Source organism: uncultured Flavobacterium sp. (assembly GCF_963975005.1).
Classification (GTDB): Bacteria; Bacteroidota; Bacteroidia; order Flavobacteriales; family Flavobacteriaceae; genus Flavobacterium.
In genome coordinates, this window is record NZ_CAXBFR010000004.1 from 1 (window position 1) to 49,191 (window position 49,191).

The window sequence follows — 49,191 nt, forward strand, 5'->3', positions numbered from 1 at the left end:
TATCATTATCTGAAGTATACTGATTTTTAATATCTTGAACATTTTGGTAATCCAAATTGGTAGCAACATTAACAACCACACCATTAACAGTCAAACTTAAAGGAAGTTGAACACTAAAACCACTACAGTTATCTATAACATTATCAATTTCTGTTGGGTTTTGTGTGGTTCTAGAAATTAAATCAAACAAAGGTGAACCTACGACAATATTATTTACGTTTTGATTAGGGTTCTCAATTTCGCTTTCTTCATTTTGACAACTTGTACTAAGAATTCCTAGAACAATAATTAAAAACATACTTATCTTTTTCATAATCTTTTGTGTGCTAAAACATAATTAAAACAATTTACAAATAAAAAACCCTACTTTAAAAAAAAAGTATAAATTTACCTAATCAATTTATTTAAACATGTCATCTTCCGAAGTTTGTAATGAAAGTGTATTTTCTATTTTTTTTAGAAAAAATGCAAATGCGTTACGAAATTATCTTTATTACAAATTTGGCAATCTAAGTCAAGCCGAAGACATAACACAAGATGCATTTATTAAACTTTGGCAAAATTGTGCAGATGTTCCTCTTGAAAAAGCCAAATCTTATGTTTATACAATCGCAACTAATTCTTCTTTAAATGTAATAACACATGAAAAAGTAAAATTAAAATATCAAAAAAGGAATACTCAAAATGTTCGAATCCATGAAAATCCAGAATTTCTATTAGAAGAATCACAATTTAAAGAGAAGTTACTTAAGGCTATTGAAAAATTAAATGAGACCCAACGTGTTGCTTTTTTAATGCACCGAATTGACGGAAAAAAATATAGCGAAATAGCTGAAATATTGAATATTAGTGTAAAAGCAGTTGAAAAAAGAATACATATTGCTTTAACTGAATTAAGAAAAGAATTTGACTATTTTAAATAGTATACACTTTATCTAAAAAAGTAGGGTAAAGTATAGTTACTATGTTATAATATAATCATGGAAAAAAATTACAAATTATCTAAATGGCTTAATGGCGAAATGACTAAAACGGAATTAAATGAATTCCAAAGTCAGGAAGATTTTGCTATATATGAAAAAATTAAAAAATATTCATCTGAATTAGAAATAGAAACAGATAAATATAATGAAGAAGAAATGCTTGACAAAGTAATATCTTCCAAAATAAAACTAAATAAAACTAAACCACTATATAAAAATTGGTTTCTAAAAATAGCAGCCGTTTTAGTTATTGGTTTTGGTTTTTTTTTAGGACTAGAGGCCTTTTCTGAAATTACTGAAATTGCAAAAAATGGAAAACAAAACGTATTTTCTTTACCAGATAATTCAGAAGTTGTTATGAATTCTGGTTCTAAAATTGAATATAGCAAATGGAATTGGTACAATAAGAGACAATTAAATTTGTCTGGAGAAGCTTATTTTAAAGTTGCAAAAGGCAAAAAATTCACGGTCAATACAAACTCAGGAAAAGTAACAGTTTTAGGCACTCAATTTAATGTTAAATCAAGAAATAAAAGGTTTGATGTAACTTGTTATGAAGGGAAAGTAAAAGTAAAATCAACAAAAAATGAAGTTATCCTTTTAAAAGGACAAACTGTTTCATTTGAGAATAATAAAATGATTATTAATCAATCTGTAACTGAAAATAAGCCGCTTTGGACTTTGAACGAAATGAAATTTGAAAAAGAAAAATTTAAAAATCTTATTCAAGAAATTGAAATTCAATACAATATATCTTTGAAAACCTATGGTTTTAAATCAGAACAATTATTTACAGGAACAGTTCCAACTGACAATATAGATATAACTTTACAAATTATTGCCTCAAACTATCACTTAAAAATAAAAAAAATAAATGAAAATTCTTTTGAATTAGTTACAAGTAGGTGATAAAAAAAAATATAATACTAATTATAATTGCTTTTTTTGTTTTAGTTCCAAAATTGGTGGCACAAGACAAAAATGAAGGTCTCTTGTTGAAAGAAATTTTAGAAAAAATAAGCATACAACACAAAGTCAATTTTAATTTTATTGAAGATGAAATTACTTCATTTAAAATTATTCCTCCAAAAAATTCATTATCTTTATTTGACAAGCTTGATTACATTACACAAAAAACACAACTTAAATTTATTTTTGTTTCTGGTAAATATATTTCTGTAGTTAACAATCAAAACTTAGACAAAACTGTTTGTGGTTATCTTTATGATGATGAAGCAAAACTTCCAATTGAAAATGCTTCCATTCATATAAAAAACTCTAATAATTACGCTATTTCTAATTCTTTAGGTTTTTTTGAATTACAGTTAAAATCAACTAACGAAATTGAAATTTCTCACTTAAATTATGATATAAAAACAATTCAAACTTCAGATTTTGATGGAAATGATTGCCTGAAAATTTATATAAAAAATAAGATAAATGAATTAAATATTTTTATCTTTGAAGAATATCTTACCAAAGGAATTGTAAAAAAAAGAGACGGAACTTTTGAAATAAATCCAAAAAAACAAGGATTATTACCTGGATTATCTGAACCTGATGTTTTTCAAACAATTCAACAAATTCCTGGAATAAACATAACGGATGGAACAATTTCTAATATGAGTATTAGAGGTGGTACTCATGATCAAAATTTATTTCTTTGGAATGGCATTCAACTATATCAAACAGGGCATTTTTTTGGATTAATTTCTGTTTTAAATCCAAATCTAACTCATAAAATAACACTTTCAAAAAACGGAACTTCTTCTTTTTATGGAAATGGTGTTTCGAGTTCCATTCTAATTTCAACACAAACAGATTCAATAGAAAAATCAACTGGTGCTTTTGGCATAAATATGATTAATGTTGATTTCTACACCAAATTAAAAACTTCAAAAAAATCAAATTTAGAAATTAGCGGAAGACGTTCATTTACTGATTTACTTAGTTCGTCAACCTATAAAAATTATTACAATAAAGTGTTTCAAAACACTATAGTAACTAATAATCTAAATACTAGTTACAATTCTGATGTGTATTTTTATTTTTATGATTTATCTTTACAATATCATCAAAAAATAAAAAAAGAAACTGATTTTTTTATTGATGTTTTGCACTTTTCAAATGATTTGGATATTAATCAATCTAAAAACGAAAACAACACTATAATAACTAAACAAAGTGTCCTTGATCAAGAAACTTATGGAGCAAATGTGATGTTTAAGACCAATTGGAATCCGAAAAATAGTTCAAAAATTTCTATTTACACTTCTTATTTCAATATACAATCTGAAAATCAATCTATACAAAATAATCAAATTTTTAATCAAGAAAATACGATTTTAGACATAGGTGTAAAATTAGAAAACAATCATATTTTATCTAATGTTTTTTCCTTTTCTAATGGTTATCAATACAATGAAATTGGAATAAGAAATAATGACAAAATAAATAGTCCTACTTTCTCTAGAAACAATAAATATGTATTACGCAATCATGCCATAATTGGTGAACTAAAATATCTTTCAAAGAATGATAAGTTTTTAAGTACGTTTGGAATAAGACAAAATTATATTGAACAATTTCAATCTTTTATTTTTGAACCAAAAATACAACTGAATTATAAAATTGCACCCTTTTTTTCAATAGAATTTTTGGCAGAAAAAAAACACCAAGTCACATCGCAAATTGTAGATTTACAAAAAGATTTTTTAGGAATTGAAAAAAGAAGATGGGTTTTATCAAACAATGATGCTATTCCAATAATCAAAAGTAACCAAGTCTCCCTTGGTTTTTCATTTTCTAAAAACAATTGGTTATTAACCGTTGATAATTTTTACAAAAAAGTAGATGGAATTACTTCTATGACACAAGCTTTTCAAAATCAATTTGAATTTATTAGAACAAATGGAAGTTATACTGTTTATGGCACCGAATTTTTAACTCAAAAAAAATATAAAAATTTAATGTTTTGGGTAAGTTATGCCTTCACTCAAAATGATTATACTTTTAAGAATTTAACTCCTTCTTCATTTCCCAATAATTTCGAAATAAAACACACTATTAAATCGGCAATAATTACTAATTTCCATAAATTAGATTTATCCCTTGGAGCACAATGGTTTACTGGAAAACCTACAACTCTCCCAATAAGTATAACACCAATATATTTAAGTAATAGTTCTACAGAAATAGCATATTCAAATCCAAATTCAACTAATTTAAAAAATTTCTTTCAAATTAATTTATCGGGTTCTTATGATATTAATTTAACTCAAAAATCTAAAATGAAAATTGGTTTCTCAATCCAAAATTTATTGAATTCAAAAACTAACCTAAATCAATTTTACAGAATAAATACTAATTCTAATTCTGTAGAGCAAGTTAATACATATGCTTTAAAAAGAACTCCAAATATTTTTCTTAGATATAGTTTTTAGGTTATAAAAAAAGTAGGGCTTTTCGGGTTGAAATTGTTATTAAACTATAAAAAAACATAAAAGCTTAAACGTTATGACAAGAAAAGAATTTTTTTCAAAAGCAGGATTTGGAGCAGCACTAATTTTAGTTCCTGCATGTATAGGTGGATTAACAACAAGTTGTAGTAATGATGGCTCAGGTAGCCCTGCTCCTGCTCCTTCAGGTGTAGATTTTACTGTAGATGTTTCTACTGGTTCATTAGCTACAAATGGAGGTTTTATGGTTGCTAATGGAATTGTAATTGCTCGCACAAATACTGGAACATTTTTAGCCGTTTCTGCTGCTTGCACTCACGACGGAACAAGTGTAAATTATATAGCTAGTAGTAATGATTTTCATTGTCCAAATCATGGAGCTAATTTTAGTAATGCAGGGCAACATTTGAGTGGTCCAGGTTCTAAAAATTTAACACAATATAACACTGCATTAAATGGAAGTGAATTGAGAATCTTCTCTTAAAATAAAAAAAATTAACCTCTAAAAACTGAACAGTTAAATTGATAATTATCTTCTAATCCTGAGGAATCTTTTTTTAATTTTTAAAAAAAATTAGTAACAATAATTTAATTTGAACTACTAATTATAAACAAAAATTAAGAACCAATGATTTTAACAACAACCAATTCCGTAGAAGATTATAAAATTTTAGAATATAGAGGTATCGTTTCTGGAAATGCTGTAAATGCTGTAAATGCGCAAAAAACGACAATGACTTTTAACATGCAAAAATATTATGCAGGAATTAGTGAAAGTGTTTCTGAAGTTAAAGCAAAAGCCTTTGATCAATTAAAAGAGAATGCTGAAAATTTGAATGCAAATGCTATCGTAGGAATTGCTGTTGATATTGAACTAACCACAACTAATTATGTTGCAGTTAGTATAACTGGCACTGCTGTCAGTATAGTAAAAAGATAGTTTAATTTATTTATAGTGATAAAAAAATGCCGTTTCAAGAATGATACGGCATTTTTTTTATTTAGTCTTTTACTTTAAATACTTTTCGAAGTATATCTCCTAATAAGCACCAATTGGTGAATGATGATTGAAGCAAATTAGCTCCTACAAATAAGGTAAACCAATAAAAATTTGGGTTTACATACATTCCTAATAGAACACTTATAATTATAAATATTCCTGCGATTCTTTTTATTAATTTTTCTACCATTTTCTCTTTTTTTAATTTGATTTTTCTATTGCTAAAACTGCAACATGTATTTTTGAAAGCGTTTCTTGTTTTGAATTAAATTCATTTATAGATACAAACAACGTGTCTACATTTTCTTTTTTTACAAAGGCATAAAACAATATAGATTCTGATTTATTCATTTCGCTTGAAAACCAATTGGATTCTATAGCATCTTCTGTATTATCTCTATATCCAATAACATTCTTATATGAAAACGTACTGACTTTTGCTGTTTTTAATTGTTGTTTGATTTCTTTTTCAAACTCTTTTATTGCTGTAATTATTAGTAGTTTCATAATGTTTATATATTAGATTCATCATTATTTTCTTTAATCACATCTTGTCTCTCCCATTTTTTACGTTCAACGATGTAATAAATTAAAGGCACAACAATTAATGTTAATACAGTTGAAACAATCGCTCCAAATACTAATGAAATGGCTAATCCTTGAAAAATTGGGTCAAAAAGGATGATTACGGCTCCGATAACTACTGCACCTGTTGTTAGTAGAATTGGTGTAGTTCTTACTGCTCCAGCTTCAATAATGGCTTGTTTTAAAGGAATTCCATCGTTTAATCGGATTTCTATGAAGTCAATCAGCAAGACAGAATTCCGCACCATGACTCCTGCTAAAGCAATCATTCCAATAAAGGATGTTGCCGTGAAATAAGCTCCTAATAACCAGTGTCCAAATACAATTCCGACTAATGAAAGTGGAATAGCCATCATCATTACCATTGGCGTTTTGAAGTTTTGAAACCATCCAACAATCAACATATAAATGATTACAATTACTACTCCAAAAGCAATTCCTAAATCACGGAATACTTCTAAGGTAATTTGCCATTCTCCATCCCATTTGACCGTGAAATCGCTTTCATCTGTTGGTTGTTCCATGTACAATTCATTTACCTTGTAGCCTTTTGGTAGTTTCATTTTTTGCAATTCTTCATTCATCCCTAAAATAGCATAAACAGGACTTTCCAAATCTCCAGCCATATCAGCCGTTACATAAACCACTCTTTTTTGGTCTTTTCTATAAATTGTTTTTTGTAAAGTTCCTTTAACAACTTTAACCAAATCAGAAACTGGGACAACATTGCCACGACTTCCTTTGATTTTTAAGTTTTGAATATCTTGCAAAGAAGTTTTGTCTTTGTCATCTAAAGAAAGTACAATTCCTACACTGTTATTTGAGTTTTCATCATACAAAGTAGAAACTGGATATTCTTTTAATAAATAGGTCAAATTTCCAACTACTTGTTGTGGTGCAATTCCGTTAAGCATTGCTTTTTCTTTATCTACTTCTAAGGTGTATTCAATTTGATTATCTTCTGTCATCCAATCGACATCTACAATGTCTGCAGTTTTTTCAAGAATTCCTTTTACTTGATTAGCAACTTCTATTTGTTGTTTATAATCAGGTCCATAAATTTCAGCAACTAAAGTTGATAAAACTGGTGGTCCAGGTGGAACTTCAATAATTTTGACATTGGCTCCATATTTCTTAGCAATTTTTTGTACTTCTGGACGAACGATTTTAGCAATATCATGACTTTGTAAATCACGATCTGCTTTGTGTAACAAGTTTACTTGAATATCAGCCATATTACTTCCACCACGTAAATCATAATGACGCACTAATCCGTTAAAAGTGATTGGCGCTGACGTTCCAATATAATTTTGATAATCAACCACTTCTGGAATTGTAGTCAAATATTGAGCAATTTCTTGTGTTACAGCAGCTGTTCTTTCTAAAGTTGTTCCTTCAGGCATATCTACTACTACTTGAAACTCATTCTTATTATCAAAAGGCAGCATTTTTACTAAAACTGATTTTGTAAAAAACATCGCCACAGAACCAATTAACAATAGAACTGTAATTCCTAGCATTACTCTACGTTTTGTAGAACTATCTAAAAATGGTCGTTCTAATTTATTATACATTCTATAAATCCAGGAAGTTTCTAAACCTTGTTCTTCTTTTTCTTTTTGTTCGTCTTTTTCGTGTAATAAATGATAACCTAAATAAGGTGTCACCGTTAAAGCTACAAACAACGAGAGTAACATTGCTATCGAAGCACCAATTGGCATTGGACTCATATATGGTCCCATCATACCTGATACGAAAGCCATTGGAAGAATTGCAGCAATTACAGTAAAAGTTGCTAAAATCGTTGGATTTCCAACTTCGTTAATCGCAAAAATGGCAGCTTGTTTGAAGGGCAATCGCTTCATTTTGAAATGGCGGTGCATATTTTCGGCTATGATGATACTGTCATCTACTACAATTCCGACCACGAAAACTAAAGCGAAAAGTGTAATTCGGTTCAAAGTATAGCCTAACATATAGTAAGCAAAAAGCGTCAATGCAAAGGTTAAGGGTACAGAAAAGAATACTACTAATCCACCACGCCAACCCATGGCTAGCATTACTAAAAGGGTTACTGCAATAATTGCAATTCCTAAGTGCATTAATAATTCACCTACTTTGTGTGAAGCTGTTTCACCATAATTACGCGATACTTCAACATGCACATCATTTGTGATTAAATTTTTCTTTAGACTTTCAACTTTTTCAAGGATTTTGTCTGATATTTTCATCGCATCAGCTCCTTTTACTTTTCCTACTGAAATCGTAACGGCTGGATATTCTGATTTGTTATTTGTATATTTTTCATTCGCTTTTCCATATCCAAAAGACACATAACTGCTTGGAGTTGCTGGTCCGTCTTGAATTTTTGCTACTTGTTTTAAATATACTGGCATATTGGCATTTACACCAATTACTAAATTTTCAACATCTTCTGAACTTTTTAAAAACTCACCTGTTGTGATTAAGTATTCTGTATCATTAGACACAAAGCTTCCTGATTGTGAACTTCCGTTATTGGCTTGAATCATTTGCATAATTCCAAGAGCATCTACTCCGTTTTCAGCCATTTTATCTTTATCTAAAATAACTTTAAGCTGACGCGTTCTTCCTCCAATTTCTTTAGTAATAGCAACATCTTTAACTTTTTCAATTTCAGAAGTAACTTCTTCCGCAATTTGACGGATTTCAAAATCATTTAAAGTTTCACTCCAAAGCGTTAATCCTAACATAGGAACATCGTCAATAGAACGTGTTTTTACCATAGGCTTATATACTCCTTTTGGGAATATATTTTCGTTTTTCATCAACTCATCGTATAATTTCACATACGAACGCTCTGAATCTTCTCCTACATAAAACTGTACAATTATCATCGCTTGACCATCCATAGCCATACTATGTAAATGCTCTACACCTTTGATATTCGACAACACTTTTTCAAGTGGTTTAATCACTCTACTTTCTACTTCTGCCGGACTTGCTCCTGGATAACCAATCATTACATCGGCCATTGGAACATTGATTTGTGGTTCTTCTTCACGAGGAATTAAGAACGAACTATATATACCTATTATCATCAAACCAACCATCAATAAAATGGTCAATTTAGAATTGATGAAAAAATGGGCAATTTTACCTGCTATACCTTCTTGCATTTTCTTTAAGTTTAAAAGTTTGGTAGTTTAAAAGGTTAAAAGGCATTGCTTAAAACTGAAAACTACGACTGAACATTAATTACTGAATACTAACTTTTACTCCGTTGTATAATTTTCCTTCAGCTGAAACGATGTATTTTTCATCTGCTGATAATCCTGATAAAACTTCTACTTGATTTCCGAATGGTTTTCCAGTTCTTATCCAACGTAGAATAGCTACATTATTACTTACAGTGTAAATTCCAGTTAATTGTCCTTGTGTTACTAATGCAGATTCTGGTACTAAAACCTTATCTGATTTTTTTGTTTCTGTTTCCGTTTTTGCTTTAGGTTTTTCAATTGGAAATTGAACATTTACAAACATTCCCGAAAGGATATTTTTATCGGTTTTATCTAAATTGATTTTTACTAAATATTGTCCACCAGTATTTGTTGCTGAACCACTTATTTCGCTCACTTTCCCTTTCAATTCTTGGTTAGATGATTTTACTAAAACCGTAACAGGCATTCCGTTTTTGATTGAAGTTATATCTCCTTCAGAAACCATTGCCATTACTTGCATTAAACCGTTTCCTTCCAAACTTACTAAAGGCATTCCTGGATTTGCCATATCACCTTCTTTCACGAAAGTATTAGTAACATCTCCTGAAAATGGTGCTGTAATATTAGCATAAGAAAATTGAGCCATAACTTCATTACGCATTTGTTTCGCTCCTTCCAAACCCGCTTTTGCCATTTCATAACGCGATGTCATATCGTCTAACTCTTTTTGAGAAGCACTTTGTTGTGAAAATAAGGTTTTGAAACGCTCATAATCTTTTTTTGCATTATTAAATCCAGCTGTAGCTTGTAAAATCGAAGCATCAACTTGTGCTTTTTTGGCTTGTAAATCAGTATTATTGATGCTAACCAATAATTGACCTTGACTTACTTTTTGTCCCATTTTTACGTGAACTTTGGTTACATAACCCATCATTCTTGTACTTACATTGGCACTTTTTTGCGATTCTAATTTCCCACTTGCTGTTACAAAAGGACTGTTATCGTTTTCAGTTGTTCCGCTTACTTTTACTGCAATTGGAGTTTCCGTTGCGATTTCGTTTTTCTTTTCACCACCACAAGAGATTAGGAAAAGAGTTGAAAGGATTACTATTGTTATTTTTGTTTTCATCTTGATAATTTTATTTTTTTGGAACACAGATTTGAGAAATATGAGAAATCTTAAAAAATTCTGTCTTTTCACTTTCTTCTTGTTTCTTTCTTCTTATTGGGTTAAAAATTCTAAATATTTTTGGGTGAAATTATATTCAAAAACGGCTTGTAAATATTCTAGTTCTTTTTGGAATTGTAAGGTTTCTGAATTTAATAAATCGGTTGTTTTTTCTAAACCTTCTTTAAAACGATTTTCTCTAATTCTATAAGCTTCTTGTGATTGTTCTAAAGCTAATTTTGAAAGATTGACTTTGTTTTCAGCATCTAACAATTGACGATTGGTTTTGTTTAATTCTAACTGACTTTTTGCTTTGTATTGATCACTTTCAGTTTGCGCTTTATCATAATCCGCTTTAGCTTTTTGATACTTTCCGATAGTTTTATAGCCATCAAAAACACTCCAAGATAATTGTGCTCCAACTGTGTAACCTTTAGCTCCAGTTTGAAAAATTTTGGTGTCATATAATTCATAAGTTCCGAAAGCATTTAATCTAGGTAAGAAACCCATTTTATTCATTTGTGTCATTTGTCCATAAGCTTCTACTGATTTATCCATGGCTAAAATGTCTTTTCTATTGGAAATCAATTTTGGGTCAAATGATGAAATTTCTATAACTTTTTCAATATCTTCAGTTGGTTTGAAAACTTTGTTTGTATTATCTTCATTTAATAAAAAAGCTAAATAATCCGAAGCATTTTGCACATTAGATTTTGCATATTGCAATTGATTTTTAACTTCATTAACTCGAACTTGAACTGAAAGTAAGTCTGTTTTTTGCAACATACCTTGTTTAGCATAATTTTCTACTAATTTAAGGTTTGCTTGAGCTGTTGCATTTGCTTTTTCTAAAACCTCAACTGCTTTGTACGCTAGTTGTAATTGCATAAAAGATTTATTTACTTCAAGTTGTAAATATTCTTTAGTTCTTTCGGTTTGCAGTTGAAAAGCTTCAAATTTTGATTTAGCAGCTTGTCTTCCGTAAAAACCATCTACATTAATTAAAGGTTGTAACACTTCAATTTTAGTGGCAAAGTTTTGCGTTTTGTTTGGATTATTCAACAAGGCTGGATTAAAATCGGAGGCTGTTAAAATTTCCTGATTCAATTTAGAACCAAAAGCCATTAAAGGATTTGTAGTAGAAATAGCCGTGTGCGAAGCTGTAATGCTTGGCAAAAACAACGAATTAGATTGGTTATAATCTGCTTTTGCTGAAGCTGCATTTTTTTCTGCAATTTTGATTTGCAAATTATTATCGTTTACTTTTTCTAAAATTTCTTTTTTAGAAATAGCAATGGTATCTTGTGCTGATGCTGAAAAAGCTAAGGCAAAGAATCCAAAAAAAGTTACTATTAATTTAGTATTCATAGTTGTATTTTTTATTTGTTGCAAATTTACATTGAGAAAAAAGAGCGTTTGGTAACAAGAGTTACACTTAAATGTAACAAGAGTTACTTAGAAAAAGAAAGAGGCTGCTCACTTCAATTTAAACAGCCTCAATACTAACCAAAAAACTAAAAACAATAATAATTGTAGCGATGATATGTTATCTGGTTCCTCCATGTCCACCAGCTACAATTTTTAAGATTCTAAAATTTAAATAGAAAAATTTAAAAAACTGTATTATAGGGTTTTGCATTTTTGCATGTTGTGATTTTGATATTCTTTGTGTCATTTTTTTTGTTTTAGGTGATTGGTGATAGTTCATTTTTTTCTCTGATCTATCCGTCTATTATCTTTTTTCTTTTCTCTAAAAATTATTCAGGAATTAACCACCAAAATGGTTTCATCTTAGCTTTATAGATAAAAGCATAATGCAAAGATAATTTTACCCAATGTCCTGCCAAACCTATATCTCCAAAGGTTTTATTAATATCTCTTCCTCCTGTTTCTGGATATTTTTTATAATCTGGTACAATTGGATAAGTTGTAATGCTCACACCACTTCCTTTTGTCATACCAAAACCTGCAGAAGCAATACATGCTGCTCCCATATTTCCTAAAGAACCTTTATGATGTAAGGATTCTTTTCCTGCTTTAATACTATCAATAATATTATCCGCTACTAATCTTGCTGTAATTCCAGAAGGCATTCCTGTTCTTGGTGGAGATGGGAAAATATCTGTCCCATTTTTACTTTTTCTTGGTTTTGAAATTGAATGAGGTGGTGCAAAGGCAATTCCTGGAGCAAAAATATTATTGTATGAAGGGTTTTGATAAGTTTCTGGCCAATCTTGAACCGTCCATTCTTCGTAAGGTCTTGGTGTATAATCGGCATCCACTATCATAAATCCTTTGAATAATTTATCGGTAATATCTGCATCATTCTTATCATAAGCTTTAAAACCATGTCCGGAAAAAGCCGGAATTAACATCGCAAAATCAAATTCTTCCGATTTAAATTCACCTTCTAAATTTTCGTAATGAGCTATTCCATCTTCCATTTTGTTGACACCTGCACCTAAAATCCATTTGATACCTCTATCTTCAAAAATCATTTCGATCATGTCTTTTGATTTCATATTGAAACCATTGTAATCCATCAACATACCATCCATTCCGAAATCACCTAAGTCATTTTCGTTGGAAATCCATGTAACTTCTACTTTATCTCTAACACCATGTCTGACTAACTCTTTTTCTACATTTAAAATGTATTCAAAAGCTGCTCCTTGACATGTTGCTTTGGCGTGACCAGTTCCGATTAAAATTTTAGCTTTTTTATCAGAAGTTTTTAATTGATCTATAAGTTCTTTTAAACCGTGCCAAGCGTGTTCAGCATGATCATAAGTACAAACCGAATATGCTTTATTTGTTCCAGGATTTAAACCTTCAGTCATATCGAAAGCTAATTTGGGTCCAGTTGCGTTGATTAGATAATCATAGGTAACATTTTCTTGTGTACCTTTTTTTTCTCCAAAAACATATTCAACTGAAACATATGGTTTTTGTTCTGTTTTATTTCCTTCTGGATGAAACGAAACTACTTTGGCTTGTTTGTAACCAATTCCTTTTCTCTTGTATAAAGGTTCTAAAGCAAAGATTAATTTTTCAGCTTTCATTCTACCAATTCCCACCCAAATATTGGAAGGAACCCATTGGTAATTTCGATTAGGAGAAACTACAAGAACTTCGTGTTCTTTACCTAATTTTCTTCTTAAATGTGCAGCAGCTGTATGACCAGATATTCCTGCACCTAATATTACTATTTTTGACATCTTAATTAGTTTAATACTTCAAAATTAGTTTATTACTTATCTTCCTACTGCTACATTTGTTACAGATAAAAAAAGTGCTTTTAAGATTGAAATATGGTTTTTATTTATTGTCTTTACTTGTATTAAACCAATAACTAATTCCTGCTGACCAATAAAAAACTTCCTTAAGATTTTCTTTGAAAACAGCATCTTCAGTTGTGAACGTTGCATTACTTTGAGGAAATGCTAACTGGGGTGTAATTGAAATTATAAATGATTTATAATAATAATTAATTGGCATACTTAATTCTATACTAAGTAAATTAAACTTGTTAACTTCATTAATATCTATAACTACAGATTCAACTTGTTGGTTTTGTCCACTTCCATTACCCGCAATTTGATTATTTCCTGTTTTATTATACTTGTAATATTCTTCATAAAAATATTGAGAGCCAGCATATAAGCTTAAGGTTGGTATAATCTCAAAACTTTCGTCTCTTGTATGAATTTCCTTAGCTAAATGAGCTCCAACAAAAAAATCAGGATTACTATTTTTATTAAAATAAGTACTTGTTGTTAAAGAAGTTTTAATTATATTTAAATCATAACTAATTATTGCAGAAACATCTGCTACAATTTCAGATTGAATATTATAACTTATATCATTAAAGAAGTATTTTGTTCCTGAAACATAACCACTAAATTTTTTAGATTCAAAACGATATCCTGCTGTAAACAAAAATAAATCTACTCGGTTTTCATTTGATTTAGTAAGGTAAGACAAAGATGCATCCGCAAAAAAACCTGAAGCATCATAATAACCAATAGAAGGAACTAAATATGGTGCAGTAATAGAATCATTACGCCCCATAAAAACGGCATCATTTTGAAAACTAACATCTGTTAATATATATGATTTTAATTTATTTATTTGTGTATTAGTACTATCCTGCGCTAACAAGTAAATTGGTAAGCAAAAAGTTAATACATATAATAAAATGTTGCTATTTTTCATTTTAGATGAGTTTAATAAGAAAATAAAGAAGTCTCCATATTAACTTCTTTATTTTCTTATGAATTAAAAAGGTTAATTTCCTTTTTTAGCCTTTGTCATTTTTTTAACAGTTGGTTTTTTTTGTGTTTTATTTTTTATAATTTTTTTATTTGCCTTACTGTTTTTTTGGACAAGCATTTTTCTTTGTTGGTTCATGTTTTTATGCATTTCACCATCCATATTCAAACACTCACCTTCTTTAAGACGCATTTGTTTTTGGTTTCTTTTTTGGTAAGTACCATCAGGATTAACTACTGTACCATCACCAAGACTAAGCTGTTGTTGTAAGCGCGTTTGTTCTTGTGTTCTAATTTGATATAACTCTCCATCTATAAGAGTCAATTGATAACGATTTTGATTTCTTTCTTTAATTTGATTTTCGTTCAAATTCATATTTTCTTGTTGCATTCTTTGTCTGTACTGATATTCATTGGTATAAACATTTCCATCCATATCTATACATTCTTCATTACGTAAACGTAATTTTTCTCCATCTCTTTTTTGATAAGTACCATCCGTTTCTACCAAAGTACCATCATTTAATGTTAGTTTATCTTTTAATCTTAATTGATCACGATCTCTAATTTGTAGAACATCACCATCAACTAACATAAGATGCACTCTATCTCGATCCTGGTCTTGATCCTTGTCTCTAATTTGATCTTGTGCAATTAACGAAGTAGTACTTAAAACTACTAATACGAATAACCATAAAATTTTTTTCATTAGATAAGTATTTAGAATTAATATTACTCAAATTTAAGCAATTTACAATCTTAAAAATATGATAATTATCAGTTTATCAGCAACTTAACAAAAAAAATCATTAAAGCGTTTTATTGAAAAATACTTATAAAATGTTTATGAATTTGAAATATTCACCTTAACCTAAAAAAAAAAGTGCCTTAAAAAAGACACTTTTGAAATTTAATAACTAGTATCATCTAGTTTAACTTTACCGTAAAATGTTCTGTAGAGAAATATGAAATAACCTGCTAATAAAGGAGTTCCAATTACTACTATTGTAAGCATGATTCCTAAAGATTTTTGAGAAGATGCAGCGTTATATATAGTTACACTATGTTCTGGATGTATTGTTGTGGGCAATAAAACAGGGTCTATAGTCGAAGGTAATAATACTGGATATAATTGAAAAGCAACTAACATCAATAAAAAAGCCATCGTTAAGGATGAAAATATTAATGCTTGTCCATATTTTTTCTTAGATACTAATCTAGGCACATTTGCAACTGCTAAAAATGATAAAATGGGTAATATAAAAAACACAGGATTACTTTTAAAATTATCAGTCACACCAGGAATAAAAATTAAGGTATACAATGATGTAACGGAGAAACTTACAATAAAAAAAATCATTCCTTTTTTTAATAAGAATGTTAATCTAGCATGTAATCTTCCTTCTGTTTTTAACAATAAGAAAATAGCTCCTTGTGTCATAAAAATCGATAATGTCGTAAATCCTGTCATGATTGCATAAGGACTTAAAAACGAAAAGAAAACACCACCTTGATAACTGAAATTTGGACCAATTTCAAAACCTTGTAGCACGTTTCCTAAAACGACTCCTAATAAAAAAGTGATGGATACATTAGATACAAAATAGGTAATATCCCACATTTTTCTCCACCAAGGCATTTCTTCTGCACTTCTAAATTTTATGGATGTAGAACGAAGCACCAAAAACATTAAAAACAACATAAAAGGAACATACATCGAAGATAACATAGTAGCATACATTACCGGAAATCCTGCAAACAAAGCTCCACCACCAATAATTAACCAAACTTGATTGGCATCCCAAATTGGACCAATAGCGTTTATGGCGATTCTTCTACTAATATCTTTTTTAAAAAATAAATGCCAAGCTCCAGCACCATAATCAAAACCTTCTAAAACTGCATATCCTGAAAATAACAATCCTACTACTAAAAACCAAAGTGTTGGATAATCTATACCTAAAAATGTTTCCATGTTTTTTTATTTAAATAATTTCTAAAGGATTTACAGCTTCATCATAAGGACCATGTTTTATCTTTTTATTTAAAGAATATAAAAACAAAATCAACAATAAACTATAAACAACTGTAAACATGACTAATGAAAACACTATTTGATTAGCCGAAACTTCTTGTGAAAATCCTTGACTAGTTCGTAAATGTCCGTAAACAATCCAAGGTTGTCTTCCCATTTCAGCCGCAAACCAGCCTGCTTGATTGGCTATTTGTGGTAAAATAACCGAAAATGAAAATATCCACATCAACCATTTGTTTTCAAATAATTTGCCTCTCCACCATAAAAAACTAGCATAAAAAGTAATTGCTATTAAAAACATTCCAATAGAAATCATAATATGATAAAACTGAAAAACTGCATTAACTTGTCCTGGTCTATCTTCTTCAGGAAATGCATTTAAACCTGTAATTGGTGCTTGAAAGTCTTGATGAACTAAAAATGATAATCCTCCGGGCAATCCTAAACCAGTTACCTTTTGATTTTCATTATTCACCCATCCCAAAAGATATAAATCAGCTGGAGCTGACTTTTCGTAATGACCTTCCATAGCAGCTAATTTTGCAGGTTGATTTACAGCAACTCCATCTGCAGAACTATGACCTGAAAGCAATTGAGTGAACGAAACTAATGTAGCTACGACTAAAGCAATTTTAAAAGCTTTTTTAGACAATTCAACGTATCTTCCTTTTCTAGTGTAATATGCATGAACACTCAAAACTAAAAAGGCACCTGCTAAAAAAGCTCCTTGCCAAACATGAATAATTCTATCTACACTTGACGGATTAAAAACCATTGCCCAAAAATCGGTTACTTCTGCTCGAGCACTTAAACCTTCTCCAACTATGTGATAACCTGCAGGTGTTTGTTGCCAACTATTTGCGACTACAATCCAAACCGCAGAAAACATCGAGCCTAAAAACACTCCTATTGTTGAAATAAAGTGAACTTTTGGTGATACTCTATTCCATCCAAAAATTAAAATTCCTAAAAAAGTACTTTCTAATCCGAAAGCAAATAAACCTTCAGCTGCCAAAGCACTTCCAAAAATATCTCCTACATATTTTGAATATACAGCCCAGTTGGTACCAAATTCAAATTCCATAATAATTCCTGTTGCAACACCTATTCCAAAAGTTATTGCGAAAATTTTTAACCAAAAACGAGTTAAAACTTCATATTCTTTATTTCCAGTTTTTAGATACAAACCTTCCATAATTACCATAATCAACCCAATACCAATACTTAAAGGTGGATAGATATAATGAAAGGCAATTGTAAAAGCAAACTGAATTCTTGCTAATATTTCAACATCCATAACGTGTTATTTTATTGAATACAAATCTATTTAATATTCTTTTGGCAATAAGTAACAACAGTTACATATTTAAAACTTTAACTAATGTTTAAAAAAAAACCACGAATAGATATTCGTGGTTTTCAATTGTATCTTAGCTAAAATTTAATCTTCTTTTTTAGCTTCTGCTTTTTTAGAAGAACAGCAAGAACCCTTTGCTTCAGTTCCACAAGAAGCTTTTGCGTCTGTTGAACAAGCAGCTTTTTCAGTTTTTTTAGCTTCTTTCTTTTTTTGTTTTGGCGTTTGAGCGTTAGCATCTACCGAAAACATAAATGCAACTACTGCTAGTAATGTTACTAATTTTTTCATGTGTATCGTTTTAAATTATTTTTTAATCGTTTAAGGAACAAATATATAAATATTTGTATAACTTTTTTATTTCTTTTATTTTTTTATGATTTTTTTTGATTCGTAAAATTTATGATCAAAAACAAATGTCAAAATAACCGTTTTAGTTTGTGCTTCTTCTAAACTAAAATCCATTTGGTTATTTCCTATTTTTAAATCTTCAATTGTTCCTTCTGATAAAATTTTCCCATCTAAACTCGACATCATATATTCCAATTCAGCTAAATATGGAATTTTCAAATCAACTTTTATGGTATCATTTTCAGCAGGATTTGGATAAACTGTAAATGAAAACGGATTTCTTCCATCAATTTTATCAACACTTAAGGCTGGATTATAAACCAACTTAACTTCATAAACTGTTGGATCTGCGCTAGTAGTACTAGTTTGATTATTAGTAAATGGAGAAGTTGAACTACTTTGAATTCCGCCAAAAAGATGACCAATCACAAATTCAGTTGCCGTTATATCTGAAAGTTTTATTACTTCATTTGAATAATGCGGTAAAGTTTCATTCGGAATAAATTCTGCTCCAGCACCTTTTAAATTAGGCATTTCAACCGGCAATTGATATTCAGTTAAAGAACCGTTAGAAGTTCTAGTCGTTCTACTAATTGTTTTCACAAAAGGAACTGTATCATCTTGAATTAAAGTACCGTTATTGTAATAATATTGACTTATTCCACCAAAAAATAAATTATGCATGTTGTTATTAGTTACATCATACAAACAAGCTTTTCCTGAATGATAATTGCTCAAATATTGATTAAATCCTGTTTGTGGAAAATAACCACTAGCTTTAATGTCAACTGGATACAAAAATGGTAAATCTGCATTGATTTGAAATACTCCAGAAGAAATAGTGTATCCTAATTCACCATTAGGAAAGACTTGTGGTAACAAGTTATAATCCCTTCTGTGTAAATGAACAGCATCAGTTATAGCCGAATAATTACTGATAGATAATTGTGTTCCTGAATTATCAATTTCAAACTTTCTAATAGAATTTGAATAGGTTTGGGTAAACGTTGGATTATTCATAGGATTATATCGGCCATCAAAACGATGACCTCCTACTAAATAAAATTCATTCCCAATTTTACCTAAATATCCTCCAGTAATAGCAAAGTTTGCATTCGTAATTTGTTTAAAATAACTTGTAATACTAGCACTAGATGTAATTGCAGTAATCAAACCTGAAACATCGATTGACGTTAATTTATCGTGCGTAATATGATCATTAGCAGAAGTTGCAAAAGCATAACCGCCAATTATATATAAAGCATTTCCATCTTGATAAAAATTCATGTTAGTAGATTGTAATTGCTCTTGTATTCCGGTTGCTAAAGTCGTTACAGAAGCAGACCAGGTTTGTTGTGTAGCAATATCAACTACATATCAGTGTTATTCTGGCTTCCCGGAAAAGCGTTAAAAGGCTGACGAGCGTGAATTCCGTCTTTTCTTCCACCTATTATTAACCATTTTCCGTTGTGTTGACCAAATGCGTATGAATGTAAACCTGGTAACCCTGAAACAGTAACAGGTGTCAAAACTACATCATATGGAAAATTGTTTTGTCCTTGAATTAGTTGTGTTAAAACCAAGACAAGAAAAAATATAAACTTTTTCATTTTGTTATATGTTATGTTAACTGCTAATAAAGCAGCATTAAAATCGAAACGTAATTACAACATAAACTTTGGAGGATGCCAAATGGTAGTTTGATAAATTGAAACAAAGTAAGCTTCATAAAACGAAGTTTCTTTTTTCAATTTAAAATCTGAAATTATAGTTTTAAGTGAAAAATTTATTTCATGTATCACCTGTACGGGACTAAAATTTAACCCCATTACAAACTTACTGTGTTCACATTCTTTTTCTTCAGAATTATCAAATGATTGTTCACAATTACTTCCAAACTGAAGTTTAACGGCACGCACAGAAGGCAATGCTGTTAGAGCAATTAAGTAGATAAAAAGTATGTAAACTTTAAATTTCATTTCGCAAATATATATTATTTTTTAGGTGATTTTACAAATATATTAAATAATAGTCCACCCATTAAACCACCATACAAAGTGCTGTTTAAAGGCTTTGAAGTTATTGCACATGTTCCTGATGCACAACCTACATAATAATAATAAGCGTAGCCAGCAATTAATCCGACTGCAATTCCAATTCCAGTAATGATATATCCTTTTTTAGTCATTATTTTTTCTTATCAAAAGTTATACTCCAAATTCCTCTAACTTCATTTTCTCCATAACCAACAGCTAAATCTTTTGGATATAAAACTTTTATTTTCTGTAGCACTTCTGGTTTAATATTTTTAGGTTTTCCGTGGCATTGCAAACACATTGTATTGGTTGGAATTGGATAATAAAATTGTACTTTTTCTCCTTTATCAACTACAACAGGTTTAGATTCTTTATTTTCTGCAATCTCTTTTTTGAATTGTGCTATGTAAACCAACTCTTCTGCATTTGCCTTATTATTTGGATTTCGATTTTTATCAGAAACTCTTTTAATCGTTGCATTATATTTTAAAGACATGCCATCAGTTAAAGGCATAGCTTGAATATTACAAAATGCTAAAGCTTCTAATGTTCCTTTCTTTTGAATTGTTCCCATTAAATTTTGACCTAATAATTTTTTGGTTGAAAGGGCATATTCCAATCCGATTTCTTCATAGGTTTTTTGTTTTTCAACTACTATTACTTTTTTTCCTGGTTGTGTCCAATTATCGTTTCCATGACCTTGCCAATGTTCTTTGAACCAAGTTGGTTCTTCAATTTGAAAATCAAACATAAAATCTGCAATTTGAGCCACAGCATTTTCAGGAAAAACTTGTTTGGGCATTACTCCAAATTTTTTAACAGCACCGTGCATTTTGGTATTATCTTCTGTTGGGTTTTCCACAAAATTAGAAATCGCTTTTATGAAATCTTCTTTTGAATCATAATCCATTAAATATCTCGCTTTTATAGCAATCATTGGAGGAGCAATTCTACCTTCATTTTCTTTAGCACTTGGACTATGGCATAAATAACAATGCATTTCCATTAGTTTTTTTCCGTCATGAGCAATTGTGTCCAATGCAACAATTTCGTTTTCAACAGGTTTATACTTTTCTTTCTTTTCATTGCAAGAAAAAAGTAAAAATGCCGTCAAAAGAATAAGTAATTTGTTCATGATAAAAGTAATTTAAACAAATATAGATTAAAAAATCACTTTAAATTGTAACGAATGTTACAAGCAAATCTATTTCAAATTTTAACTAATAAATGTAATTTTTATTTTTACTTTTGCATTCAAATATAATTTTTTTTGAAAAAAATAATTTTCATAGTAGTTACTTTTATGTTAATCAAACCGGTTTTCCCTATTGTTGATTACATAATTAACTATGATTATATTTCAACTCAATTATGTGAAAATATTGAAAAACCAGAATTAAAATGTAATGGTAAATGTCATTTAGCTAAAGAATTGGCTAAAGCTTCTGAAATTGAAAAACCATTAAATTCAGATAAAAAACAAAATACAAAACACGAAATAGAAGTTTTATTTTGTGAATCTATTACTAACTTCAATTCCGCAAAATTTTTAAATTTTGAATTAAATGAAAACATTTCATTTTATCAAAATTTTTATACTTCAGTTGTTTTTTCTTCTTTATTTCATCCTCCCATTTTAGCATAAACATCCTCATTTATTGATATTTCTATCAAATCATTGGTTATTCTATAGCCAATACATTCAACTTATGTCTAAAATAAATTAAACCAAAATGAAAATTTTAAAATATACGTTCCTTTTCTTATTAGGAACAATGCTTTCTTGCTCATCAGATGACAATAATACAACTACTCCAATAGCTTCTGAATTAGACGGAATAAACAAAATTCAAGAAATAACAAATGATACTCACGTTATCGAATTATATAATACAAATGGAGCGTTAGAACAAGGTTACAATGGTATTTCATTACGTATCAAAAATAAAACCACAAACGAATACGAAAAAAACGCTACAATTACTTGGACACCAGTGATGCATATGACTTCGATGATGCATTCTTGTCCAAAATCTGAAATTGCAAAAACAGCTTCAAAAGAAACCTTATACAATGGATTTATCGTTTTTCAAATGGCTCAAAATGATACTGAATATTGGGATTTACAAGTAGATTATACTATTGCTGATGTTACCTATACTGCAACTGCTGTTCTAAATGTTCCAGCTTCGGTAAAACAAAGAGTTACTTCTTTTACAGGTTCTGATAATGTAAGATATATTATAGCTATGATTGAACCTACTACTCCTAAAGTTGCAACTAATGATGTTACATTTGGTTTATATAAAATGGAGAGTATGATGAGTTTTCCTGTAGTTGATAATTTTAAAATCAAAATTGATCCAAGAATGCCAAGTATGGGAAATCATGGTTCTCCAAATAATGTAGATTTAACGCAATCCGCAGATCAATTATATAGAGGAAAATTATCTTTAACTATGACTGGTTATTGGAAAATCAACCTTCAATTACTTAATAATTTAGAGGAAGTTTTAAAAGGAGAAACAATTACTGAAACTACTACAGCAAGTAGTATTTATTTAGAACTAGAGTTCTAATAAAACATCTTTAAAAAGGTTAAAAAATAACTTTTAACCTTTTTAATTTTTCAAATCTTACAATAATTGATTTTCGATTCATAGAAAATCTTTATATCAAAAAAATGAAAAATATATATTTCATCGCTATTTTATTTATTAGCATGACTTCTCTTTTTGCCCAAGAAATCGAAGTAGATTCTTTGAGAAAAATTGATTTAAAAGAAGTTATCCTTATTGGTAAACAAGCACAATTAGAACAAAAGCAATTTAAACCTCTAGCAACAATTGACGAATACCTACAACAAGCAGGAACCGTTGAAATGATAAAAAGAGGTGGTTATGCATGGGAACCAAACATCAATAATATGAATACAGAAAGAACTGTAATCACAATTGATGGTATGCGGATTTTTGGGGCTTGTACAGACAAAATGGATCCCATTACTTCTTATGTTGAAGTTTCAAATCTATCGGAAGCTGAAATTTTTTCTGGTCAAAGTGGAAGGTGTCACGGACCAACAATTGGTGGTTCTTTAGATTTAAAAAGAAGTAAAAGTACATTCGCTAAAAAAGGAATTAACGGTTATATCAACTCGGGTTATGAATTTAACAATCAACAAAAAATTATTGGTGCTGCTTTAAATTATGTCGATAATTCGTTTTTTATTGACAACAATATCATGTTTAGAGATGCCGAAAATTACAAAGCTGGCAACAACAATGAAGTTATATTTTCTCAATTCAGAAAATTAAACATCTCAACTACAGCGGGTTATTTGTTCAATAAAAACAAATACATTGAAGGTGCAGTTATTTATGATAAAGCTACAGATGTTGGTTATCCTGCTCTACCTATGGATGTTTCTTTGGCTGAAGCTTTAATTACATCTTTAAAATTTGAATATTTACCACAAAACAGCATTATAAATAAATTAGAAACTAAGGTTTACTACAACACAATTACACATACAATGGATGACACAAAGCGACCTAACGTTGCTATTCATATGGATATGCCTGGTTGGAGTGATACGTATGGAATGTACTTAAACTTGAACGGAAATGTAAAAAAGAATTCATTTTTAGCTACTTTCAATTCGTTTTATAATCGTTCAAAAGCAGAAATGACTATGTATCCAAGTGATCCAAATGAAAATATAATGTTTATGTTGACTTGGCCTGATGTTGTTACTTCTTACAATGGAATTTATTTAGATAATACATATGCATTTAATCCTAATTCAAGCTTAAAAGTATCAGCAAGTTTGGGAAATCATTTTAATGAAATTAAAAGCACATTCGGATTAGAAAGTTTACAGATTTTTTACCCAAATACAGAAGCTGATAAAAGTAGAATACTTAAAAGTTTAGCTTCAAATTACAATTGGAAAAAAGAAAACTTTGGCTTTAATTTTGGACTGGCTTATGGAGAAAGAGCTCCATCTATTTCTGAAGCTTATGGATTTTATTTATTTAATAGTTTTGACAGATATGATTATGTAGGAAATCCTGATTTAAAAAATGAACAATCAATTGAAGGTTCTTTTGCTATTAGCTATAAGCCTTCAAAATTTAAAACTTCGTTAACTACTTCTTATTTTCATATTTCAAATTACATTATTGGAACACCAGATTCTTCTATTTTACCCATGACTATTGGAGCAAGTGGTGTAAAAATTTATACTGCTTTAGATTATGCTACTTTAATTAAGTCAGTTTTTGATTTTGAAACCTATTTGACCAATGATTTAAAATGGATAAATCAAATTACATACAGCTACGGAAAAGGAAGTGATGATGAAAACTTGCCTTTCATTAGTCCATTAGCTTATAATTCTAAATTTCAATTTAAGAAAAGAAAATTTGCTTCTAAAATAGGTCTTCAAGGAAATTTGATTCATACTAATTATGCTCCAACTTACGGAGAAATTAAAAAACCAGATTATGCAATTCTGAACTTTGCTTCAAATTATACTTTTGATTTAAATCAAAACAAATTAAACCTTAAAGCTGGAATTGAAAACATATTAGATAGTCAATATTCAACTTTTGCCGATTGGAACAATATACCAAGAATGGGTAGAAATGTGTTTTTGAATGTAAATTATGGTTTTTAATAACTCTAAAACTATTACAAATAAAAAAAAAGGGATAATTAAAAAATTATCCCTTTTTGCTTTAATTTAAAACCTGAATTACTTTAATGAATCAAGCGGAATTGTTGCTGCTTTTTCAGCATCTACATCTGGTTGTATAATTTCATCATTTGCTTTTTTAGCTCTATTTTCACATCTATCACATAAATCTGTAATATTTTTTAATTCTCTAGCTTCAGCTACTGAACCTTCAAAAATTTCATTTGTTCTTTTTCCGTTTATATATCCACAGTCGCTGTATAAATGATAACTTTTTCCTGATTTTGTCCAATAAACGTGATTAGAACCTGTTAAGTCTTCAACTTGTCTAGTTTGTTCTGTATATTGTTCCACTGAAGCCATGTTTGATTCAAAACCACCAATTCCCGCAATTAATAAAGCTACTCCAGCTATACTTCCTAAAATAGCTTTGCTTTTTCCATCAACTTTTTTATTTGTTAATATAAAAATAATTAAAGGTAAGAAAGCTACAAAAGCCATAATTACTCCTAATTGATTTTGCATGTAGAATAAAAACTTATTCTTTTCTGATGGTGGATCTAATCTGTTTGACTTTTTCCATAAAATTGAACCTGCAAAAACAAGAATTAAGTCTAAAACAATAAGTCCAATTACCCAAACATTGATAGGTGATTCTCCAGTATTCACAGCTTTTAGAAACATTCTAATAGCAAAAACTTGAGCTACTATTGCTCCAAGCCATAATAAGACTGAGAACATTCTAAATTGATTGGCTTGAGACTTACTTTCCGCTGTAGGAACAAATGTATAGTCTGAATTAGATGTACTTGGTTTATCTGAACCTCCTACTTTAGTGATTTTTTTATCTGTACTCATAATTTATATCTTTTATTCAAAAGTATTATTTTTTTTGAAATTATACTTTCTTTGATTTTTTTTTTATTAACCTAATTTAATTAAAATTGTTTATAACTGACAGTCAGAAACATACCTTTTAAAAAATCATATACAACGAATATATCATACAGATAATCGGTATTTATTTTATTAGATAAATGTTTTTAAAGAAAAAAGTAAACTGGAATAATTTTAATTGCAATAAAAAAATCAAATCACTAAACAAACTAGAAATGTACTCTTGAAATCATACTGAACAACTAAAAAAGAAAAAATATAAGAAATTGTTATTTTATTATAATTAAAAACTATTAATTAAAAAAATACAATAAATAAAAACAATACGCAAGCAACTATATTACATATATTTATATTTTTAAGCCAGAAATTTGTATCAACAAAAACAGTAATAATATAAATATATAATTATGGAAGATCAAGTAATAAATGTAATGCCGAGAATTGGAGATAAAGCTCCAGAATTTAATGCTGTAAGTACACAAGGACCAATTAATTTCCCTAAAGATTATGAAGGAAAATGGGTAATTTTCTTTAGTCATCCAGCTGATTTCACACCTGTTTGTACATCTGAGTTTATGACATTTGCAAATATGGAAAAACAATTTAATGATGCAAATTGTGAATTATTAGGCTTATCAATAGATGGATTATATAGTCACATTGCATGGTTAAGAACCATCAAAGAAAAAATTGAATATAAAGGAATGAAAAACATAGAAGTAAAATTTCCTTTAATTGAAGATATTTCTATGAAAGTATCTAATAAATATGGTATGATTCAACCTGGTGAAAGCAGTACACAAGCTGTTCGAGCTGTTTTCTTTGTAGATCCAAAAGGAATAATTAGAACTATTTTATATTATCCTTTAAGTATTGGTAGAAACTTTCAAGAAATATATAGAGCTTTGCTTGCTTTACAGACTGCTGATGCGTTTCAAGTTGCTTGCCCAGCTGATTGGCAACCAGGTGACGAAGTAATAGTTCCAACAGCTGGTTCTTGCGGAGTGGCTCAAGACAGAATGGAAGATACTGAAAACTTAGATTGTAAAGATTGGTTCTTCTGTACCAAAAAATTAGACAAAGATTTAGTGCTAAATACCATTTTAAAAAAATAATACAGAGTATGTAAAATTAAAAATGGCAAGTGAAATACTTGCCATTTTTTTTATTTTTAAAACTGAAAGTAAATAAATGGTTGCGGCCCAGCTGAAGCAGTTGCATAAATTAACCAAAAGATTAATCCAAATAAAACTGCTTTTAACGGCAATGGTGTTTTGTTGAAAGCTATTCTTAATCCATCAATAACTTTCATAGGTAAAAAGTGCCATATAAAACCAATAGCTAATAATATAAATACATTCTGATAACCTAAAATTATAGTTTGCCATTTTTCTAAATCGAAGGTTAAGTTTCCAATATTTTCTGCAATTTGAAAAGCTGTTGTAAAATCTTTGGCTCTAAAAAACAACCAAGCAAAAACAACAAAATGGAATGTTAATACAACTTGAATAAAACGAACAAAGTAATTTTTAGGTAATTTAATGAATTTACTAAAAAATTTCTCTACAACTAAAGCAGTTCCGTGTAAAACTCCCCAAAAAACAAATTTCCAATTTGCACCATGCCATAAACCTCCTAATAACATAGTCAAGAATAAGTTGATGTATGTTCTGAAATTTCCTTTTCTATTTCCTCCTAATGAAATGTATAAATAATCTCTCAACCAAGTTGACAATGAAATGTGCCATCTTCTCCAAAATTCTGTTATAGAACCTGATTGATATGGAGTTCTAAAATTGGCTGGCAACCAAAACCCCATTAATAAAGCTAAACCAATAGCAATATCTGAATATCCAGAGAAATCACAATAAATTTGAATAGCATAACCATAAGAAGCCATTAAATTTTCAAAGGATGAATAACTGTTTGGTGCATCAAAAACTCTATCTACAAAATTGATGGAAATATAATCTGAAATAACAGCTTTCTTTAATAAACCGCCAATAATTAAGAACAAAGCATTATTAAAATCTTCTTTAGAAAGTCTTAGTTTTTCATAAATCTGTGGAATAAAATCTTTTGCTCTTACGATTGGTCCAGCTACTAATTGAGGGAAGAATGAAACGAAGAACAAAAAATCTATAAAACTTTTGGTAGGCTCTAATTCTTTTCTATAAACATCAATAGTATAACTTAGTGTTTGAAAGGTATAAAACGAAATTCCGACAGGAAGAATAATATCATAAAAAGCAAAATTTCTATCTAAAATAGTATTGATATTATCAATGAAAAAATTGGTATATTTGAAATAGGCTAACAATCCTAAATTTACCAAAAGGCTGACTATCAAATAAAATTTCCTATAGCCTTTGCTTTTCTCTTCATGAATTAACTTTGCTAAAGAGTAATCTAAAATAGAAGAAAATATCAATAACCCAAAGTAAATTCCACTACATTTATAATAAAAAAACAATGAAAACAAAACCACATAAGTGATTCTGAAATAATGTGTTTTCTTAGTCAGAATGTAGATAAGATAGAAAACAATAAAAAATCCTAAAAACAAGGCACTATTAAATAATAATGGTCGTTCTGGATTATAAATAAACCAACTATTAATAGTTTCAGCATCCAAAACGCCAATGTTTTGAATAATCCAATTGTTAATGTTTTGAATTGTTTTCAAGAATTATTTTGCTGATTTATAAAATTGATAAGTTTGCATCAACGCTTCATAAAAATCGTCTGCTTGTTTTTTGTAGCCTTTGTAAGTATAATGCACTTTATCTGAAGTAATTAAACCGTTTCTATAGTTTGTATTCACCTCTTTTGCACCACCTAAATCATTATACATATCCCAAACAGCATAATTCTTTATTTCAGCTTGATCAATAATACTTTTAGTATATTGTTCTACTAAATAGTTTTTGCTTTTTCTACCAAATTGCGAGGGTTGTGGTGTTGTAACTAAAATTTCAGCCTCATAATTAAACAATCTAATTTTATCAATTAATTGATTTAACCTTTCAATAAATACATCATTATCTAATTTGTCGAAACTCTCGTTAGTTCCAAAAGAAATGACAATTAAATTAGGCTCTAAAGCTGTTAATTGCTGAAAAAACATATCATATTTGTTAAAATCTGAACATTTTGCACCATTAACACCAATTGAACTATAAATTACTCCAGGGTTGTCGTTTTCTAGTATAATTCCGTTTAAAGCAAAAGCAGTATAATCAGAATTTGGAATGATAAAAATTTTATCCATGGCTGTTTGACTGTAATAATCATGCGACATTGGATAGGAAATTTGATTTAAAGGAAGGAATTTTTTAGTAGCTACTTCTTTAGTCACAATTTCAAATTCAACGGAAGCTATATCATTTGTATCTGTTTCTTCAATTGGAATTCTTTGTGTAACTATTGTTGGAATTTTTAATGTTTTGCCATAATTAATGTTATCCGACTTTAAGTGATTAGCTTTCTTAATTTCGGAAACACTTACATCATATTTGTTGGCAATAATTGATAAAACTTCACCTTTTTTAATTTTGTGATTTATTGTTTTATTAATTTTTCTAGTAGTATAACCAGTAATTTTCTTAGGAATTTCTTTAGGAACTTCTGTTTGAATAATTTCGTTTTTAACTTCAAATGTATTGGCTACAAAAAAAGAATTTTGGTTATTTGGTGTTATGATTCTTATCGAATTAAATTTGTAATCATCTTTTACATTCAACTCAATTGAAAAGTCTTTTTTATCTGTATAAATAGCAATTCCACTTAAACCAACAGGTAAAGTATCAATAGCTTTTATATTTCTATAAGAATCAAATGAAATATCTGAAGTTAATTTAGCTAGATAAGAACCATTCGTTTTTGCCATTTTATAAGGAAAAGCAAAACCTAAACCTGCATTACCAAATTTTTTTTGAAGATTTTGTCTCATATAATCTGTCATAATATCTGCCTGAATATGAGAATCTCCTATATGAACAATGCGTAACTTTTTATATTGTTTATTTTCAATAGCATCTAAAGCGTAAAGCGATTTACTTATAGCTTTATCGTTGATAATTCTATTTGAATATTCAGAAAAAACAACAGAATCAGTTGCAACTTGAATAGAGTCAACTTTGGTGTATAATGAATCCACATCTTGCGAAAAACAAAATTGAAAAGTCATCACCAAAATAAAAATTAGGCCTTTATTCATTTGTACTATCAATTTTGGTGTAAACACTGTCATTTTTTCGTTTGGGAACAATATATCCTTTATTTAGAGTTTTAAAAAGTGAATAGCCGTTAAATATTTCATTATAAATCAATTGCGCTATTTCTTTTGAACCTGTGTAATTAAAATGCGTATAATCTTTATTGGCTTTTGACGGAACTCCTTCAACCCATTGAACCATAGAACCATCGCCACCCATTAATGTATATAAATTTACAAATCCAGCTTCAGATTTTACGGCATATTTCTTTTGAGCCATAGCTAGAGGAACAACTGCCGAATCGGTTTTCATTTCTAAATCATATTTAGTTGATTTATCTGCTGTTGACACAATTAAAACGGCAACTCCAGGAAAACATTGTTTAATATGATTCACAACTTTTGTCATTCGTTTTTCGTACCATGAATAATCATAAGTACCATAATTTAGCACATTTGTTCCATAATGCAGTACTACTAAATCATAATTTAATTTGCTATCAAAAGCTTGCATCATTCCAACATTAAAAATTGAAATAGGCAATCCTGAATTTCCTCTATTAGAAAAATTATCTACATGAACTCCTTTTCCATCATCAAAATTGAAGCCATAAATTGGCACATTTTCTGCGTTAATGAAATTGACTTTCACACTTTTTAAATTATCGGCTAATTTTAAAGTGTTCAATTGACTTTCTCCATTCAGTTTCTTATAAATAGTATCTTTTCCAATAACATAAGAAACCATTGCTTCTTTGTTGGTTGAATTTCCATAATACAACGTTGGATTATTTAATTGTGTTAAATGCTTATAATTGTTGGCTTTGAACTTTACCCAAGTTGTATGCAATGTATCATTTGCAAAAAAGACATGTCCGTTTACTCCAAAAGAACGTATTGGCTTTTTGGTTTTTAAATAAGATTGTGTTTTCCAATTTAGCTCTTGAACTTGCAGATTCGGAAGTAATATTCACAAAACCAACTCCTTGACCACCAAATTGATCCTGAAAAAGCTTTCGAATATCTTGCACAATCATATCGCCATCATTCATGGAATCTCCAAAATAAGCAATTCTAACACTTCCTGTTTTTGTAGCTTCTAATTGTTGTAATTTTTCGTAAAAAGGAATTACATGTTGATATCCTTTATAATTATCAAATTTTTCTGAAGCATATTTTACACCAGATTTTGGATTAGCTTTAAAAGTAATTACTTTCTTGATTAATGAATCCTTTTCATCTACTAATTCATTGCTTTCAGCATTAGTATCTTCTTCAATTGCATCTAAAAGCAAACTATCAATGACTACATTTTTTGATTCTAATTTACTTTGTTCTAATAATTTTTTTGGTAAAACTGTTTTAAATGCAATAAAAGCTCCTGCTGAAATGATCAGCAACAAAAAAGCTTGAAAGAAATAGTTCTTGTTAGTTTCCACGTTCAGAAAATGAATTACATTCGTTCAGGAACCTGAATTCCTAATAGTTGAAAGGCTGATTTTATAGTATTTCCAACTGTTCTAGACAATTGAACTCTGAATATCTTTTTAGCTTCATCCGTTTCTCCTAAAATAGAAACATTTTGATAAAACGAATTGAATTCTTTTACTAACTCATACGTATAATTTGCAATTAAAGCTGGACTATAATTTGTAGCCGCACTCTGAATTACATCAGGATACATTTGAATTTGTTTGATTAATTCTTTTTCTTTTTCGTGTAGTTTAATGTTTACTTCTTTAGAAGTATCAAAATCTGCTTTACGCAAAATAGATTGAATACGAGCATAAGTGTATTGAATAAAAGGTCCTGTATTTCCAGCAAAATCAACTGACTCTTCTGGATTGAAAAGCATTTGTTTTTTTGGATCAACTTTCAACATATAATATTTCAAAGCACCCATTCCAATTGTTTCATATAAACTAGATTTTTCTTCTTCAGAATAACCATCTAATTTTCCTAATTCTTCTGAAATACTTTGTGATGTTGCAATCATTTCTGCCATTAAATCATCCGCATCAACCACTGTTCCTTCACGAGATTTCATTTTCCCTGAAGGCAATTCAACCATTCCATATGATAAATGAAATAAGCTTTCTGCCCATTCAAAACCTAATTTCTTTAGGATTAAGAATAATACTTTAAAATGATAATCTTGCTCATTTCCAACAGTGTAAACCATTCCACCAATATCTGGATTATCTTTTACACGTTGAATAGCTGTTCCAATATCTTGTGTCATGTAAACGGCTGTTCCATCAGAACGCAATACAATTTTTCTATCTAAACCATCTTCCGTTAAGTCAATCCAAACTGAACCATCAGGATCTTTTTCAAAAATCCCTTTTTCTAATCCAAATTGAACTACTTCTTTACCTAATAAATACGTGTTGCTTTCGTAATAATAACTATCAAAGTTTACTCCTAAGTTTTTATACGTTTGTTCAAAACCATCATAAACCCATTGGTTCATAGTTTTCCAAAGCGTTACAACTTCTTCATCACCAGCTTCCCATTTTAATAACATTTGTTGCGCTTCAACAATTGATGGTACTAATTTTTTAGCTTCATCTTCAGTTTTTCCTTCAGCCATCAATACAGCAATTTCTTTTTTGTAGTTCTTATCAAATTCTACATAGAAATTCCCAACTAATTTATCTCCTTTTAAACCTGTTGATTCTGGAGTTTGTCCTTCACCATATTTTTGCCAAGCTAACATGGACTTACAAATGTGAATTCCTCTATCGTTAATGATTTGAGTTTTATAGGCTTTTTTTCCTGATGCTTTTATGATTTCAGCTACAGAATAGCCTAATAAAATATTACGAATATGTCCTAAATGCAAAGGCTTGTTTGTGTTTGGCGAAGAATACTCAACCATAATGGCTTTAGCATCTTCATCTATTTTTACGAATCCAAAATCTTCATTATTCTTAATTGAATTGAAGAATTTTACATAAAAATCATCTGAAATTACTAAATTTAAAAAACCACCCACAACATTAAAACGGCTTACGACGTCCTTTTTACCAACTAAATGTGTTCCTATTTTAGTTCCAATTTCAACAGGATTACCTTTTAAAATCTTTACTAATGGAAAAACAACCATCGTTACATCACCTTCAAAATCCTTCCTAGTCGCTTGAAATTCAATTGTTTCAATAGTTAAATTGAAAAGTTCTTGAATTGCGTCTTGAATCTGCTCTGTAAGAATTTGATGTAAAGTCATTTAATGTATTTTTTGAAGGTGCAAATGTAGTAAATTTAGGCTTTAGATTTTGAAATATTTTAGCATAAAAAAAATGCAATTCGGTTGAACTGCATTTTTTATGGTTTTTGTGATGTCTTTTATCTTTATTCTTTCATCCAAATTCTTAACAAACTACCAACGAATAATAACACTTCCCCAAGTAAAACCACTTCCAAAAGCTGCTAAAACAACTAAATCTCCTTCTTTGATTTTCCCTTGTTCCCAAGCTTCTGTTAAAGCAATGGGAATAGATGCCGCTGTAGTATTTCCGTATTTTTGTATGTTATTGAATACTTGATCATCCGTCAACTTAAATTTCTTTTGTATGAATTGAGAAATTCTTAAATTTGCTTGATGAGGAACCAACATATTAATGTCTGAAACTTGTAAATTATTAGCTTCTAATCCTTCATTAATAACTTCACTAAAACGAACTACTGCATTTTTAAACACGAATTGTCCATTCATATAAGGATAATAACTTTCGTCATCTGGATCGTTATCTACAAGAATATCTGTTACCCATCTTTTTCCCATACCTGGTGCTATTAAAGCTAATTTCTCCGCATGTTGACCTTCTGAATGTAAATGGGTCGATAAAATTCCTTTTGACAAATCTTCTTCTCTAGATAAAATGGCTGCTCCTGCTCCATCTCCAAAAATCACAGAAACGCCTCTTCCACGAGTTGTCATATCTAAACCGGTTGAATGCAATTCTGAACCGATTACTAAAATGTTTTTATACATTCCAGTTTTAATATACTGATCAGCAACCGAAATGGCATACACAAATCCAGAACATTGGTTACGAACATCTAAAGCTCCAACCGTTCTTAAACCCAAATCTCTTTGCACTAAAACTCCTGGGCCAGGAAAATAATAATCCGGACTTAAAGTTGCAAACACAACAAAATCTATATCTTCTTTTGCTATTTTTGCTCTTTCAATGGCAATCTCAGCAGCTTTTACACCCATTGAAGTAGTTGTATCTTCTCCTCTTATGACATGTCTTCGTTCTTGAATTCCTGTTCGTTCTTGAATCCATTCGTCATTGGTGTCTATTTTTTTAGACAAATCATCATTAGTGACAATATTATCAGGCACATAAAAACCCAATCCTGTTATTTTTGAATGATACATAAATAGTAAATTTGAAATATTTAAGCGACAAATTTACCAAATTATCAAATTAGTAAATGATTTTATTACCAAAATTTTTAAATTAATAAAATTTAGCCTTTTTTTTATCATTTATCTTTGCTTTTTTATTAAAACTACGTATTTTAGAGCTTTCAAAAAAACAAAATCAATCAACTTATGAAATTAAAATTTTTACACTTACTTTTCCTATTTATAGGATTTTTGGGTTTTTCGCAAGAAAATGTTTCTTACCAAACACCTCCAAAAGAGATTTTGGCTTTAGCGGATTATGAAAGAGCACCTTCAATATCTATGGATAAAGAGCGTCAATATATTTTGTTTAGTTATAGAAATACATACAAAAATCTTGAAGATTTAAATCAAGATGAAATGAAATTAGGGGGTTTACGAATTAACCCAATTACCAACATTTCAAGTTCAGTAACTTACATCAACAATTTAAAAATCAGAAAATTTTCTGATAAAAATCTTACTCAAGTTTCAGATTTACCAAAAAATCCTCGAATTACAAATATTTCTTGGTCACCAAACTATAAGAAAATTTCATTTACACAAACCACTCAAAAAGGAGTTGAATTATGGGTTATTGATGTTGCTTCAGCTTCAGCTAAAAAACTAACCGAAGGAATTATAAATGCAAATATTGGAAATCCAGCAAGTTGGTTTAATGACAGTGAAAACATCTTAATTAGAACTTTACCTGCAAACAAACCTGCTTTAATTGATACGTTGAAAGATATTCCAACTGGACCAACTGTTTCAACTAGTGATGGTTCAAAATCTCAAAATAGAACCTATCAAGATTTATTAAAAAACAAAACTGACGAGGCTAATTTTGAAAGTTTAATTACTTCAGAATTATATAAAGTTTCATTAAAAGGAACAAAAACATTATTCAAAGAAGCAGCTATGTATGCTGGAGAAACTTTTTCACCTAATGGAAACTACATTATGATAAACACAGTTGAGAAACCATTTTCTTATATAGTTTCTGTAAGTCGTTTCCCTATAACATCTACAATTTATGATGCAAGTGGAAAGTCCGTAAAAGTGGTGAATGAAGTACCTTTAGACGAAATTAGACCAAAAGGTTTTATGGCGACTAGAAAAGGAATAAGAAGCATGGGTTGGAGAAATGATTTACCTGCAACTTTATCTTATGTTGAAGCTTTAGACGGAGGTGACCCAGCAAATGAAGTGGAATTTAGAGATGAAGTTTTTTCTTGGGATGCTCCTTTTACTTTAAAGCCTACATCTATTTTAAAAACAAAACAACGTTATTCTGGAATTACTTGGGGCACAAAAAATGTAGCTATTGCCTATGATAGTTGGTACGATACAAGAAACACAAAAACATATCTTTTTGATCCATCAAATAGTGCTGTAACACCAAAAATTATTTCAGATAGAAATTCACAAGATATTTACTCTGATCCAGGTAATTTTGAAACACACAGAAATGAATTTGGACAAAATGTATTGTTAGTAGAAAACAATAATTTATACCTAATGGGAGATGGTTATACAAAAGATGGTCAATTCCCATTTATAGACGAATTTAGTTTAAAAACATTAACTCCAAAACGATTATATCAATCTGCTTATAAAGACAAAAAAGAAGATTTACTTTCATTAGAAGATATAAAAAAAGGAGAAGTAATGATAAGACTTCAATCTAAAAATGAATATCCAAATTACTACATGCGAAATTTGAAAAGCAAAAAAGTTTCAGCAATAACTCAGTTTGCAAATCCTTTTGAAAGTATTAAAAATGTATATAAAGAAGTAATCAATTACAAAAGAAAAGATGGTGTAGATTTATCTGGAACTTTATATTTACCAGCTGGTTATGATATGAAGAAAAAAGAAAAATTACCTTTATTAATTTGGGCTTATCCTAGAGAATATAAAGACAAAAACAGTGCAGGACAAAGTACACAAAATCCTAATGAATTCACTTTCCCATATTATGGTTCATTTGTTTATTGGGTAACTAGAGGTTATGCAGTTTTGGATGATGCTGCTTTTCCAATTGTAGGAGAAGGAGAAACAGAACCAAACGATACTTTTATCCAACAATTAGTTGGAAATGCTGAAGCTGCAATTGATGCTGTTGACAAATTAGGTTATATCAACAAAGCAAAAGTGGCTGTTGGTGGACATAGTTATGGTGCGTTTATGACTGCAAATTTACTAACACACTCTAATTTATTTGCTTGTGGAATTGCACGAAGTGGTGCTTACAACAGAACATTAACTCCATTTGGCTTTCAGAGTGAACAACGTAATTATTGGGATGTTCCTGCTATTTATAACACAATGTCACCATTTATGAATGCACAAAAAATGAAAACTCCTTTGTTATTAGTTCATGGTGAAGCAGATAACAATCCTGGTACATTTACTTTGCAAACGGAACGTTATTTTCAAGCTTTAAAAGGATTAGGTGCTCCAGTAAGAATGGTTCTTTTGCCAAAAGAAAGTCATGGTTATGTTGCTCAAGAAAATATTTTTCATTTATTGTGGGAACAAGACCAGTTTTTAGAGAAATATTTAAAAAATTAAATAAAATATAAATAAGGAATCAAAAATCCGATATGAACTTCATATCGGATTTTTTATGAAAAAAAATCAAAAAAGAAAATGTATTTTTACACTACAGAAATAAGCCTACATGAATATATTAGACAATTTTAAATTAAACAGAGAAAAAGAAAGTTTCAAAAATGTTATTGAATCTATCTATAATGGTGTTGATTTTCAAGGAACCAATCTTTGGGTTTTAGTATTTGCTATTTTTATTGCATCATTGGGTTTAAATATAAATTCCCCTGCTGTAGTTATTGGGGCTATGTTAATTTCTCCTTTAATGGGACCAATTATGGGGTTGGGTTTAGGAATGGCTATTAATGATTTAACATTGCTTAAAAAAGCTGGTTATAATTATCTTTTTGCTGCTGCTGTTGGTTTGGTTACTTCAACTTTATACTTTGCAATTTCACCAATAAATGATGCTCATACTGAAATATTAGCCAGAACTTCTCCAACAATTTATGATGTATTAATTGCTTTTGTTGGTGGTTTAGCTGGAATTTTAGCTACTTCAAGTAAACTAAAAGGAAACGTCATTCCTGGTGTAGCTATTGCAACTGCGTTGATGCCTCCATTATGTACTGCTGGGTATGGTTTAGCAACTTTACGATGGGAATATTTTTTAGGTGCTTTCTATTTATTCTTAATTAATACCGTTTTTATTGCTTTGGCGACCTTAATTACTGCTCGACTTTTAAAATTTCCTTTTAAAGTCCATCCTGATGAAAAAGAAAAAGCCAGAGTAAATAGAATTGTTTGGATAATAGTAATCATAACTTTAATTCCAAGTATTTATTTTGGATATGACATTGTGCAAAAAAATAAATTTGAGAAAAAAGCCAACGAATTTATTAACAATGAAGCTAACTTACCAGACAATTATTTATTAAAAAAGACTATAAATGCTGATGGCAAGGAGATTGTATTAACTTATGGAGGATTATTAATAAAGGATAGTGCTGTAGATGTGTTAAAAGTTAAATTAAATAGATATTATCTTCAAGACTGTGATTTAAAAATTCAACAAGGTTTTTCATATTTAAATGAAAGCAACAATAACGATCAAGAAAAACTATTAACTAATGCCATTAGTGAAAAAGCTATTCTTATCGAAAATCTATCTAATCAATTGGACAGTATTCACAAACAAAAAACATTAACTACTCAAATTTATAAAGAACTAAAAGCACAATATCCTTCTATTGAAAATTTTGTTTTGCAACCATCTACTTTAGTAAATGATTCCCTACAGAAAAATATTTGGATTTCTAATCTAAAATCTAAAGAAAAAATAAATTCTAAAGAAAGAAATCAAATGAAAGAATGGCTAAAAGTTAGGTTAAATACAGATGAAATTATAATAAACTACGAAAATTAGATCATGACACTAAACATAGAAACTCCAGCACTCCTTTTTTCTGCAACTTCTTTAATTTTACTAGCTTATACCAATAGGTTTTTAACTATCGCTCAAATTGTAAGAGGTCTTAAAAAAACATATGACCAAGAACATAATAAAAGCATATTACTTCAAATTAAAAACCTAAATTTGAGATTAACTTTAATTCGCTACATGCAATTATTTGGAGTAATGTGTTTGTTTTTATCTGTTTTTGCAATGTTGTTACTTTTCGTTGAGCAGCAATTAATTAGTATTTTTCTATTTGGAGCAAGTATGTTATCTTTATTGATATCGCTAGCTTTATCGTTTTGGGAAATTAGTATTTCTGTAAATGCACTACGAGTACATCTTAGTGATTTAACTGATGAAAATTCGAAAAAGAAAATTATTCCATAATCCAAAGTAGTACTGGCTTTTCAGATGTTTTCAATTTCTCATCTAGTACTTTCATAAATTCATTAGAAACTGCAGGGCAACCCCAACTTAATGGTGAATATTTAGGATAAATTTCTTTATTTTTAACAGCATTCCAAGAATGAAGCACCACTACTCTTTCAACAGCATTATTGTTTGAAGGTTCTAAACCCTGCAACCAATATTTTACATTTATACCCCAACTACTATAATCGCGTTTACCAATTTTAAACTTCCCTTTTGATGAACAATGACTATTTTTTGTATTACTAAACTTTGCTTTTTCCCATTTGGTTTCATTATCTTCAAATTTATCGCAACTTCCATGGGTTACAAGATTTTTATCTGTAATAGTTTCTGAAATAAAATCGTAAACAAAAAACCTATTTTTACCTGAATGAATACTCATATCAACTAAAAAATAATAGTTTTCGTTAAAACCATTAGCTTCAGAATAAGTTAAAGCTTCTTGATGTTTTTTAGAATAGTCTTTAGTTGACTTTTCCTTATTAACTATTTCAGAAAGAAATTTTTCCGAAGAAACTTCTTTACAACTAAAGACTACTAAAAAAACTACTAAAAAAAGGTATTTCATTTTATGATGTTATTTTAGAATAACTTAAAAATACCTTAGTTAGTATAAATTAATTTAATTTTTTAACAAGACATAATCACAAACATATAAATCGGCATTCCTATAGTAATATTGACAGGAAAAGTAATTGCTAAAGCCATTGGAATAAAAATTCCCGGATTTGCTTTAGGTACTGCAATCTTCATGGCAGCAGGAACGGCTATATATGAAGCACTTGCTGCTAAAACGGCTAACATGAATCTATCACCAATATTTTGAGTAAAAAAACCACTTAAGCAAGCAAATATAATTCCGTTTATCAATGGAACTACTATAGCAAAAACTGTTGTAAAAGCTCCATTCTTTAAAAAATCTTTTAATTTTTTACCACAAACAATTCCCATATCTAAGAGAAAAATCGCTAAAAACCCTTTAAACAAATCGTTTGTAAAAGGTTTAATACCTAACGCTTGTTCGTCACTTGCCAAAAATCCAATTACTAAACTTCCTAAAATTAAAAGAACACTTCCGTTGGTAAAAGAATGTTTTATAATTGATCCTAAAGATTGAGATGCATCCGTTTCTTTTTTAGATGAAAACATGCGAATTAAAACAACTCCTACGATAATTGCAGGTGCTTCCATCAAAGCCATTACAGCTACCATGTGTCCATTAAAAGTGATGTCTTGTAATTCAAGAAAAGAAATGGCTGTTACAAAAGTTACAGCGCTTACAGAACCATAGGCTGCAGCAATAGCACCAGCATTAGAAACTGATAGCTTTTTCTTTAGTATAAAAAAGGTAATAATAGGAATCAAAACAGCTGTTGAAAGTCCAAAAATAATACAGTAAATAATTTCCATTGAAAATTCACTGTGCGCTAATTCTTGACCACCTTTAAATCCAATTGCAAACAAAAGATATAAAGAAATGAACTTGGAAGAATTCTCTGGAATAGCCAAATCACTTTTTAAGCGTACAGCAATTATTCCTAAAATAAAAAATAATAAAGCTGGGTTTTTTAAGTTGTCGATCAGTAAATCTAAATTCATAGTTGGGTTTTTAATTTATTTTAAATGCAGCTCTTGAAAGTCTGTCGTTTATAGATTTTCCTAAATCTATTTCGGGTAAATATTGGGTTACTATTAAATCGAAATTTTTTGAATCCATTTCGATTAAGGTTTTATATAAATTGGCTGCAGCTTCATCATAATTTCCCTCTACAGACAAAAGATAATTTTGAGTAATTTTTGAATGACTTAAAGACTTATCAAATCCTAAAAAAGCAATATTATTTGTAGTGTTTTCTGTTAAAAATGCTTCTAAATCTTTTGTTATAAACAAAGGTGTTTTTGGAGCATAATGCTTAGAAAACATACCTGGTGCGTTTGGACTTTGAGTAGCGTTATTTCTTATTTCAACTTTTCCTATCACTCTCTCTATATGTTCAATGGATAAAGCTCCTAACCTATAAATAATTGGTTCTCCTTTTTCAAATCCTACAATTGTAGACTCTAATCCTTTTGCACACAAACCACCATCTAAAATAAAAGGCAATTTATCTCCAAAATAATCCAAAACATGTTGAGCAGTAGTTGAACTCACACTATTGGACGGATTTGCACTTGGAGCTGCTAAAGGGAAAAGCAAACTTTCCAATAATTTTAAAGCGGCTGGATGAGCTGGAACTCTTATTGCAACTGTATCTTTATTAGAGGTTATATAATCTGGAATATGAGCTGCTTTTTTTAACACTAATGTCAATGGTCCTGGCCAAAAATACTTTGCTAATAAACTTGCTTTGACTGGAATATTTTCGACATATTTATACAATTCACGCGTTGATTTTATATGAACAATCAAAGGATTATTGGAAGGCCTATTTTTAATTTTATAGATTGAGTTTACAGCTTCTTCATTATAAATATTTGCAGCCAATCCATACACTGTTTCGGTCGGAATTGCCACAACTTTATTTTGACTTAACCAAAAAGCAGCTTCATTAATATCGTTACTTATTTTCATAACTTAAGGATTACAATAATCACAATACATTGGATCTTCTATTTTTTTATCAAGAGGGAAATACTTTTCTTCTTTATAATCACATTTTGCACAACCATAAGTGTAACTTAAAGTTGATTTTGTTTTCAAACCACAAAAACCACAAGGTAAACCAGTATTTATTTGTTTTACTTCAAAACCAGGAAATTGACAGGAAGGACATAATGTCCTTATTTTTTCAATTAGTTTTTCTGTTGCTTGTTTAATAACTTGCATTCGTGTTGGATTTCTATGTGCTCGCATATCTGTTTCTGCAAATACAAATTCATGGCTTTTATTTAATTTTTTGAAGGCAATAATCAATTCAGAAAGTGAAAGAATATCTTTTATAATTATTTCTGGTTTATTTTCTGAAGATTTAAGAATGATTCCATGTGAAGGGAATTTTACTTTTGAGGCAAAATCCTCGATTGCTTTTGTATTGTTCATGAGCATGCCTTCAAAATTAGTTTCAACTGAAATATGTCTTGCAATTATTTCGATGTCATTTTTTATGTCTTTAAACATCAGCAATTCATCATCAGCTTGAGCAAAAAAAAGTGTTGGATGTGCTCCAAATGAACCTTCACTAGCTATTACTAAATCAAAAGTTGTATTTTTAAGAGCTAACAAGCATTTTTGTCTTAAAGTTTCAATTACATCTAATTTTCGTTCTATTTCTCCAGAAAAAGTACCTAGTAAATCTGTATCAAATTCAATAGCTACAAAACATTCTACTTGTAGATGTTTTTCAAAAAAAGGAACGATTACTTCTTCCTTTTTGTGTTTAGTTGCAATTAGTAGTTTTCTACCTTGAAACATTAAAACTTATCTATGAACTCTAAAACAATTGTACCATCAATCTTAATGGATTTGTTTTCTTTTTGAGCCAGGTTAATTTGATTTTCTATTTGATTTTTAGAAGATTCTAACTGATGAATTCTTTCTTCAGAATAATTTACATCACCTGCATTTCGCTCAGCCAAACTAAACTTTTCCAATTGATGATACTTAATTTTACTGTTAACCAACTTAAACAACACTTCTTTAGCTTCTTCTGGAGAAAAAACACCTTTTACTAATTTAAATTCTTTCTGATTTTCCATTTTAATTGTTTTTAGTTATATTCTGATTACTAATTAAAATTGACATGGAATACAACCCATAAAAAAGAGTTGACCCAACCATTAAACTATCTGATATTAAAGTTGATTGTGGCTTAAGAAAAGCCATAAATAACAAAATCAGATAAATAACTGTTGCAAAAATTAATTTAGTTTTCTTAAGGGTATTGTTTTTCATGAGGCAAAATTCCATAAACTTATTCATATATTTTTATTTATATTTTTAATGAGTTTCATAAACATTATTTATATAAGAACTAAACAACAACATAAATCATTGTTGTTTAGCTTATAATGTCAATTTTAAAATTCTCTTTTATTGTCCTTGACCTAAAGAATATCCAGATTTTCCATCAAATTCATATAAATTTTCAGTTTTAATGACATCTATTTTAGCTTCCAGAGCTCTAGTTAATAGCGTAATTATCTGATTTTTAAACATTATTTTTCCGTTTGTAGGCTTAAATCTACATCTCCAATGATCTGTACAATAAGTTTCGTTGAATCCTTCAGGCCAAACCTTAATCCCTCTATTAGTAATCATCGTCAATTCTTTATTTTCTGTATTTATACTTTGAAGAATTTCAGCTATTTCATCTGGATTCGTTCCATTCCAATGTACAAATAAGTCTACACCAACTAATTCCTTATTTTTTGGTGTTTTCTTCTCATATTTTGGCAAGGTTAAAACGGCATCTTTTGAGAAATTAACTACTTTTAATATAGAGGGTTTTTGCCCTAAATTTTCTATTACTGCTTCCGCAAATTCTTTGGTCCCAACTTTTACTTTACTAATATTTTCTTTATAAATATCATAAGTATGAATTCCGTCTTCAATCGTTTTTAACCAAGCATTTTGAACTTTTTCTGCAACTTCTGTTTGTCCAATATGATTTAGCATCATGACAGCTCCTTCCAATAAACCTGAAGGATTAGCCATGTTTTGACCAGCTCTTCTGGGAGCAGATCCATGAATAGCTTCAAACATAGCGCATTCTTCGCCTATGTTAGCTGATCCAGCTAAACCAACCGAACCTGCAATTTGAGCTGCAATATCAGAAATCACATCACCATAAAGATTTAAAGTAACAATTACATCAAAAATTTCTGGCGTATCTGCCATTTTTGCAGCACCTATATCGATAATCCAATGTTCGTTTTCAATTTCTGGATATTCTAATGCTATTTCGTCAAAAATCTCATGAAACAATCCGTCAGTTTGCTTCATGATATTGTCTTTTGTGAAACAAGTCACTTTTTTTCTTCCGTAAACTTTTGCATATTCAAATGCGTATCGAATGATCTTTTCGCAACCAGGTCTGCTTATTAATTTTAAACATTGAACTACTTCATCAGTTTGTTGGTGTTCAATACCTGCATATAAATCTTCTTCATTTTCTCTAACAATTACTATATCCATGTTAGGATGTTTGGTCTCCACAAAAGGATGCAAGCTCATACAAGGCCTAACATTAGAATATAAACCTAAAAATTTTCTTGTCGTTACATTTAAACTTTTATATCCACCACCTTGAGGCGTTGTGATTGGTGCTTTTAAAAAAATTTTGTTTCTTCTAATTATATCCCACGATTCATTGGCTATTCCTGAAGTATTACCCGATAAATATACTTTTTCTCCAACTTCAATTTCATCAATTTCAATTTTTGCACCTGCTGCTTTGATAATTTTCAATGTTGCATCCATAATTTCTGGACCAATTCCATCTCCTTTTGCTACTGTAATTCGTGTCATAATTATTTGTATTTATTAATTAGTAATTATTTAATAAAATTATTTTTGGATTCTTTTAAAAAATTCATAATTATAATTTATATTTATGCATTATTATTTTATCATAAATTCTTTTGCAAATATTATATTTTATTGTCATTAGTTTTTATTTATATATTATATACTTTACATAAATATATTTTATGAATTATACATTACACCAATTGCAAGTGTTTTTAAAAATTGTAGAAACTAAGAGCATTACTAAAGCTGCTGAAGAATTACATTTAACTCAACCTGCAGTTTCCATTCAATTGAGAAATTTTCAAGACCAATTTGAAATCCCTTTAACCGAAATTATTGGTAGACAATTATATGTAACCGAATTTGGAGATGAAATTGCAGAAATTGCCAGAAGAATAAATAATGAAGTACAAGAAATTCAATTCAAAACTTTAGCTTTCAAAGGACACTTGACAGGAACTTTAAAAATTTCTGTAGTTTCTACTGCTAAATATATTATACCTTATTTTCTATCCGATTTTTTAAAACAACATGAAGGCATTGATCTTCAACTAGACGTTACCAACAAGTCAAAAGTCATTAGAAGTCTTGAAAAAAATGAAGTTGATTTCGCTTTAGTTTCAATTTTACCCGAAAACTTAAGGGTATTTAATGAAGAATTAATGCAAAACAAACTTTTCTTAGTGGCTAACCGCGATTTTGAAATGCCAAAAAATATAATTTCACCTAAAAAAATCACAGATTTTCCTATTATATATAGAGAAAATGGTTCTGGAACTCGTTTTAAAATGGAACGTTTTTTTGAAAACAATCAATTAAAAATTAAAAACAAACTGGAGCTGACTTCAAACGAAGCTGTAAAACAAGCTGTAATTGCCGGCTTAGGCCTTTCTATAATGCCTTTGATTGGTATTAAAAATGAATTACAAAAAGGAGATTTAAAAATCATCCCTGTAAAAGGTTTACCTACAAAAACGGAATGGAACTTGATTTGGCAATCACAAAAATCACTTTCTCCTATTGCAAAAGCTTATCTAAACTTCATCAAAGAAAACAAAAGACAAATCATTCAAAACAAGTTTAATTGGTATGAAGATTATCAATAAATAAAGAATTGTACATTTGCAAAAACTTATAAAATGAACATCAAACTAATCACAATTGGTAAAACAGACAATAAAAATCTTCAAACATTAATTGAAGAATATACCAAACGTTTGTCTTTTTACATCAAATTTGATTTGGAAATTATTCCTGATATAAAAAACGTAAAAAACCTTTCCGAAGCTCAACAAAAAGAAAAAGAAGGTGAATTAATTTTATCTAAAATTACACCGACTGACAACTTAATTTTACTAGACGAAAACGGAAAAACATTTTCAAGTATTGGGTTTTCAGAATTTCTACAAAAGAAAATGAATGCTGGAATTAAAACGTTAGTTTTTGTAATTGGTGGACCTTATGGTTTTAGTGAAACCGTCTATCAAAAAGCCAACGGAAAAGTTTCTTTATCGGAAATGACTTTCTCCCATCAAATGGTAAGGTTGTTTGTAATTGAACAGCTTTATCGTGGTTTTACGATTTTAAAAAATGAACCTTATCATCATGAATAATGAATTTAGAATTCAGAAATTAGAAGTTAGAAAAGGCTTCTAAATTCTAAATTTTAAAGCTTACAACCACATTCAGGTAATTTTTTGGTATCGTAAATGAATTCTATTGGAGAAAATGCAATACTATCTGAGAGGACTTCATTAAGCATAACTTTATTTTGTATGTATTGCTCATAAGTTAAATTGACTTCAAAATTTAAATGCAATAAGGCTGTTTTACCTTGACTTACAAAAGGGGTATAATCTTTTATAAAGGATACAAATTCTTCTCTTCCAACATCATTTCCATCAACTGTAATTTTATTTTCTTTATTAAAATTGATGCTGAAATTTTGAAAACCTATATATACTTTACTATTATCAATAATATAAAATTTAGAAAACTCTTTGTCATATTTATAATTCACATTTGTAAAAGGCAAAAAGGCCAAATTTTTTCCAATCGAATCTGCATAAGAGTAAACATTAATTGCTCCTTCTTTTGTATGAGATGAGTTTTTCTTCTTTTCTTGCAATTTCATCACTTCTGGAATAACTAATTTTAATGGCAAACGTTTGTCAATATTATAAACCCAATTGGTTGTGCTAATTGTATTTTGGCGATTAAGTTCGACTGTTGTATCTTTTTTTGTAACTTTAAAAAACATATAAACAGGAGGATGATCCTGAATATCTTTTAAAATTGTTTTATTGGATTTTGGCAATTGAACGTCTTGTTTTTTACAAGAAAAAAACATCAAAACCATTACTATGAAAAGTATTTTTTTCATTTTTAATTATTCATTTTATTAAACAAAGTTACACATTCCACAGCTTCTTTTACATCATGAACACGTAGAATTTTTGCTCCTTTTTGTAAAGCAATTGTATTTAAAACGGTTGTTCCATTTAAAGCTTCTTCTGGAGAATTTTCTAATGCTTTATAAATCATAGATTTTCTAGAAACTCCAGCTAATAATGGTAAATCTAACATTGAAAACAACTCTAATTTATGAAGCACTTCATAATTCTGATCCAAGGTTTTTGCAAAACCAAATCCTGGATCGATAATTATGTCATTCATTCCAAAACTTCTTGCAACTTTGATTCTTTCAGAAAAATAATAGATCATCTCTTTTACAATATCTTCATAATTCGTTAGGCTTTGCATAGTTTGAGGATTTCCTCTCATATGCATCATTATGAAAGGAACTTGCAATTTTGCAACAGTTTCAATCATTTTATCATCTAACATTCCTGCTGAAATATCGTTTACCATTGCAACGCCATTTTCAATAGCAATTTTTGCAACTTGACTTCTAAAAGTATCGACAGAAAGTAAAATGTTTGGGAACTTTTTAACCAATAATTCAATAATTGGAATCAATCGACTAATTTCTTCTTCCACTGAAACAAAATCAGCATTGGGTTTACTGGAATAAGCACCCACATCAATAAAAGTCGCTCCATCTTGCACCATTTTTTCAACCTGAATTATAATTTGCAAATCATCTTTATACTTTCCACCATCATAAAATGAATTGGGTGTAATATTTAAAATCCCCATAACTTTGGGTTGCGATAAATCAATCAAGTTTCCCTTGCAATTTATTGTTTGTTGTTGGTTTGTCATCTTTGGTCTGAAAATCTGTTATCTGAAAATCCAAAATCTTTGTATTTATTACTTCAATCTTAATACTAAATTATCTATTTTTGAAAATTATATACAAAGATACAATTCTAATGAAGAATACGTCACAACAATACGATGCAATTATTAGCATTTGCAGATCATTATATTCGAAAAAAATGAAAGATTATGGAAGTGCATGGAGAATTTTAAGACTTCCATCACTTACTGATCAAATTTACATAAAAGCCCAAAGAATTAGAAGTTTACAAGAAAATGAAGTCCGAAAAGTAGATGAAGATGAAACCTCTGAATTTATAGGAATCATCAATTATTGCATAATGGCTTTAATCCAAATTGATAAAGGAATCGCAGATCAACCTGACTTAGGTTTTGAAGAAGGTTTAAAATTATATGATGAAAAAGTAGCTTTAACCAAAGAATTAATGGAAAACAAAAACCACGATTATGGTGAAGCTTGGAGAGAAATGCGTGTAAGTAGCTTAACCGATTTAATTCTTCAAAAATTACTTCGAGTAAAGCAAATTGAAGATAACAAAGGTAAAACTTTAGTTTCTGAAGGCATTGATGCTAATTATCAAGACATGATTAACTACTCTATTTTTGCCTTGATATTAATGGGTAAAGATTCATAATAACAACGCTATAACATTCTATTAACAAAATTTAATTTTAGAAATTGTAATTTTACATTTCAACTTTATTTTATGAACAAATACGCACTTTCTTGGATTATTAGAATAATAATTGCTGGTCTTTTTATACTTTCAGCAGTTGCAAAAATATATCCATCACCTTATTTTGCCATTTCAACTTTTGAAGTAAAACAACTTTATCCTTTGGGGTTTTCTGAAAACATAGCTCCTTTCTTTTCAAGATTTTTAATCGGAATTGAATTAGCTTTAGGGTTATTATTTTTATTGCCAGTCAAAATCAGAAAAGTAATTACACCTGTTTCAATCTTAATGTTAGCTGTTTTTACAATTCATTTAGCCTACGAAACGTTTAAAACTGGTGGAAATTCAGGAAGTTGTGGTTGTTTTGGTGAATTAATTCCCATGACGCCCATTGAAGCAATGATTAAAAACATTATTGCAATTGGATTATTGATTTGGTTATTAATGTTGAAAATTCCTGATACAGTAAAAAGTCGTTTGTGGTTCACATCAACAATAACTTTAGCTTCTATTTTAGGATTATTTATGTTGGCTCCAATTCGACCAATTGAAACAGTTCTTGAAAACCCAACAACAGAAGAAGTTAATGCTGTTATTCCAGCAATTGAAGATTCAACTTTCATAAAAACTGAACCTATAATTTCTGAAATAAACAAAGATACTGTCAAAAAAGTTGAAGAAATAAAAGAAATTGTAGATGAA

The 49,191-nt window shown here is 29.3% G+C and carries 48 protein-coding genes and 1 pseudogene; 16 read left to right on the plus strand and 33 right to left on the minus strand.

The window, feature by feature from the left end; translation table 11 throughout:
- A pseudogene (locus tag AACZ53_RS01025) lies at positions 1–313 on the minus strand (hypothetical protein); the annotation flags it as partial.
- Between the two features lie 97 nt (positions 314–410).
- On the opposite strand from AACZ53_RS01025, the gene AACZ53_RS01030 reads away from it, so the two are divergent.
- From AACZ53_RS01030 to AACZ53_RS01050, 5 genes are all read left to right on the plus strand, one after another.
- Positions 411–923 (plus strand): sigma-70 family RNA polymerase sigma factor, encoded by a 513-nt coding sequence (locus AACZ53_RS01030; protein ID WP_339833690.1) that lies wholly within the window; start codon positions 411–413, stop codon positions 921–923.
- A gap of 57 nt (positions 924–980) precedes the next feature.
- Positions 981–1,892, plus strand: coding sequence for a FecR domain-containing protein (locus AACZ53_RS01035; RefSeq protein ID WP_339833692.1), 912 nt, complete (start codon positions 981–983; stop codon positions 1,890–1,892).
- Between the two features lie 56 nt (positions 1,893–1,948).
- Complete coding sequence (locus tag AACZ53_RS01040; protein WP_339833695.1) at positions 1,949–4,426, plus strand: TonB-dependent receptor plug domain-containing protein; 2,478 nt, start codon at positions 1,949–1,951, stop codon at positions 4,424–4,426.
- A gap of 73 nt (positions 4,427–4,499) precedes the next feature.
- A complete protein-coding gene (locus tag AACZ53_RS01045) occupies positions 4,500–4,925 on the plus strand; it encodes a Rieske (2Fe-2S) protein (protein WP_339833698.1) in 426 nt (141 codons plus the stop codon).
- Between the two features lie 144 nt (positions 4,926–5,069).
- A complete protein-coding gene (locus tag AACZ53_RS01050; RefSeq protein ID WP_339833701.1) occupies positions 5,070–5,381 on the plus strand; it encodes a heavy metal-binding domain-containing protein in 312 nt (103 codons plus the stop codon).
- Positions 5,382–5,442: 61 nt separating this feature from the next.
- On the opposite strand, the gene AACZ53_RS01055 is transcribed toward AACZ53_RS01050, so the two are convergent.
- From AACZ53_RS01055 to AACZ53_RS01135, 17 genes are all read right to left on the minus strand, one after another.
- Positions 5,443–5,631, minus strand: coding sequence for a DUF2892 domain-containing protein (locus tag AACZ53_RS01055; protein ID WP_339833703.1), 189 nt, complete (start codon positions 5,629–5,631; stop codon positions 5,443–5,445).
- A gap of 11 nt (positions 5,632–5,642) precedes the next feature.
- Positions 5,643–5,948 carry a hypothetical protein gene (locus AACZ53_RS01060; RefSeq protein ID WP_339833705.1) on the minus strand — a complete coding sequence of 102 codons (306 nt, stop codon included), beginning with the start codon at positions 5,946–5,948 and terminating at the stop codon, positions 5,643–5,645.
- 5 nt (positions 5,949–5,953) lie between these two features.
- Positions 5,954–9,184, minus strand: coding sequence for an efflux RND transporter permease subunit (locus AACZ53_RS01065; protein WP_339833707.1), 3,231 nt, complete (start codon positions 9,182–9,184; stop codon positions 5,954–5,956).
- Between the two features lie 79 nt (positions 9,185–9,263).
- The gene (locus AACZ53_RS01070) at positions 9,264–10,355 is read right to left on the minus strand and encodes an efflux RND transporter periplasmic adaptor subunit (protein WP_339833709.1); all 1,092 of its coding nucleotides are present in this window, start codon (positions 10,353–10,355) and stop codon (positions 9,264–9,266) included.
- A gap of 93 nt (positions 10,356–10,448) precedes the next feature.
- Positions 10,449–11,762, minus strand: coding sequence for a TolC family protein (locus tag AACZ53_RS01075; RefSeq protein WP_339833711.1), 1,314 nt, complete (start codon positions 11,760–11,762; stop codon positions 10,449–10,451).
- 178 nt (positions 11,763–11,940) lie between these two features.
- On the minus strand, positions 11,941–12,069 hold the full coding sequence (locus AACZ53_RS01080) for a hypothetical protein (RefSeq protein WP_339833713.1): 129 nt from the start codon (positions 12,067–12,069) through the stop codon (positions 11,941–11,943).
- Positions 12,070–12,151: 82 nt separating this feature from the next.
- Positions 12,152–13,612 (minus strand): FAD/NAD(P)-binding oxidoreductase, encoded by a 1,461-nt coding sequence (locus AACZ53_RS01085; protein ID WP_339833716.1) that lies wholly within the window; start codon positions 13,610–13,612, stop codon positions 12,152–12,154.
- A gap of 100 nt (positions 13,613–13,712) precedes the next feature.
- Positions 13,713–14,609: a hypothetical protein gene (locus AACZ53_RS01090; protein ID WP_339833719.1), complete on the minus strand. Its 897-nt coding sequence runs from the start codon at positions 14,607–14,609 to the stop codon at positions 13,713–13,715.
- Between the two features lie 72 nt (positions 14,610–14,681).
- The gene (locus AACZ53_RS01095; protein ID WP_339833721.1) at positions 14,682–15,374 is read right to left on the minus strand and encodes a DUF6799 domain-containing protein; all 693 of its coding nucleotides are present in this window, start codon (positions 15,372–15,374) and stop codon (positions 14,682–14,684) included.
- A 201-nt stretch (positions 15,375–15,575) separates the two neighbouring features.
- Positions 15,576–16,640: a cytochrome d ubiquinol oxidase subunit II gene (gene cydB, locus AACZ53_RS01100; protein ID WP_339833723.1), complete on the minus strand. Its 1,065-nt coding sequence runs from the start codon at positions 16,638–16,640 to the stop codon at positions 15,576–15,578.
- A 10-nt stretch (positions 16,641–16,650) separates the two neighbouring features.
- Positions 16,651–17,997 (minus strand): cytochrome ubiquinol oxidase subunit I, encoded by a 1,347-nt coding sequence (locus AACZ53_RS01105; protein WP_339833725.1) that lies wholly within the window; start codon positions 17,995–17,997, stop codon positions 16,651–16,653.
- A 144-nt stretch (positions 17,998–18,141) separates the two neighbouring features.
- Positions 18,142–18,345 carry a hypothetical protein gene (locus tag AACZ53_RS01110; protein ID WP_339833727.1) on the minus strand — a complete coding sequence of 68 codons (204 nt, stop codon included), beginning with the start codon at positions 18,343–18,345 and terminating at the stop codon, positions 18,142–18,144.
- Between the two features lie 75 nt (positions 18,346–18,420).
- Complete coding sequence (locus tag AACZ53_RS01115; protein WP_339833731.1) at positions 18,421–19,692, minus strand: hypothetical protein; 1,272 nt, start codon at positions 19,690–19,692, stop codon at positions 18,421–18,423.
- An 83-nt stretch (positions 19,693–19,775) separates the two neighbouring features.
- A complete protein-coding gene (locus tag AACZ53_RS01120) occupies positions 19,776–20,015 on the minus strand; it encodes a hypothetical protein (RefSeq protein ID WP_339833733.1) in 240 nt (79 codons plus the stop codon).
- A gap of 54 nt (positions 20,016–20,069) precedes the next feature.
- Entirely contained in the window at positions 20,070–20,384 is a 315-nt protein-coding gene (locus AACZ53_RS01125; protein ID WP_339833736.1) for a hypothetical protein, read from the minus strand.
- Between the two features lie 14 nt (positions 20,385–20,398).
- Positions 20,399–20,593, minus strand: a complete 195-nt coding sequence (locus tag AACZ53_RS01130) for a DUF6132 family protein (RefSeq protein ID WP_339833739.1) — start codon at positions 20,591–20,593, stop codon at positions 20,399–20,401.
- Complete coding sequence (locus AACZ53_RS01135) at positions 20,593–21,576, minus strand: DUF3365 domain-containing protein (RefSeq protein WP_339833741.1); 984 nt, start codon at positions 21,574–21,576, stop codon at positions 20,593–20,595. Before AACZ53_RS01135 ends, AACZ53_RS01130 begins: the two co-directional genes overlap by 1 nt.
- 135 nt (positions 21,577–21,711) lie before the next feature.
- Here AACZ53_RS01135 and AACZ53_RS01140 point away from each other — a divergent pair, with 135 nt between their 5' ends.
- The 3 genes from AACZ53_RS01140 (at position 21,712) to AACZ53_RS01150 (ending at position 25,119) form a co-directional block, all read left to right on the plus strand.
- Positions 21,712–22,086, plus strand: coding sequence for a hypothetical protein (locus tag AACZ53_RS01140; protein ID WP_339833743.1), 375 nt, complete (start codon positions 21,712–21,714; stop codon positions 22,084–22,086).
- 88 nt (positions 22,087–22,174) lie between these two features.
- On the plus strand, positions 22,175–23,020 hold the full coding sequence (locus AACZ53_RS01145; RefSeq protein ID WP_339833746.1) for a hypothetical protein: 846 nt from the start codon (positions 22,175–22,177) through the stop codon (positions 23,018–23,020).
- Between the two features lie 104 nt (positions 23,021–23,124).
- Positions 23,125–25,119, plus strand: coding sequence for a TonB-dependent receptor (locus AACZ53_RS01150; RefSeq protein WP_339833748.1), 1,995 nt, complete (start codon positions 23,125–23,127; stop codon positions 25,117–25,119).
- Positions 25,120–25,197: 78 nt separating this feature from the next.
- Here the strand turns inward: AACZ53_RS01150 and AACZ53_RS01155 are convergent, their stop codons facing one another.
- On the minus strand, positions 25,198–25,995 hold the full coding sequence (locus AACZ53_RS01155; RefSeq protein WP_339833751.1) for a hypothetical protein: 798 nt from the start codon (positions 25,993–25,995) through the stop codon (positions 25,198–25,200).
- A 449-nt stretch (positions 25,996–26,444) separates the two neighbouring features.
- On the opposite strand from AACZ53_RS01155, the gene AACZ53_RS01160 reads away from it, so the two are divergent.
- On the plus strand, positions 26,445–27,152 hold the full coding sequence (locus AACZ53_RS01160; protein WP_339833753.1) for a peroxiredoxin: 708 nt from the start codon (positions 26,445–26,447) through the stop codon (positions 27,150–27,152).
- A 56-nt stretch (positions 27,153–27,208) separates the two neighbouring features.
- Here the strand turns inward: AACZ53_RS01160 and AACZ53_RS01165 are convergent, their stop codons facing one another.
- The 6 genes from AACZ53_RS01165 to AACZ53_RS01190 all read right to left on the minus strand — a co-directional run bounded on the left by AACZ53_RS01165 (position 27,209) and on the right by AACZ53_RS01190 (position 34,643).
- Positions 27,209–28,705 carry an MBOAT family protein gene (locus AACZ53_RS01165; protein WP_339833803.1) on the minus strand — a complete coding sequence of 499 codons (1,497 nt, stop codon included), beginning with the start codon at positions 28,703–28,705 and terminating at the stop codon, positions 27,209–27,211.
- A gap of 21 nt (positions 28,706–28,726) precedes the next feature.
- Entirely contained in the window at positions 28,727–30,256 is a 1,530-nt protein-coding gene (locus tag AACZ53_RS01170; RefSeq protein WP_339833755.1) for a LysM peptidoglycan-binding domain-containing protein, read from the minus strand.
- Entirely contained in the window at positions 30,249–31,103 is an 855-nt protein-coding gene (locus tag AACZ53_RS01175; RefSeq protein WP_339833757.1) for a hypothetical protein, read from the minus strand. Before AACZ53_RS01175 ends, AACZ53_RS01170 begins: the two co-directional genes overlap by 8 nt.
- A gap of 4 nt (positions 31,104–31,107) precedes the next feature.
- On the minus strand, positions 31,108–31,692 hold the full coding sequence (locus AACZ53_RS01180; protein ID WP_339833759.1) for a hypothetical protein: 585 nt from the start codon (positions 31,690–31,692) through the stop codon (positions 31,108–31,110).
- A 14-nt stretch (positions 31,693–31,706) separates the two neighbouring features.
- Positions 31,707–33,482, minus strand: a complete 1,776-nt coding sequence (gene argS / locus AACZ53_RS01185; RefSeq protein ID WP_339833762.1) for an arginine--tRNA ligase — start codon at positions 33,480–33,482, stop codon at positions 31,707–31,709.
- Between the two features lie 153 nt (positions 33,483–33,635).
- The gene (locus tag AACZ53_RS01190) at positions 33,636–34,643 is read right to left on the minus strand and encodes a beta-ketoacyl-ACP synthase III (protein ID WP_339833764.1); all 1,008 of its coding nucleotides are present in this window, start codon (positions 34,641–34,643) and stop codon (positions 33,636–33,638) included.
- Positions 34,644–34,820: 177 nt separating this feature from the next.
- Between AACZ53_RS01190 and AACZ53_RS01195 the strand changes: the two genes are divergently transcribed.
- The 3 genes from AACZ53_RS01195 to AACZ53_RS01205 all read left to right on the plus strand — a co-directional run bounded on the left by AACZ53_RS01195 (position 34,821) and on the right by AACZ53_RS01205 (position 39,054).
- Positions 34,821–37,229: a prolyl oligopeptidase family serine peptidase gene (locus AACZ53_RS01195; RefSeq protein WP_339833767.1), complete on the plus strand. Its 2,409-nt coding sequence runs from the start codon at positions 34,821–34,823 to the stop codon at positions 37,227–37,229.
- Positions 37,230–37,338: 109 nt separating this feature from the next.
- On the plus strand, positions 37,339–38,634 hold the full coding sequence (locus AACZ53_RS01200; protein ID WP_339833769.1) for a DUF389 domain-containing protein: 1,296 nt from the start codon (positions 37,339–37,341) through the stop codon (positions 38,632–38,634).
- 3 nt (positions 38,635–38,637) lie between these two features.
- Positions 38,638–39,054, plus strand: a complete 417-nt coding sequence (locus AACZ53_RS01205; protein ID WP_339833772.1) for a DUF2721 domain-containing protein — start codon at positions 38,638–38,640, stop codon at positions 39,052–39,054.
- On the opposite strand, the gene AACZ53_RS01210 is transcribed toward AACZ53_RS01205, so the two are convergent.
- From AACZ53_RS01210 to AACZ53_RS01235, 6 genes are all read right to left on the minus strand, one after another.
- A complete protein-coding gene (locus AACZ53_RS01210) occupies positions 39,044–39,667 on the minus strand; it encodes a murein L,D-transpeptidase catalytic domain-containing protein (protein WP_339833775.1) in 624 nt (207 codons plus the stop codon). The genes AACZ53_RS01205 and AACZ53_RS01210 overlap by 11 nt on opposite strands.
- Positions 39,668–39,729: 62 nt before the next feature.
- Positions 39,730–40,698, minus strand: coding sequence for a sodium-dependent bicarbonate transport family permease (locus AACZ53_RS01215; protein WP_339833778.1), 969 nt, complete (start codon positions 40,696–40,698; stop codon positions 39,730–39,732).
- A 10-nt stretch (positions 40,699–40,708) separates the two neighbouring features.
- Positions 40,709–41,671: an L-threonylcarbamoyladenylate synthase gene (locus tag AACZ53_RS01220; protein ID WP_339833781.1), complete on the minus strand. Its 963-nt coding sequence runs from the start codon at positions 41,669–41,671 to the stop codon at positions 40,709–40,711.
- 3 nt (positions 41,672–41,674) lie between these two features.
- A complete protein-coding gene (locus AACZ53_RS01225; protein WP_339833783.1) occupies positions 41,675–42,511 on the minus strand; it encodes a DUF6671 family protein in 837 nt (278 codons plus the stop codon).
- The gene (locus tag AACZ53_RS01230) at positions 42,511–42,795 is read right to left on the minus strand and encodes a hypothetical protein (protein WP_339833785.1); all 285 of its coding nucleotides are present in this window, start codon (positions 42,793–42,795) and stop codon (positions 42,511–42,513) included. Before AACZ53_RS01230 ends, AACZ53_RS01225 begins: the two co-directional genes overlap by 1 nt.
- Positions 42,796–43,129: 334 nt before the next feature.
- The gene (locus AACZ53_RS01235; protein WP_339833787.1) at positions 43,130–44,566 is read right to left on the minus strand and encodes an NADP-dependent isocitrate dehydrogenase; all 1,437 of its coding nucleotides are present in this window, start codon (positions 44,564–44,566) and stop codon (positions 43,130–43,132) included.
- Between the two features lie 182 nt (positions 44,567–44,748).
- On the opposite strand from AACZ53_RS01235, the gene AACZ53_RS01240 reads away from it, so the two are divergent.
- Both AACZ53_RS01240 and rlmH read left to right on the plus strand, forming a co-directional pair.
- On the plus strand, positions 44,749–45,675 hold the full coding sequence (locus AACZ53_RS01240; protein ID WP_339833790.1) for a LysR family transcriptional regulator: 927 nt from the start codon (positions 44,749–44,751) through the stop codon (positions 45,673–45,675).
- Positions 45,676–45,708: 33 nt separating this feature from the next.
- Positions 45,709–46,182, plus strand: a complete 474-nt coding sequence (gene rlmH / locus AACZ53_RS01245; protein ID WP_339833792.1) for a 23S rRNA (pseudouridine(1915)-N(3))-methyltransferase RlmH — start codon at positions 45,709–45,711, stop codon at positions 46,180–46,182.
- A 53-nt stretch (positions 46,183–46,235) separates the two neighbouring features.
- Here rlmH and AACZ53_RS01250 read toward each other — a convergent pair whose 3' ends face one another.
- Positions 46,236–46,952 carry a hypothetical protein gene (locus AACZ53_RS01250; RefSeq protein WP_339833794.1) on the minus strand — a complete coding sequence of 239 codons (717 nt, stop codon included), beginning with the start codon at positions 46,950–46,952 and terminating at the stop codon, positions 46,236–46,238.
- A gap of 2 nt (positions 46,953–46,954) precedes the next feature.
- Entirely contained in the window at positions 46,955–47,794 is an 840-nt protein-coding gene (folP, locus tag AACZ53_RS01255; RefSeq protein WP_339833797.1) for a dihydropteroate synthase, read from the minus strand.
- Between the two features lie 110 nt (positions 47,795–47,904).
- Here folP and AACZ53_RS01260 point away from each other — a divergent pair, with 110 nt between their 5' ends.
- Together AACZ53_RS01260 and AACZ53_RS01265 are read left to right on the plus strand one after the other, a co-directional pair.
- Positions 47,905–48,447 (plus strand): DUF1599 domain-containing protein, encoded by a 543-nt coding sequence (locus tag AACZ53_RS01260; protein ID WP_339833799.1) that lies wholly within the window; start codon positions 47,905–47,907, stop codon positions 48,445–48,447.
- A 72-nt stretch (positions 48,448–48,519) separates the two neighbouring features.
- Positions 48,520–49,191 (plus strand): MauE/DoxX family redox-associated membrane protein (locus AACZ53_RS01265; RefSeq protein WP_339833801.1); only part of this gene is annotated, 672 nt, incomplete at its 3' end.

Excerpts from the sequence above, each read along its gene's own strand:
- AACZ53_RS01030 (WP_339833690.1), top strand. The coding sequence starts at position 411 with ATGTCATCTTCCGAAGTTTGTAATGAAAGTGTATTTTCTATTTTTTTT.
- AACZ53_RS01035 (WP_339833692.1), top strand. The coding sequence starts at position 981 with ATGGAAAAAAATTACAAATTATCTAAATGGCTTAATGGCGAAATGACT.
- AACZ53_RS01045 (WP_339833698.1), top strand. The coding sequence starts at position 4,500 with ATGACAAGAAAAGAATTTTTTTCAAAAGCAGGATTTGGAGCAGCACTA.
- AACZ53_RS01050 (WP_339833701.1), top strand. The coding sequence starts at position 5,070 with ATGATTTTAACAACAACCAATTCCGTAGAAGATTATAAAATTTTAGAA.
- AACZ53_RS01055 (WP_339833703.1), bottom strand. The coding sequence starts at position 5,631 with ATGGTAGAAAAATTAATAAAAAGAATCGCAGGAATATTTATAATTATA.
- AACZ53_RS01060 (WP_339833705.1), bottom strand. The coding sequence starts at position 5,948 with ATGAAACTACTAATAATTACAGCAATAAAAGAGTTTGAAAAAGAAATC.
- AACZ53_RS01065 (WP_339833707.1), bottom strand. The coding sequence starts at position 9,184 with ATGCAAGAAGGTATAGCAGGTAAAATTGCCCATTTTTTCATCAATTCT.
- AACZ53_RS01070 (WP_339833709.1), bottom strand. The coding sequence starts at position 10,355 with ATGAAAACAAAAATAACAATAGTAATCCTTTCAACTCTTTTCCTAATC.
- AACZ53_RS01075 (WP_339833711.1), bottom strand. The coding sequence starts at position 11,762 with ATGAATACTAAATTAATAGTAACTTTTTTTGGATTCTTTGCCTTAGCT.
- AACZ53_RS01080 (WP_339833713.1), bottom strand. The coding sequence starts at position 12,069 with ATGACACAAAGAATATCAAAATCACAACATGCAAAAATGCAAAACCCT.
- AACZ53_RS01085 (WP_339833716.1), bottom strand. The coding sequence starts at position 13,612 with ATGTCAAAAATAGTAATATTAGGTGCAGGAATATCTGGTCATACAGCT.
- AACZ53_RS01090 (WP_339833719.1), bottom strand. The coding sequence starts at position 14,609 with ATGAAAAATAGCAACATTTTATTATATGTATTAACTTTTTGCTTACCA.
- AACZ53_RS01095 (WP_339833721.1), bottom strand. The coding sequence starts at position 15,374 with ATGAAAAAAATTTTATGGTTATTCGTATTAGTAGTTTTAAGTACTACT.
- cydB (WP_339833723.1), bottom strand. The coding sequence starts at position 16,640 with ATGGAAACATTTTTAGGTATAGATTATCCAACACTTTGGTTTTTAGTA.
- AACZ53_RS01105 (WP_339833725.1), bottom strand. The coding sequence starts at position 17,997 with ATGGATGTTGAAATATTAGCAAGAATTCAGTTTGCTTTTACAATTGCC.
- AACZ53_RS01110 (WP_339833727.1), bottom strand. The coding sequence starts at position 18,345 with ATGAAAAAATTAGTAACATTACTAGCAGTAGTTGCATTTATGTTTTCG.
- AACZ53_RS01115 (WP_339833731.1), bottom strand. The coding sequence starts at position 19,692 with ATGAATTTTTATCAAGATGGAAATGCTTTATATATAATTGGCGGTTAT.
- AACZ53_RS01120 (WP_339833733.1), bottom strand. The coding sequence starts at position 20,015 with ATGAAAAAGTTTATATTTTTTCTTGTCTTGGTTTTAACACAACTAATT.
- AACZ53_RS01125 (WP_339833736.1), bottom strand. The coding sequence starts at position 20,384 with ATGAAATTTAAAGTTTACATACTTTTTATCTACTTAATTGCTCTAACA.
- AACZ53_RS01130 (WP_339833739.1), bottom strand. The coding sequence starts at position 20,593 with ATGACTAAAAAAGGATATATCATTACTGGAATTGGAATTGCAGTCGGA.
- AACZ53_RS01135 (WP_339833741.1), bottom strand. The coding sequence starts at position 21,576 with ATGAACAAATTACTTATTCTTTTGACGGCATTTTTACTTTTTTCTTGC.
- AACZ53_RS01145 (WP_339833746.1), top strand. The coding sequence starts at position 22,175 with ATGAAAATTTTAAAATATACGTTCCTTTTCTTATTAGGAACAATGCTT.
- AACZ53_RS01150 (WP_339833748.1), top strand. The coding sequence starts at position 23,125 with ATGAAAAATATATATTTCATCGCTATTTTATTTATTAGCATGACTTCT.
- AACZ53_RS01155 (WP_339833751.1), bottom strand. The coding sequence starts at position 25,995 with ATGAGTACAGATAAAAAAATCACTAAAGTAGGAGGTTCAGATAAACCA.
- AACZ53_RS01160 (WP_339833753.1), top strand. The coding sequence starts at position 26,445 with ATGGAAGATCAAGTAATAAATGTAATGCCGAGAATTGGAGATAAAGCT.
- AACZ53_RS01170 (WP_339833755.1), bottom strand. The coding sequence starts at position 30,256 with ATGAATAAAGGCCTAATTTTTATTTTGGTGATGACTTTTCAATTTTGT.
- argS (WP_339833762.1), bottom strand. The coding sequence starts at position 33,482 with ATGACTTTACATCAAATTCTTACAGAGCAGATTCAAGACGCAATTCAA.
- AACZ53_RS01190 (WP_339833764.1), bottom strand. The coding sequence starts at position 34,643 with ATGTATCATTCAAAAATAACAGGATTGGGTTTTTATGTGCCTGATAAT.
- AACZ53_RS01195 (WP_339833767.1), top strand. The coding sequence starts at position 34,821 with ATGAAATTAAAATTTTTACACTTACTTTTCCTATTTATAGGATTTTTG.
- AACZ53_RS01200 (WP_339833769.1), top strand. The coding sequence starts at position 37,339 with ATGAATATATTAGACAATTTTAAATTAAACAGAGAAAAAGAAAGTTTC.
- AACZ53_RS01205 (WP_339833772.1), top strand. The coding sequence starts at position 38,638 with ATGACACTAAACATAGAAACTCCAGCACTCCTTTTTTCTGCAACTTCT.
- AACZ53_RS01210 (WP_339833775.1), bottom strand. The coding sequence starts at position 39,667 with ATGAAATACCTTTTTTTAGTAGTTTTTTTAGTAGTCTTTAGTTGTAAA.
- AACZ53_RS01215 (WP_339833778.1), bottom strand. The coding sequence starts at position 40,698 with ATGAATTTAGATTTACTGATCGACAACTTAAAAAACCCAGCTTTATTA.
- AACZ53_RS01220 (WP_339833781.1), bottom strand. The coding sequence starts at position 41,671 with ATGAAAATAAGTAACGATATTAATGAAGCTGCTTTTTGGTTAAGTCAA.
- AACZ53_RS01225 (WP_339833783.1), bottom strand. The coding sequence starts at position 42,511 with ATGTTTCAAGGTAGAAAACTACTAATTGCAACTAAACACAAAAAGGAA.
- AACZ53_RS01230 (WP_339833785.1), bottom strand. The coding sequence starts at position 42,795 with ATGGAAAATCAGAAAGAATTTAAATTAGTAAAAGGTGTTTTTTCTCCA.
- AACZ53_RS01235 (WP_339833787.1), bottom strand. The coding sequence starts at position 44,566 with ATGACACGAATTACAGTAGCAAAAGGAGATGGAATTGGTCCAGAAATT.
- AACZ53_RS01240 (WP_339833790.1), top strand. The coding sequence starts at position 44,749 with ATGAATTATACATTACACCAATTGCAAGTGTTTTTAAAAATTGTAGAA.
- rlmH (WP_339833792.1), top strand. The coding sequence starts at position 45,709 with ATGAACATCAAACTAATCACAATTGGTAAAACAGACAATAAAAATCTT.
- AACZ53_RS01250 (WP_339833794.1), bottom strand. The coding sequence starts at position 46,952 with ATGAAAAAAATACTTTTCATAGTAATGGTTTTGATGTTTTTTTCTTGT.
- folP (WP_339833797.1), bottom strand. The coding sequence starts at position 47,794 with ATGACAAACCAACAACAAACAATAAATTGCAAGGGAAACTTGATTGAT.
- AACZ53_RS01260 (WP_339833799.1), top strand. The coding sequence starts at position 47,905 with ATGAAGAATACGTCACAACAATACGATGCAATTATTAGCATTTGCAGA.